This window comes from Pseudomonas sp. BN515 (assembly GCF_029873155.1).
GTDB lineage: Bacteria > Pseudomonadota > Gammaproteobacteria > Pseudomonadales > Pseudomonadaceae > Metapseudomonas.
This window is the reverse complement of the sequence record NZ_SSOH01000064.1, coordinates 1-57,671: the sequence shown is the minus strand read 5'-3', so window position 1 is coordinate 57,671 and position 57,671 is coordinate 1. Positions and strand designations below refer to the sequence as shown.

Genomic DNA, 57,671 nt, shown 5'->3' with positions numbered 1-57,671 from the left:
GTGCAGGCAGTCGAAGTAGCAGATCAGGTCGAACCCGTCGCCGGGGTAGTCCTTGGCGCTGGCCTGGACGAAGGTCGCGCGGTCCGCCACGCCGCCATCCTGGGCCCGCCGGTTGGCGGTCTCGATGGAGGGGCCGTGGTAGTCGAAGCCGATGAAGCGCGAGGCGGGAAAGGCCTGGGCCAGGATCACGGTGGACGCGCCGTGGCCGCAACCGACGTCGGCGACCTTGGCGCCGGCCTGCAGCTTGTCCACCACGCCATCCAGGGACGGTAGCCACTCGGCCACCAGGTGGGCGCGGTAGCCGGGGCGGAAGAAACGCTCGGTGCCGCTGAACATGCACGGGTGGTGATCGCCCCAGGCGAGGGCACCATCGCCGCGCATGGCTTTCACCAGCTTGTCCTTGTCGTGGAAGAGCGCCGCGATGACCGAAGCACCGCCGGCCACGTACACCGGCGAGTCTTCCACGGCCAGGGCGAGCGCCTGTTCTTCCGGCAGGCGGAAGCGCCCGTTGTCGTGTTCCATGTAGCCGGAAGCGGCGTGGGCGCTCAGCCATTCACGCAGCAGGCGCGCGTTGCAACCGGTGCGGTTGGCCAGCTCGTCCGGGCTCACCGGCTGGCTGTCGGCCATCGCGCGATACAGGCCGAGTTCGTCGCCGACGATGATATTGGCGAGCATCGCTGCGCCACCCATGTCGGAGACCAGCTTGCCCATGAACTCGTTGAGCCTGGATTCGTCCATTGCCTGTCCTCCTTCGATGAGCGGGCAGATAGCGAAAAGCGGCGGGGAGCGTAGAGAGTCTGTGGAAGGAGCCGCGGCAGCCGAGTCGTGTGTAGCTGGAGTGGCCCCCTCCGTGTCCCGCAATCACGGGACACTTTTAGTTTAGTGGCCTGCCGATGGCTTATTGCCGGTCGGTCCGGCCAGCCGATGAGTGGCCGGCGGTCAGCGGCCAGCGGTCAGACGTAGATGCTGACCCCGCCCTTGGCCTGCAGCCAGTCGCGGTAGGTGGTCAGGGAGTTCGTTTTCTTGTCGCCGTCGTAGCCGACAAAACCGAGGCCGCTGTCCTTCTCGTCGAAGCCGGCGTCGATCAGCTTCTGCACCTTGTCCTTGAGCTTCAGGGCTTCGTCCCGGTCCAGCTCGGCGACATCCGGCAGCTGGATCTTGTCGGCGCCGCCAGATGATGGGGTCGTCTTCGTGGGCTGGGTGCCGCTGAAATGGCTGCCGCCGATGGCATTGCCACCGCCGCTCATGGCGCGGAACAGGCCGCCACGGCTCTGGGCGATCAGGGCGTTGGCATAGCGGCGCAGGTCGGCCACCGGGTCTTGGGTGGCGGTCGATTTGTCTGCGGCCTTGGACTCGGTCTTTTCTGTGCCGGTGCTGTTGCTGCTGTTGCTCCGGGAGGCGAGACCGAGGTAGCGGGAAATGGCCGAATTGGCGGAAATGGTGGTCATGGCAGTTCCTCTGCGCGATCTGACCACTTGATCAGCATTATTCGGGCCAGTTTGCTGAAAGGCACGTGGTTGCTGGGACTTTGAGTACTGGCGTGCCAATGCTGCGGCAGGGGCTTGCCGCCGGCAGGCAACGGTCTGCCGGATGGCGACCATCGGTCCGTCTCTCTTGAGCGGTGGTTGCAGGCCAACCATAGTGGGAGCCATGACCTCGACCCGCTCACCCATACCGGCCGCGCTGGAGGGTTTCCATCCCGCCGTCGCCGCCTGGTTCCGCACCAGCTTCCCCGCGCCGACGGCAGCCCAGGCACGCGCCTGGCCGGCCATACGCGCTGGCGCGAGCACACTGGTGGCAGCGCCCACCGGGTCGGGCAAGACCCTCACCGCCTTCCTTTCCGCTATCGACGAACTGGTCCACGAAGGGCTGGAGCAGGGCGGCCTGCCGGACCGCTGCACAGTGGTCTACGTCTCGCCGTTGAAGGCGTTGTCCAACGACATCCGCATCAATCTGGAGGAGCCCCTGGCGGGCATCCGCGCGGAGCTTTCGCGGCTGGGACTGGAGGATGTGGATATCCGCACCGCCGTGCGCACCGGCGATACACCCCAGGCCGAGCGCGACGCCATGCGCAAGCGCCCGCCGCACATCCTGGTGACCACGCCGGAATCCCTCTACATCCTGCTTGGCTCCGAATCCGGCCGCGCCATGCTGGCCGGCTGCCGCAGCCTGATCATCGACGAGATCCACGCCATCGCCGGCAGCAAGCGCGGCAGCCACCTGATGCTCAGTGCCGAGCGCCTGGAAGCCCTGTGCGGACGCAGCTTGCAGCGCATCGGCCTGTCCGCCACGCAGAAGCCCATCGAGCGCGTGGCGGAGTTCCTCATGGGGCAGGGCCGCGATACCTGCACCCTGGTGGACGTAGGCTACAGCCGCGAACGCGATCTCGCCCTCGAAGTGCCGCCGGTGCCGCTGGAAGCGGTGCTGAGCAATGACGCCTGGGAGAAGGTCTACGACCGCCTCGCCGAGCTGGTCGCCGAACATCGCACCACCCTGGTTTTCGTCAACACCCGGCGCCTGGCCGAGCGCGTCACCCGCCACCTTTCCGAGCGCCTGGGCACCGCCGCTGTTGCCGCTCACCACGGCAGCCTGGCGCGGGACCTGCGCCTGGATGCCGAGCAGCGCCTCAAGCGTGGCGAGCTCAAGGTGTTGGTGGCCACGGCTTCGCTGGAGCTGGGCATCGACATCGGCGACGTGGAGCTGGTCTGCCAACTCGGTTCGCCACGCAGCATCGCCGCCTTCCTGCAGCGGGTCGGCCGCTCCGGCCACAGCGTCGGCGGCACGCCCAAGGGGCGGCTGTTCCCGCAATCCCGGGACGACCTGATCGAGTGTGCGGCGCTGCTGGATTGCGTGCGCCGCGATGAGTTGGACGCGCTGGTGATTCCCCATGCGCCGCTGGATGTGCTGGCCCAGCAGATGGTGGCCGAGGTGGCCTGCCAGGAGTGGGGCGAGGATGAGCTGTACCGCTTGATGATCCGCGCCATGCCTTACGCGGACCTGGCGCGGGACCGCTTCGACGCCTTGGTGAGAATGCTGTCCGAGGGCTACAACGGCCGCCAGGGCGTGCGTGGCGCCTACCTGCATCGCGATGCGGTGAATCGCCGTTTGCGCGGCCGGCGCTCTGCGCGCCTGACCGCCATCACTTCCGGTGGCGCGATTCCCGAGACCGCCGATTACGCGGTGGTGCTGGAACCCCAGGGCGTGCCGGTGGGTAGCGTGCACGAGGACTTCGCCGTGGAGAGCCTGGCCGGCGACGTGTTCCAGCTGGGCAATCAGTCCTACCGCATCCTCCGGGTGGAGCCGGGCCGGGTGCGGGTGGAAGACGCCCAGGGCCAGCCGCCGAACATTCCCTTTTGGCTGGGGGAAGCGCCGGGGCGCACGGATGAACTGTCGGCAGCGGTGGCGAGGTTGAGGGGACGGGTTGAAGCGTTGTTGGGAGACACCGAGCAGACTGCGGCTACCCTCACCCCCGGCCCCTCTCCCCGAGGGAGAGGGGAGACAAGCGGGATCGAGCGGGCGATTGAGGGATTGCGCGAAGACATCGGCCTCAGCGACGCGGCGGCACGGCAGATCGTCGAATACCTGGCGCGGGCCAGGGCTTCGCTGGGGGCATTGCCGACTCAGCGGCGGCTGGTGATGGAGCGCTTCTTCGACGAAACCGGCGGCATGCAGCTGATCATCCATTCGCCCTTCGGCAGCCGGCTCAACCGCGCCTGGGGGCTCGCGCTGCGCAAGCGCTTCTGCCGCAGCTTCAACTTCGAGCTGCAGGCGGCGGCCACCGAGGATGCGCTGATCCTTTCGCTGTCCACCAGCCACAGCTTTCCGCTGGAGGAAGTCTGGCGCTACCTGCACTCCAGCAGCGCCGAGCATCTTCTGATCCAGGCCATCCTCGACGCGCCGCTGTTCGGCGTTCGCTGGCGCTGGAACGCCTCTGCCGCGTTGGCCCTGCCCCGCTATTCCGGTGGCCGCAAGGTGGCGCCGCAGATCCAGCGCATGCGCAGCGAAGACCTGCTGGCCAGCGTCTTCCCCGACCAGGTGGCCTGCCAGGAGAACCTGGTGGGCGAGCGCGAGATTCCCGATCACCCGCTGGTGGCCCAGACCCTGGACGACTGCCTGCACGACGCCATGGATACCGAAGGCTGGCTGGCGCTGTTGCGGCGTATGGAGCGTGGCGAGGTGGAACTGGTCGCCCGCGACCTGCCGGCGCCGTCGTCCCTGGCTGCGGAAATCCTTGGCGCGCGCCCCTATGCCTTCCTCGACGATGCACCGCTGGAAGAGCGTCGCACCCAGGCCGTGCAGCAACGCCGCTGGACCGACCCGGAATCCGCCGACGACCTCGGCGCGCTGGACGCCGACGCCATCACGGCGGTGGCCGAGGAAGCCTGGCCGCAGGTGCGCGACGCCGATGAAATGCACGAAGCCGTGCTGGCCCTGGCCTGCATCACCCAGGCCGAAGTGGAGGCCAATCAGGGCTGGAACGGTTGGCTGGCGCAATTGGCCAAGGCACGCCGCGTGACTTGCCTGCACGTGGATGGCCATCCGGCTTTGTGGCTGGCGGCCGAGCGGCTGGAACAGTTCCGTGCGCTTTTTCCGGATGCCGTTCTCAAGCCGACTATTACGGCGCCTGAGGGCTTCACCGCCGATTGGTCAGCGGACACGGCGTTGCTGGAAGTGGTGCGTGCCCGGCTTGGTGGTTTCGGCCCCCTGACGCTGGTGAAACTGGCTGCTGATCTGCACCAGCCCCCTGCGGATCTGACCTTCGCCCTGGCCAGCCTGGAGCGTGAAGGCCAGGTGCTGCGAGGCCGCTTCACGCCGGGCACGGCAGAAGAGGAATGGTGCGAGCGCCATCTGCTGGCGCGCATCCATCGCTACACGGTCAAGCGGTTGCGCCGGGAGATCGAACCCGTGGAGCGCGCCGACTTCATGCGCTTCCTGTTCGACTGGCAGCGCGTTGCGCCCTCCGCCCAGGTTCGCGGTGCCGAAGCCCTGGCCACGGTGCTGGGGCAACTGGAGGGTTTTGAGGCAGCGGCGGGCGCCTGGGAAAGCGAGATATTGCCCAGCCGCGTGGCCGACTACGGCATCAACTGGCTGGATGACTTGTGCCGCGCTGGCCGGCTGGTCTGGTGCCGCCTGGGCGGGCGCGGCAAGGTGGCGGCGGGGCCAGTGCGCAGCACCCCCATCCTGCTTTTGCCGCGCAAGAGCCTGGGCCTCTGGCGGGCCTGCCTGCAGGATGCACCGACCCCGGAACCGTCCCCGCGCGCCGAGCGGGTGCGCCAGGTGCTGGCCAGCCAGGGCGCGCTGTTCTTCGACGAACTGTTGGACGAGGCCCACCTGCTGCGCAGTGAGCTGGAGGATTGCCTCGGCGAGCTGGTGGCGCTGGGCCTGGCCAATGCCGACAGCTTCGCCGGCCTGCGTTCCTTGCTGCTGCCGGCCGCGCGCCGCAGCCGGCATGACCGTCGTGCGCGTATGGCCCTGGCCAACATGCAGGACGCCGGGCGCTGGGCCTTGTTGCGGGGCAGGACGGAGAAGGGCAACGGCAAGGTTCCGGCCGAGAGCCTGGAACATGTGGCGCGCACCCTGCTGCGCCGTTATGGCGTGGTGGGCTGGCGCCTGCTGGAGCGGGAAGCCGATTGGCTACCGCCCTGGCGCGACCTGCTGCGGGTCTATCACCGCCTGGAAGCGCGCGGCGAGATTCGTGGCGGCCGATTCGTGGCGGGTGTGTCCGGCGAGCAGTTCGCCCTGCCGGAAGCTGTCGGCCTGCTGCGGGAAGTCCGCAAGCGCCCGCTGGACGGCAGCCTGGTCAGCCTCGCTGCCTGCGATCCGCTGAACCTGCTGGGCACCTTGCTGGCTGGCGCCAAGGTGCCGGCCGTGGCAGGCAATCGCCTGCTGCTGCGCGATGGTGTGCCGGTGGCGACCCTGGTGGCGGGCAAGGTGAACCTGTTGCAGGACGCCGATCCTGCCACCGCCAACGAATGGCGCGCGGCGCTGATTCGTCAGCCGGCGGCAACGCCCGTTGGTCAGCAGTCGAGGCGGGCGCGGATGCCGTTGTAGGGGGAGAATTCGGGGCTGGGCCAACTCCCTCACCCCAACCCTCTCCCAGAGGGAGAGGGGGCTGTCCGTGCCTCGGGATGACCGGCATGTGTCACCCCTCTCCCTTCGGGAGAGGGGCCGGGGGTGAGGGGGGTATCAGCCGGCGCGGACGTCCCTAACCGCTTGTAATAGCTCAGAAATTGACCCGAGGCGCGCAGCCCCGCGCGACATCTGGCCCCTGGCCATCTCCCGACAGGTTATCCACAGCTTCATCCACCGTTTTTGTGGGTAGACGCCGATCAGGCTTCGTTGGATTTATCCACAACCATCAAGGGCGCGAGCAACGTACACATGCTTCGCCAGTGGGAGCCTTCCCAGTACAGGCGATCACAGGCGGCGCAACTGAGGAATCGCGAGTAGAGCGCGCCGACCTTGGGCGGAACTCGGGGGCGGGCGAGCTCTGGGGCGATCTCGTGGAGCGGATGGTTGCAGTGCAGGCAGCGGCTGAAGGGGTTGGCGCTGCGGGCCAGGTCCAGACGCTCGAACAGCTCGCGCAGTTGCAGCGAGGGTTTCAGGGCGTGCACGTAACAGCCGTGGGTGATGATGCGGCGCTTGAGCAGCTCGCGGTCGCGGGTCAGCACGATGCGCCCTTCATGGGCCGAGATCTCGGCGATCTGGCCGTCTTCGAAGCCGTTGTCGTAGAGCGTATCGAAGCCGCACATGCGCAGCAGGCTGGCCAAGCCGCCGAGGTGCGCGTCGGCGACGAAGCGCAGCACCCGCAGCGGGCGAGCGCGGACCATGAGCAGCGGGCTGATGTCCAGCGTCTCGAACTTGGGATAGACCGCCACCCGGTCGCCGTCGAGTATCACCCGCTCGAAGCCCACCGACTCGCCGTTGAGCAGCACCAGTTCCACTTCGGTGTGGGGCACGCCCAGGGCTTCGATCATGTGCTTGACGGTGGCCGCCCGGGCACAGGCGCAGGTGAAGGCCTGTCGGCGCCGTCCGGCCGGCAGGAAGTCGTTGAGCTCTTCGTAGAATCGGAATGTTGCCCTGACCATGCAGGACAGTATGGCAGGCCGTGGCGCACCCTCCGTGGAGGGCGCGCGAGCGGTCATTTCGGCTGGGCGACGACCCGCAAGTAGGGCTTCAGGGTCTTGTAGCCATCGGGGTACTTCTTCTTCGCGTCTTCGTCGGAGACCGAGGTGGGGATGATCACGTCGTCACCCGGACGCCAGTTCACCGGCGTCGCCACCGTGTGCTTGGCGTTGAGCTGCAGCGAGTCCAGCAGGCGCAGCACCTCGTCGAAGTTGCGGCCGGCGCTCATGGGGTAGATGAGCATGGCCTTGACCTTCTTGTCCGGGCCGATGATGAACACCGAACGCACCGTGGCGTTGTCCACGGCAGTGCGCGGGCCGGCGCTGGCGTTGGGGTGGATCATGTCGTAGAGCTTGGCCACCACCAGGTTGTCGTCGCCGATCATCGGGTAGTTGACCGCGTGCCCCTGGGTTTCCTCGATATCACCCACCCATTTGCGGTGGTCGCTGACCGGGTCCACGGAGAGGCCGATCACCTTGGTATTGCGCTTGTCGAATTCGGGTTTGAGCTTGGCCATGTAGCCCAGCTCAGTGGTGCAGACCGGAGTGAAGTCCTTCGGGTGGGAGAACAGGATGGCCCACTGGTCACCGATCCACTGGTGGAAATTGATGGTGCCTTCGGTGCTGTCCACGGTGAAATCGGGCGCTTCATCACCAATGCGGATTGCCATGTACGTCCTCCTTTGTGTCTGGCTGTCGGGGGCTACCGCGAGGGCAGCACAGATCGCGGCGAGCCTTGTGGTCTGCCGGGGCTAACAGTATAGGTCGGGGTTTCGAGGCTGCCCGGAAGGCGGAAGATCAGCGGTCATGCACCGATTCCCGGGGGTGCTATTCCTACCCGAAGGAGGTCGTCGGAAGCATGTTTGTCGACAGGGCCCGTGGCGGGTCGCGCGTGGTGGGCGGCCTGTAGCAGGACCTGCCCACGAACGGGGAGCAGCCGGACGGCCGCTCCCCTTGGGCTCAAAGCGCGGCAGCGGTCTTGAGCACGTACTGGCTGGTGGGGAGTACGTCGAGCTTGTCGAAATCGATGAAGCGATTGCAGCTGTCCATCATCGCCGCGAGGTTCTGCTGGAACTTCGCCTCGTCTCCCGGCGCATCGAAGAAGGCCATGGGATCGGTCATGGCGGCCGGGGGGAAGGCTTCCTCGACTATCGCGTCCACCGGCGCGGCGCCGTGGGTGAGGGCGCGCACCACCAGGTTCTGCACGTAGAGGAAATTGTCCTGGGTGTCGATGGCGACCCGGGTGTGGTGGTTGCGCCAGATATCCAGCCAGGCGTCGCGGGTCAGGCGCGGTGGGCAGCTGAGGAAGGCGATCTGCGAGAAACCGTGGGTGCGCTGGCCGGTGTGGGCGGGGAAGCGGGTATTGCGAATCACCACCGATTCGCTCACCAGGTAGGCCGCCAGGCGGCTGGAAACCGCTTTCAGGACGTCATCGAAGGGGCGGCGCACGTCGATGTTGGCGCTGTCGGCCCAGAGCGACAGGGTAGCGTCCGGCAGCGGCCGGTTGTTTTCCTGGCGCAGGCCGGCGGCGGGAGCGACGTCGGCGTCGGCCAGGTTTACCTGCAGGCCACGGGCGCCCAGGGTGAAGAGCTGCTCGGCGACTGCACCACGCAGGCGCTGGGAGAAGCTGTCGAGGCTGTCCTGCGGGTCGCGCCACAGGGTGTAGATGATCTTTTCCACGGCAAGGTCCTTGTTGTTATGAATGCGCCCAGACCATGCGGCCTGGCGCGCGGTCCGGCATCGTCCGCCTGGACTAGCGGATGAGTGGCCGGTGGTGTGGTCGAGGCGGTGCTAGCGTTAGGGGAGGGGACGTGCGGTCTTGGGGACTGCCATTCCCTTGCAGCAGGCCATTTGCCCACAACCCTTGTACTCGAACCCGGTGCCGGTGGCACCGCCGGTGTGCGTGCGGCCCTGCCATAACTCATAACCCGCACGGAGGTGATCGCCATGGCCCGTACAACCCCCATCAGCCACTACCGCAACATCGGCATAGTGGCCCACGTGGATGCCGGCAAGACCACCACCACCGAACGGGTTCTCTATTACACCGGGGTCAACCACAAGATGGGCGAGGTGCATGACGGCGCCGCGACCATGGACTGGATGGTCCAGGAACAGGAACGCGGGATCACCATCACCTCGGCGGCCACCACGGCCTTCTGGAGCGGCTCGCGCAAGCAGCTCGACAAGTTCCGCATCAACATCATCGACACACCCGGCCACGTCGACTTCACCATCGAGGTGGAGCGCTCCCTGCGCGTGCTGGACGGCGCGGTGGTGGTGTTCAGCGGCGCCGACGGGGTGGAACCGCAATCCGAGACGGTCTGGCGCCAGGCCGACAAATACCACGTGCCGCGCATTGCCTACGTGAACAAGATGGACCGCGCCGGCGCCGACTTCCTGCGGGTGGTGGAGCAGATCAAGAAGCGCCTCGGCCATACCCCGGTGCCGATCCAGCTGCCCATCGGCCAGGAAGAGAACTTCAACGGCCAGATCGACCTCATCCGCATGAAGGCCATCTACTGGAACGATGCCGACCAGGGCGCCAGTTTCCGCGAGGAGGAGATTCCCGCCGACATGCAGAAAGCGGCGAGCCACTGGCGCAACGTGATGCTGGAGGTTGCGGCCGAGGCCAACGAGGAGCTGATGACCAAGTACCTCGACGAGGGCGACCTGAGCGAAGAGGAGATCAAGGCCGGCCTGCGCATCCGCACCCTGTCCTGCGAAGTGGTGCCGGCGGTGTGCGGCTCGTCGTTCAAGAACAAGGGCGTGCCGCTGGTGCTGGATGCCGTGGTCGAGCTTCTGCCAGCGCCGACCGAGATTCCGTCCATTCGCGGCACCCATCCGGACCACCCGGAGAAGGAAGACGAACGCCACGCCGACGATGCCGAACCCTTCTCGTCCCTGGCCTTCAAGATCGCCACCGACCCCTTCGTCGGTACCCTGACCTTCGTCCGTGTCTACTCCGGTGTACTGAACTCGGGCGATGCCGTGCTCAACTCGGTCAAGAGCAAGAAGGAACGCGTCGGCCGCATGGTGCAGATGCACGCCAACCACCGCGCAGAGATCAAGGAAGTGCGTGCCGGGGATATCGCCGCACTGATCGGCATGAAGGACGTCACCACTGGCGACACGCTGTGCGACCTGAACAAGCCGATCGTGCTGGAACGCATGGACTTCCCCGAGCCGGTGATCTCCATCGCCGTCGAACCCAAGACCAAGGCTGACCAGGAGAAGATGGGCATCGCCCTTGGCCGGCTGGCGCAGGAAGACCCGTCATTCCGGGTGAAGACGGACGAGGAAACCGGGCAGACCATCATCTCCGGCATGGGCGAGCTGCACCTGGACATCATCGTCGACCGCATGAAGCGCGAGTTCGGCGTCGAGGCCAACACCGGTAAACCCCAGGTGGCCTACCGCGAGACCATCCGCAAGACCTGCGAGATCGAAGGCAAGTTCGTTCGCCAGTCCGGCGGCCGTGGCCAGTACGGCCATTGCTGGATTCGCTTTGCGCCGGCGGACGAAGGGCAGGAGGGCCTGGAATTCGTCAACGAAGTGGTGGGCGGCGTCGTGCCCCGCGAGTTCGTCCCGGCCATCCAGAAAGGCATCGAGGAGCAGATGAAGAACGGCGTGCTTGCCGGTTATCCCCTGATCGGTCTGAAAGCCGCGGTGTTCGACGGCTCCTACCACGATGTGGACTCCAGCGAGATGGCCTTCAAGATCGCCGCCTCCATGGCCACCAAGCAGCTCTCGCAGAAGGGCGGCGCGGTGCTGCTGGAGCCGGTGATGAAGCTGGAAGTGGTGACGCCAGAGGATTACATGGGCGACATCATGGGTGACCTCAACCGCCGCCGGGGCCTGATCCACGGCATGGACGACGGCGTGTCCGGCAAGATCATCCGCGCCGAAGTGCCCCTGGGCGAAATGTTCGGCTACGCCACCGACGTGCGCTCCATGTCCCAGGGCCGCGCCAGCTTCTCCATGGAATTCGCCCGCTACGCCGAAGCACCGGCGAGCATTGCCGAGGCGATTGTGAAGAAGTCGGGCTAGGTAGGTTGTGGCGGGCGGCGTTCCGCTAGGGCGAAGCGAAACCCAACGATCGAGACCGCATTGTTGGGCCTCGTTCCTCGGACCAACCTACGGCAGATCTTTGATCTGCATGGCGAATGAACTCGCCCCCACAGGATATGTGCCAGGGCAGGGCGGTGCCGGCGCGAGTCACCCCTCTCCGCTTCAGGGAGAGGGGCCGGGGGAGAGGGGGTAGTGCCCCGCGCGGGATTCCAATGGCAGCTCGTCAATCTGCATCAGCGAATGAATTCGCCCCCACAGGAAGAGCCCCTGCCGTTGTGCCATCCAAAAAAGAAAACGGGCCCGAAGGCCCGTTTTTCATTCCTCACTCCGCTGCTCAGGTCAGTCCTTCTGTTTGCGGAAATAGGGAATCACGTGTTCGCCGATGTTCTTCAGCGTCTCCAGCTGCGCCCACTGGGGCACGGTGCCCATCTGGCAGATGAAGAGGATTTCGTCGGCGCCGGCGTCGATCAGGCGCTGCACATAGCCGATGCAGTCGCTCACGGTGCCGTAGGCATGGTTGGGGTTCATCATCGCCATGGTCGGGTCGGAGAAGTCGACCTTGACCTCTTCGGAGGCGAAGCGCGACTTGATCACCGCCTGGCCGTTACCGTCGACGAAGGTGTCGTCCTTCCATTTCTCCGGGTCCGGGCGCTCGCCGCCGGCGTACCAGTAGGCCAGGGATTCCATGAAGTAGCGCTGGCCACGAATGCCGATGTGGCGGGCCTTCTCGTTGTCGTCCAGGACGATGGCCGGGCACAGGGCGGCGATGTGGCGATTCGGGCGGAAGCCCACCTGGTTCTTCTCGTCACGGTTGTCCCAGGCCTCGTGGTACACGGCGACCTTCTTGGCGATTTCCTCGGGGCCGCCGAAGCCCAGCACCAGGGCGCCCATGCCACGGCCGCCGGCGTTCTTCAGCGACTCGGTGTTGGTGCAGGCCAGGTACATCGGCGGGTGCGGGTCCTGGTACGGCTTGGGATGGATCGGGCGTTTCGGGATCTTCACGAAGTCGCCGTTATGTTCGATCTCGTCCTGCACGAACATCTTCGGGATCAGGTACATGGCTTCGTCGATCTGCGGTTGCAGGGTGGCCAGGTCGTAGCCGAAGGTGCCGGATTCCTGCTGGGTACCGCCCTTGCCCACGCCGAAATGCACACGGCCCTTGGACAGCAGGTCGAGGGTGGCGATGCGCTCAGCCACCTTCACCGGGTGGTTCATGGCCGGCGGCAGGCAGACCACGCCGTGGCCGATGCCGATGCGCTCGGTTTTGCCGGCGACGAAGGCCAGCATGGTTTCCGGCGCGGACATGTGGGAGTAGTTGGTCAGCGCGGTGTGTTCCACGCACCAGAAGTTGTCGAAACCGAGCTTGTCGGCGAGCACGGCCTGCTCGACGGTTTCGTCGAAGATGCGACGGTCGCCTTCGCGGCTGCTGTCGATCGTCTGTGCCTCGTAGATCAGGGAGAATTTCATGCGCGTTGCCCTTGTTGTTCTTCGATCGGTCAACCCGGAGATGTCGGGTCTTGAGCGCATGGTGTGGGATCGAAAACCGCGCTGAATCCTCCAAAGGGACTAGTCATCTTGAGTCTCCGCACAGCACGACGCCCGCGCGGGGCGGGCGTCGTGGCGAGGCGGGTTCGCGATCTCAGGACCGTAGGATGTGGTGGAGCGGAGCGATACCCATCACCGCGGATTGATGGTTATCGCAAGCTCCGCCCATCCTACAGAAGCCAGCTCTTACGCAAAGGGATCAGAGGAAGAAGTCAGTGCTGTCCAACCCCATCCCCACGCCGCCCAGGTTGAGTGCGTACTTGCCCGGGCAGTTGGCCACGTGGGCGCGGCCGGTGTGGATATCGCGGAAGGCGCGGTTGATCCCGTGCTGGCGGAAGATGGTGGAGGCGCCGCTGTTGTACATCAGGGCCTTCACCGCCTCGGCGCACTTGTCCGGGACGATGGCAGAGTCGTAGCGCATCTTCACCCGCTCGGCCATGGTCAGCGGTTCTCCGGCCTTGGCGCGATCCATCATCAGTTCGAAATTGCGCAGCAGCACGGTGCGGCACTCGTCCACCGTGACCATGGCGTTGGCCAGGGCGGTCTGGGCGCCGGGGTCCTGGATGATCTTGCGGCCGTCGTTAACGCCGACGCGGCTCTTGTTGGCCTCGATGAACAGGTCGATGGCGCCTTGCAGCGCACCGATGGTGGAGGACGACACCGCGCGCACGAAGATCTGCCCGAAGGGCAGGCGGAACAGCGGCGCGGTGTTCACCGCGTTGCCCGGGCTGTTCTGCATGAAACCGTCGATGGAGCGGTGGGTGTGGTACTCGGGCACGAATACGTCTTCCACCAGGACGTCATGGGAGCCGGTGGCTTCCAGGCCCATCACGTCCCAGTTGTCGATGATGCTGTAGTTGCTGCGCGGAACCAGGAAGGTGCGGTAGTCCGGGCCGTCGCCTTCCTTCTCCGGGGGCACCATGGCGCCGAGGAAGGCCCACTGGCAGTGCTTGCTGCCGGAGGAGAAACCCCAGCGGCCGCTGAGGCGGAAGCCGCCCTCGACGCGGGTGACCTTGCCCACCGGCATATAGGACGAGGAGATCAGCACGCTCGAATCCTGGCCCCAGACATCCTGCGCCGCGCGGTCGTCGAACAGCGCCAGCTGCCAGTTGTGGATGGCCACCACGCCCAGCACCCAGGCGGACGACATGCAGCCCTCGGCGAGGGTCATCTGCACCTCGAAGAAGTCCTTGGGCTCCAGCTCATAACCTTCCCAGCGCGCGGGCTGGAGGATGCGGAAGAAGCCCGCTTCCTGGAAATCGCGGATGGTTTCTTCCGGCAGCTGGCCGTTCTTTGCGGCCAGGGGCGCGCGTTCGCGCAGCACGGGCACCAGCTCTTTGGCACGTTGTTTCAGGCGTTGGCGGATCAGGTCTTGGTCGAGCATGTTGTTGTTCTCCTGTTGAAGGCTTTTCCACCTATCGCCGGGCATTCAAACAACGGGCAAGCGGGGCGGCATCCTTCAAACGGACCATATGCCGGAGATGTCCCATGGGGACCGCTCTTTGTAGGGGCGAATTCATTCGCTAATGGCACGAGCGCGGAATTCCCGGTTGGCAGGGCCGGCTTTCTTGTAGGAGCGAATTCATTCGCGAAGCAGGCCGCAGGCCTGCCCTTTCCGGCTCCCATTGGTCAACTGCGCTGCCCTTTCGCGAATGAATTCGCTCCCACAAGAAGCACGAGCATCGACGCTCGGACGACTAGTCCCCTCGGACGATGACTGCCCCGGGGGCCTGGCGAAGAATCGGCTCCACTTGAGAACAACAAGAGGGCAGTGCGATGAGCCAGGCCGATCTGAAAGGCGAGATGCTCCAGGCGATGCGTCGTCTGGCCAAGTCCGTGACCATCATCACCACCAGCAACGGCCAGGAGCGGTTCGCCATGTCCGCCACCGCCGTGGATTCGCTTTCCACCGAGCCGCCGTCGCTGCTCATTTGCGTGAACAAGACCGCGTCGCTGCACGCCGTGCTGGATGCGGGCGCGGACTTCTGCGTGAACATCCTCGGGCTGGAGCAGGAGGAACTCTCCCACCTGTGCAGCGGCCCGGTGAAGGGTGAGGCACGTTTCCAGCGTGGCGACTGGCGCAACAGCGAGGGCGGGATTCCTTACCTGGGCGATGCCCAGTCGGCCATCCTCTGCCAGCAGGACGGCAAGTTCAGCTACGGCACCCACACCATCTTCATCGGCCGCATTGTGGAGATCCACAACAGCGCCGAGATCAGTCCTCTGGTCTACCTCAACGGCGCGTACACCACGACCGCGCCGTCCCTGGCCGCTGCCAGCTGAGGACGTGCCATGACGGCCATGGAGCAGACCCCCGAAGCGCCGCTGCGCGTGCGTGATGCCGCGCAGGTGGCCTGGAACGACAGCGCCGACCTGCTGGTGGTCGGCTTCGGTGGTGCCGGTGTGTGTGCTGCCATCGAGGCCGCAAGCCGGGGCGTTTCGGTACTGGCCCTGGATCGCTTCCAGGGCGGCGGTGCCACGGCACGCAGCGGCGGCGTGGTCTACGCCGGTGGCGGTACGTCGCAGCAGGCCGACGCGGGTGTGGAAGACTCAGTCGAGGCCATGTACGACTACCTGCGCCAGGAAGTGGACGAGGCGGTTTCCGCCGAGACGCTGCGTGGCTTCTGTCAGGACAGCCGCGCCAACCTGGCCTGGCTGGAGCAGCAGGGCGCGGCCTTCCAGGGCAGCGTGCCGCCGCTGAAAACCTCCTACCCCAGCGACCAGTACTACCTCTACTACTCGGGAAACGAAGCGGTACCGAGCTACGCCGCCCAGGCGCGTCCGGCTCCCCGTGGCCATCGTGCGCTGGGTTCCGGCATGTCCGGGATTGCCCTGTTCCGTCCCTTGGCCGCCACCGCCTTGCGCAAGGGCGTGCGCCTGCGTCGCCAGTGCGAGGTTCGCCGCCTGGTGCTGGACGATGCCGGCACCGTACTTGGAGTCGAAGCCTGGGAGCTGCCGGCTGGCAGCCGTGCCGCGAAGCGCCACGCACGGCTGAGCCGCTGGACCGATGCCATTCACCCCTATGCACCGGCTCTTGCCGAAGGCTGGCGCCGCAAGCTGCGTGAGCTGGAGCTTGCTCACGGGCAACGCCGACTGATCCGCGCCCTGCACGGCGTGCTGCTCAGCTCGGGTGGATTCGTCTTCAACCGCGCCATGCTCACCGTGCATGCGCCGCGCTATCTCGATGGCTTGCCGCTGGGTACCAGCGGTTGCGATGGCAGCGGCATCCGCCTTGGCCAGAGTGCCGGCGGCCGCACCGCGCGCATGGAACGGGCGAGCGCCTGGCGCTTCATCAATCCGCCGCTGGCCTGGGCTCGCGGGCTGATCGTCAACGGGCAAGGTCTGCGCTACTGCAATGAAGAGGTGTATGGCGCCAAGCTCGGCCACGCCATGGTGGAGGAGCAGGGCGGCCGCGCCATCCTCATCCTCAACCGTGCGCTGATGAAGGAAGCCTACGCCCAGGTCGGACCGGGCAAGGTCTGGTCCTTCCAGCGCCTGCCGGCCGTGCTCAACATGCTATTCAACGCCCGCCGGGGTCGCAGCCTCGCCGAACTGGCGGAGCGTACCGGCTTGCCGCAGGCGAACCTCGAACGCACGGTTGCCGCCTATAACGCCGCAGCGCGGGGAGACCGCAACGACGAACTGGGCAAATCGAAAGCGTTCCTCGCGCCCCTGGACGAAGGCCCCTGGTATGCCCTGGACCTCTCGTTCGACAGCAAGCTCTTCCCCTGTCCGGTGATCACCCTCGGCGGCCTGACCGTGTGCGAGCGCAGCGGCCAGGTGCTGGGGGAAGACGGCCAGCCCGTCCCCGGCCTGTTCAGCGCCGGCCGCAATGCGGTGGGCGTGGCCTCCAATTTTTATGTGTCCGGCCTGTCCCTGGCCGACTGCGTCCACTCTGGACGCCGGGTCGGTGCTCATGTGGCGGGCCTGGTTAGTGCCGCTCTGGCTTTCCAAGGAGAACAACAATGAAACGAGTCGAAGGCAAGGTCTGCATCGTCACCGGCGCCGCCAGTGGTGCGGGGCGCGATGACGCGCTGCTGCTGGCCAGCGAAGGGGCGAAAGTGGTGCTCACCGACCTCAATGACGAGGCCGGCCGCCAGGTAGCTGCGGAGATCGGCGCGAACGCGCTGTTCGTCCGCCAGGACATTTCCAGCGAAGCCGATTGGCAGAACGTCATCAAGGTCACCCTGGAAACCTTCGGCCGCCTCGATGTGCTGGTGAACAACGCCGGCATCCTCGCCCTGGCCAGCATCGAGGACACCAGCCTTGAGCTGTGGCAGAGGATCCAGCGGATCAACAGCGACGGCTACTTCCTCGGCTGCAAGCACGCCATCGCGGCGATGAAAGACAGCGGCGGCGGCTCGATCATCAACATGTCGTCGGTTGCCGCCCTGGGTGGCATGCCGGCCTTCTGCGCCTACTCCGCCTCCAAGGGCGCGGTGGCCGCACTGACCCGCTCCGTCGCGCTGCACTGCAAGCAGCAGGGCTACCGCATCCGTTGCAACAGCGTGCACCCGGACGGCATCAACACACCGATGACCCAGCCGCTGACGGGCCTGCAGAACGTGCCGCAAGAGGTGCTGGACCAGGACCCGAAGAACCGCATGTGCGCCCCGCGCGACATCGCCAACCTGGTGCTCTTCCTCGCCTCCGATGAATCGCGCTTCATCAACGGCAGCGAGCTGCGTATCGACAACGCGCAGACCGTCAGCGGTCTGCTTTGATCCGGAGATTGTGATGGGTAGCGTGCAGCCACTTGTGATCGAGCCGCAGCAGTCCGGCGCCTTCCAGCTGGAAGTGGCCGAGGTGATCAACGAGACCCACGACAGCCGTTCGCTGGTGCTGCGGATACCCGCTGAGCTGGAAGCGCGCTTCCAGTACAAGGCGGGGCAGTACCTGGGCTTTCGCGTGGTGCTCGGCGGCAAGCGGCTGACGCGCTGCTACTCCATGTCCAGTTCGCCGGATTGCGACACCCTGCCGAAGGTCACCGTCAAACGGGTGGAAGGCGGCCGGGTGTCCAACTGGTTCAACGACCAGGTGCGTCCCGGCGACCTGTTGGAGGTGCTGCCGCCGGCCGGGCATTTCCATCTGCGCCCCGGTGACCATGACCTGGTGCTGTTCGGCGGTGGTTCGGGGATCACCCCGGTGTTTTCCATCCTCAAATCGGCGCTGAGGACCACCGACCGCCGGATCAAGCTGGTGTACGCCAATCGCGACGAAGCCTCGGTCATCTTCCGCGATGAGCTGAAGGCACTGGCCAAGGCCCATGTGGACCAGCTGGAAGTGGTGCATGTGCTGGATTCGGTGCAGGGCTTCCTCAGCCAGGGCGAAGTGCGCCAGCTGGTGCGCGGCCACGCCGGTGCGGAGTTCTACATCTGCGGCCCCGGTCCTTTCATGGACACCGTGGAAGGGGCCCTGCTGGGGCTGGGGGAAGCGCGCGAACGCATCCATGTGGAGCGCTTCGTCTCGCCGCCCGATCCGGATGCCCAGGAGGCCGTTCCGGCGGCCGCTGGCGTCGAGGCGGAGCAACTGCTGGTGGAGCTCGACGGCCAGCTCAGCGAAGTGCCCGTGCAATCGGGCGAGACCCTGCTGCAGAGCATGCGTAATGCGGGCCTCGACGCGCCTTACTCCTGTGAAGAAGGCTTCTGTGGCGCCTGCATGTGCAAGGTGGAGGAGGGCGAAGTGGTGCTCTCCCGCAACGATATTCTCAGCCCCGCGGAACTCGCCGAAGGCTGGACCCTGGCATGCCAGGGCCGCCCCGGCAGCGCGCGGCTGAAACTGAAGTTTCCGGGGTGACAGCCGGGAGCTACCGCCCTCACCGGTGGTATTGAGCGTGTATGTCTGTGCCTTTACACCCGGCTTCGGCCGGGTTTTTTATTGGCGAGGCACGGGCCATGTGTAGGAGCGAGCTTGCTCGCGAAAGGCCGGAGTCAGGAGGTTCGCGAGCAAGCTCGCTCCTACAAGGATGGTGCCCCCTTCAAGGGAACAAGGCGTAGTCTCAACGGACGATCATGCCCCCCGCCGCGTTATGTAAACTCCGCCGAAAAACCCATTCCAAGAACAAGCAACGAGGTTTCCCATGGCACGTCTGTCTAGCAAGGTCGCGGTCATCACCGGAGCTGCATCGGGTATCGGTCTGGCCTGTGTTCGTCGTTTCGCCGCCGAAGGCGCGCAGGTCATCGGGCTGGATCTGGGCGAGCCCCGCGCGGATGTCGCCGCTAGCCTCGAAGGTCTGAGCCCCGCGCCGCTGTTCATGAGCCTCGATGTGCGTGATGAAGCGCGGGTGCAGGCGGTGATGGAAGAGGTAGTTGCACGCTTCGGCCGCATCGACGCGCTGGTCAACGCCGCCGGCATCGCCAGCCGTGGCAGCATCACCGAGACCAGCACCGAGGAGTGGCGCCGGGTCCTGGATATCCACCTGACCGGTTCCATGCTGACCAGCCGCTATGCACTGCCGCAGATGGTCGCCCAGCGCAGCGGCTCGATCATCAACTTCGGTTCGATCTTCGGCCTGCAGGGCTGCGACGGCAACGCCGCCTACAACACCGCCAAGGGCGGCATCACCCAGCTGACCCGCTCCATGGCCATCGACTACGGCCACGCCAATATCCGCGTCAACGGTCTCTGCCCGGGCCTGATCGACACGCCCATGACCCAGATGGTCAAGGAGCAGAAGGAGTTCCACGCCTACTTCGCCTCCCAGCACATGCTCTGCCGTGCCGGGCAGCCGGACGAGGTGGCCAGCGTGGCGCTGTTCCTCGCTTCCGACGATGCCTCCTTCGTCAGCGGACAGATGATCGCGGTGGATGGCGGCTTCTCCGCCGGCCGCCGTTTCGCACCGCCGCAAGCCTGATTTCCCATCCATGCCACGGCCGGATTTACCCGGCCGCTGCCCCGTCGCGCCCCGAGAAAAGCCCATGACCGACCTGGAAAGCGTCCTGACCATTCCTCAGCTGCTGGCCGCCACCTCGACCCGCTACGGCGAATCCATGGCCATCGAGGACGACAGCGTCCGCATCAGCTACCACCGGCTCGACCAGTTGCGCCGTCAAGCCGCCCGCGCCCTGCTGGCGCTGGACATTCAGGCCGGCGAGCGGGTGGCGATCTGGGCGCCGAACATCCATGAATGGATAGTCGCCGCCATCGCCCTGCAGAGCGTCGGCGCGGTGCTGGTGCCGCTGAACACGCGGATGAAAGGCAGCGAGGCGGGCTTCATCCTGCGCGAGAGCGGCGCCAGCCTGCTGTTCGTGATTGGCGAATTCCTTGGCACCGACTACCCGTCGCTGCTGGCCGGTGAAGCGTTGCCGGACCTGCGCACGCGTATCTGCCTGCGCGGCGCGGCACCGGATTGCCTCGGCTGGGACGATTTCATGGCGTTGGCGGACGAGGTGTCCCCGGCGGAGCTGGCGGTGCGCGAGAGCCAGGTGGATCAGCACAGCCTGTCGGACCTGCTGTTCACCTCCGGCACCACTGGCAAGCCCAAGGGCGTGATGACCGCCCACGGCCAGAACCTGCGCATCGTCCGCGACTGGAGCGCCATGGTCGGGCTGCGTCCGGGTGACCGCTACCTGATCGTCAACCCGTTCTTCCACAGCTTCGGCTACAAGGCCGGCTGGCTGGCGGCGCTGATGCGCGGTTGCTGCATCCTGCCGCAGCAGGTGTTCGATGTGCCGGTGATGCTCGAACGCGTCGCTCGCGAGCGGGTGAATGTGCTCCCCGGGCCGCCGACCCTGTACCAATCGATCCTGGCCTTCCCCGAGCGCGAGCGCTTTGACCTTTCCAGCTTGCGGGTCGCGGTGACCGGGGCGGCCTCGGTGCCGGTGGAAATGGTGCGGCGCATGCGCAGCGAGCTGGGCTTCGAAACCATCGTCACCGCCTACGGCCTGACCGAGGCCTGCGGCTTCGTCACCATCTGCCGTCCGGGGGATTCCGCAGAGCGGATCGCAACCACCTCGGGCCGCGCTTTCCCGGATGTGGAAGTGCGCTGCGTCGATGGCGCCGGCAACCCGGTGCCGACCGGCGAACCCGGAGAGCTGCTGGTGCGCGGCTACAACCTGATGCAGGGCTACTTCAACAACCCCGAGGCCACGGCCGAAGCCATCGATGCCGATGGCTGGCTGCACACGGGCGATGTCGGCGTGCTCGACGAGGACGGTTATCTGCGCATCACCGACCGCATCAAGGACATGTTCATCACCGGTGGCTTCAACGTGTACCCGGCGGAAATCGAGCAGGTCATCCTGCGCTATCCGGGGGTGGCCCAGGCGGCGGTAATCGGCATTCCAGACGAGCGCCTGGGGGAGGTGGCCATGGCCTTCCTGCTGCCCGCCGCCGGCAAGCCGGTGGACACCCAGGCCTTCCTCGCCTGGTGCCGCGAACAGATGGCCAACTACAAGGTGCCGCGCCGTGCCTTGCTGGTCGATGCCATGCCGCTCAATGCGGCCGGCAAGGTGACCAAGGACGCCCTGCGCAAGATGGCGGTGTAAGGCGAAAGGCCTGGCATCGAACGGCTTTTCTGTGGGGGCGAATAAATTCGCCCCCACAACCGAACTACAGGCTTCTGGTGCTTTCCGCACCCGCGACACTACCGCCCAGCACGGCCACGCTGTTGTGCAGGACATAGGCCAGTTCGCTCTGACGGGTAACCCCGGCCTTGGAGAAGATCGCCCGCAAGTGCGCCTTCACCGTGTTGCGGCGGATGTTCAGTTGGACGCCGGCTTCGTCCAGTGTGTTGCCATGGGCCAGCTGGATCGCCAGGGCGGCTTCGGCGGGGGTGAAGCCGAACAGCTGACGTAGCGGCTGCTGTTGCACGTCTGCCCGGCGTTCCGGATCACGCAGGAAAACCGCCACGGCCGGATGCCGGCCTTCCAGGCTTTCCTCGCGGGGCAGGCTTTGCACCACCACCCCCAGGCTGCTGCGGCCGGAGGGACGCTGCAGGGTGATGGCTTCTGCGATTCTCGGACCCTCCGATACGCGCTGCTCCAAGGCTTGCTTGATCAAACGCTGCAAGGCCTGGTTGTCGCGCCGATAGGCTGCACCGAGACGGTCTCCGGCGACGTTCAGGCCATCACCCTCGCCTAGCATTTCATTGGCGGCCTGATTGGTTTCCATGACCTGCAGATGGTTGTCGAGAATGATGGTGCCGATCTGCATGCGCTCGACCGCCGAGGCATACAGCTGGCGTTCGACCTCACTGCGCTTGAGCTGGCCATACAGGTTTACCGCACGCCGCAAATGCGGCAGCAGGCGTGCGCAGAACGCCTTGTCCTGCGCAGTGAAACTGCTGTCCTGGTGCGGACGGCAGACACGCAGGCGGCACTCGATGCCGTTGGCGGTGTACAGGTCGGCACCCATGATGTGGAACACATCCAGCGGTGCATTGAAACTCAGGTAGAAATCCGATTTCAGCCAGCGCTCTTCGCCCAGCAGTTCGGCCACCGTGTGGACTTCGCCAGCGGGCAGGCCGACGAAGGGGTCGAGGGCGTAATAGGTTTCGCTGTATGCGGAGACTGCCCAGGTCTCGACCGGGCCGGCGTTGACCATGAAGCCGGGATCACCTGGCGCACTGGGGCGCAGGATCAGCGTGACGTAGTTGGCGCCCAGCGCGGTCCGCAGCTGTTCGAGGCTTCGCTGCCAGGGCAGCTCTTCGCTGGCGCCTTCGTAGATCTGCTCGATGAGCTGGCTGAGTTGATCCAGAGAGATGTCGGATGGATTCATAATTCTTGTTCACCCTGCAGGCGTCGCGAAAATCATGGCAGTCGCGCGGTATCAACTGGTCTGGAAATACAGCGTTACCCGGATGATTGACCCGTTCATCGTTCGAACGAGCTAGGCGTTTTATCACGTGGTCCCCAGGGCAGCCGCCGCTGGCAGACCGGCTGCACCGAGGGGACCGATTACCGAACGAAATCTGCTCAAGCCAGCGAAGCGACGCTGTTCAGCAGGGTCTTCACCAGTTGCGCCTGGCGGGTCGCGCCGGTCTTGGCGAACACGCCGCGCAGGTGCGCCCGCACAGTATTGCGCGTGACCCCGAGGCGCTCGGCGCTTTCGTCAAGGGTCAGGCCGTCCATGATCAACATCGCCACCTCGGTTTCCGTGCGGGTCAGCTGGAACAGGCTGCGCAACAGGCGCCGGGAGGCTTGGGGCGAGTCGCTGGGGTCGCGGATGAACACCGCCACCGCCGGTCTCCGGGCTGCCCCACGGCTTTCGTGGTCCAGGGCGATGGGACGCAGCAGCACGTTCAACGGCACTTCGCCAGTGGGGCGGGTCAGGGTCAGCACTTCGACACAGTCTTCCCGGCCGTGCTGGTGATGCTGCAGCGCGGCGAGGATCGCCCGTTGCAGGTTGCGGTTGTCCTGGCCAGAGAAAGCGCTGAGCTTTTCCTGTCGGCATTCGAGGCCATCATGGCTGTCGAGCAGCTGCTGGGCGGCCTGGTTGCTGCGCATCACCTTGCCGGTTTCGTCGAGGATGGCAGTGCCCACCAGCAGGCGGTCAATGGTGGCGGCATAGAGCAGGCGCTCGGAGTCCAGTTGGTCCACCGTGGAGTGCAGGTCCACGGCCTGCTGCAGGTGTGGCAGCAGCAGGCGCACCAGGGCGATTTCACTATCGTCGAAGTCCCGGCTGGCGTGCTCGCGGCAGGCGAACAGCGCGCAATGCATGCCTGCCGTCGTGCGCATGTTGGCCACCAGTACGTAGCGCAGGTCCAGCGGCTGGAGGTAGTTCCGGTAGAAGTCGTGCGCCAGCCAGTGGTCGCTGCCCATCACCTGGTCAGCGCTGGCCACCTGGTCGGCGGACCAGTGGAGGAAGGGGCAGATCGAGTAGTAGTGCTCGCTGTAGGACGGCTCGCCCGGCAGGTGCGGCCCGTGGATCGAGGCGTTGACGATCAGCCCCGGCCTTTCGTGGGCGGGGTTGCGCAATACCAGGGTCAGGAAGCTGGCCTCGAAACGCAGGCGCAGCGCTTCCAGCAGGCCGGCCCAGGGTGTGGGTTCCAGGGGGCCCTGGTAGGTCAATGCCAGCAGCTCGCTGAGTTCCGCCGAGCTGATGGCTGCAAGTTCATGGGCGTGTCGGTAGTTGTGCATCCTCGCCTCGCTTGTTGTGGTTGTCGGGCTGGATGGGCCGAGTATTGGCGCGGCGGACTGTGGATAAATCGTCCGTTTGGCCTAGTGGCGGCAGGGATCGATTCGGTTGGCTGGGAAATGTAGGAGCGAGCTCTGCTCGCGAACGTCCGAGTACAGGACATTCGCGAGCAAGAACTCGGCGTCCCCCTCGCTCCTACGGGTCAGCCCCGTCGAGGGAGCGGGCTCAGAGCGCCAACAGGTGCTCGACGATGCGCTCGGCGGCGGCTTCGGCCGATTCGCTCGCCGTATCGATGCGCAGGTCCGGTGCCAGCGGCGGCTCGTAGGGCGAATCGATGCCGGTGAAGTTCTTCAGTTCACCGCGCCGGGCTTTCTGATAGAGGCCCTTGGGGTCGCGGCTCTCGGCCAGCTCCAGCGATGCGTCGATGAAGATCTCCAGGAAGGCCCCTTCGCCCGCCAGGCTGCGCGCCAGGTCGCGCTCGGCACGGAATGGCGAGATGAAGGACACCAGCGTGATCAGCCCGGCATCCAGCATCAGCCGCGCCACTTCCGCTACGCGGCGGATGTTCTCCACCCGGTCCGCCTCGCTGAAGCCCAGGTCGCGGTTCAGGCCGTGGCGCACGTTGTCACCGTCCAGCAGGTAGGTGTGACGGCCCAGGGCGTGCAGCTTGCGCTCCACCAGATTGGCGATGGTCGACTTGCCCGCCCCGGAGAGACCGGTGAACCAGAGGATGCGCGGCGTCTGGCCCTTCAGGGTGGCACGGGCCGCACCGTTCACGTCGATGGCCTGCCAGTGCACGTTCTGCGCGCGGCGCAGGGCGAAGTGCAGCATGCCGGCGCCGACGGTCTGGTTGGTCAGGCGGTCGATGATGATGAAGCCGCCGGTATCGCGGTTATCCGCATAGGCATCGAAGGGGATCGGCTGGTCCAGGCTCAGGTCGCAGACGCCGATCTCGTTCAGCTCCAGGGTCCGGGCCGCCAGCTGTTGCAGGCTGTTCACGTCCACCTTGTGCTTGAGGGTGGTGCAGCTCATGCCCAGGGTGCGGCAGCCGATTTTCAGCAGGTAGGGGCGGCCAGGCAGCATCGGCTCTTCGCCCATCCAGACCAGGGTGGATTCGAACTGGTCGGCCACCGCTGGCGGCGCGTCGGCCAGGGCGATGAGGTCGCCACGGCTGATGTCGATCTCGTCTTCCAGGGTCAGGGTCACCGCCTGGCCGCAGACCGCTTCCTGCTGCTCGCCGGCGAGGCCAAGGATGCCGCTCACCCGGCTCTGCTTGCCCGACGGCAGCACGCGGATGCGCTCGCCGACACGGATGCTGCCCGCCGCCACGTTGCCCGAGTAGCCACGGAAATCGAGGTTGGGGCGGTTCACCCACTGCACCGGCAGGCGGAACGGCGCGTGGCTCGCACGGTCGTCGTCCAGGGGCACGGTTTCGAGGTGCTGCAGCAGGCTGGGACCCTGGTACCAGGGCATGCTGGTGCTGCGCTCGATGAGGTTGTCGCCTTTGAGCGCTGACAGCGGGATGCACTGGATGTCGCTCAGGCCGAGCTGTTCGGCAAAGGCGCGGTAGTCGGCTTCGATTCGGGCGAAGACCTCTTCGGAATAACCCATCAGGTCCATCTTGTTCACCGCCACCAGCACCCGGCGGATGCCCAGCAGGGACACCAGGTAGCTGTGCCGGCGGGTCTGCGGCAGCAGGCCCTGGCGCGCGTCGACCAGGATCACCGCCACGTCGGCGGTGGAGGCGCCGGTGACCATGTTGCGGGTGTACTGCTCGTGGCCGGGGGTGTCGGCGACGATGAACTTGCGCTTGTCGGTGGCGAAGAACCGGTAGGCCACGTCGATGGTGATGCCTTGTTCACGCTCGGCGGCCAGGCCGTCCACCAGCAGGGCGAAGTCCAGCTCGCCGCCCTGGGTGCCGAGTTTCTTCGAATCCGCTTCCAGTTGGCCGAGCTGGTCCTCGAAGAGCACTTTGGTTTCGTAGAGCAGGCGCCCGATCAGGGTGCTCTTGCCGTCGTCGACGCTGCCGCAGGTGATGAAGCGCAGCAGGTCCTTGCGCTGTTGTTGCTGCAGGTACTGGTCCAGGTTCGAAATGGCGTTCATCAGAAGTACCCCTCTTGCTTCTTCTTCTCCATGGAGCCGGATGAATCGCTGTCGATCAGTCGGCCCTGGCGTTCGGAGGTTCGGCTCACCAGCATTTCCTGGATGATCGCCGGGAGGCTGTCGGCCTCGCTGTCGATGGCACCGGTCAGCGGGTAGCAGCCGAGGGTGCGGAAGCGCACCTTGCGCAGTTCCGGCGTTTCGCCGGGCAGCAGCGGCAGGCGCTCGTCATCGACCATGATCAGGGTGCCGTCCCGGCGTACCACCGGACGCTCTTGGGCGAAGTACAGGGGCACGATCGGGATGCCTTCGAGGTAGATGTATTGCCAGATATCCAGCTCGGTCCAGTTGGAGAGCGGGAACACGCGCAGACTCTCGCCCTTGCGCTTGCGGGTGTTGTACAGGCGCCAGAGTTCGGGGCGCTGTTGCTTGGGGTCCCAGCGGTGCTGCTCGGAGCGGATCGAGAACACCCGCTCCTTGGCGCGGGACTTCTCCTCATCGCGGCGGGCACCGCCGAAGGCCGCGTCGAAGCCGTGCAGGTCCAGGGCCTGCTTCAGCCCTTGGGTCTTCCAGATATCGGTGTGCAGCGCCGAGCCGTGGGTGAAGGGGTTGATCCCGCGTTCCTGGCCTTCCGGGTTGATGTGCACCAGCAGTTCCAGGCCCAGGCGTTCGGCGGTCTGGTCGCGGAAAGCGATCATTTCGCGGAACTTCCAGGTGGTGTCCACGTGCAGCAGGGGGAAGGGCGGTTTGCCCGGGGCAAAAGCCTTCATCGCCAGGTGCAGCATGACCGCGCTGTCCTTGCCGATGGAGTAGAGCATCACCGGGTTTTCACACTCGGCGACGACTTCCCGGATGATCTGGACGCTCTCCGCTTCCAGTCGTTGTAGGTGTGTCAGCATCGCTTGCCTCCGTTGGATGGAGCCGGCGCCGCATGGGGCGGGCCGGCTTTTTTCCACGGTAGGGAATGCGTCGCTGCAGGTTCTTCGTCTGACCGGACAAGGTTTCAGCGGCGGTTGCCAATCAGGGATTCGGCCCGTGCCTTCACCGCTAGGGCGACCGCATCGAAGCCCTGCTTGACCCAGGGGCCATGCAGCTCCATCACCTGATCGGCGGTAGGACCGAGGAACAGGTCGGTGGTGTAGTAACGGCAGCTGTCGGGGCCTGTGGCTTCGATCACCTGGTCGCGACGGGCGGCGTCCGGGTTGTCGGCGCTGGCGAACATCTCCCACGAGAGCAGGCGGTGCGGTTCGAAGGCCACCAGTTGCTCGATCACATGCACCAACTCGCCGGGGCTGGCGGGGTTGGGCAGGTACAGGTTCACCGGCTCGCCCATTCGCAGACTGGACTCTACCTTGACGGTGAAGGGGTTCCACTGCGGGTAGCGTTCCAGATCGACCAGCACCGACCAGACCAGCTCGGCGGGGGCGGCGATATCCACGGTCAGCGACCGCACCAGGTTCTTTTCTTCAGCCATCGGGGATTCCTCGGGAAACAGGCGCCGCTCCGTGCGGCGCCGATCCGGCCGATGCTCCGCGCACCGCGCCCGCTCTTCCTCGTCCGGGTGGACTAGAAGTCGAGCCGTAGGATGGGTGGAGCGGAGCGATACCCATCAATCACGGTCGATGGGTATCGCAAGCTCCACCCATCCTACGGAGCTACATCCAGCAGCGAGCCAGCCGGTGATTTAGTCCGCCCAGACGAAGAATCCGCCCCGTCCATCTCCCTAAGGTTTCCGCAGTGGCGGGCCATCCGCCGGACCAGAGGAGACCGAGATGACGACCGAGAACATCGAGCAACAGGTGTGCAGCGGGCAGGTCTGGAGCGATTTCTGCGACCAGCTCAAACGTAGTGGCGAGCAGATCCTGCGGAGCGAGGCACCCAGCGATGCGCACACCCGCGCCGAGGGGTTCCGCTACCTCACGCGCCTGCTGCGCATTGCCCTGGAAATGCACCTGGAGTTCGCTGACCCGGACTTCCCCGGCTTCTTCTCGCCGTCCCACGAGACGGCCAAGATCGGCGCCGACAACCCGGACAACCTCTACCAGTACGCCCGCCTGAACGGCCAGCATCAGTACCGCGTCAGCGGCCGTCGCGGCAGCGTGTCCTACCTCAGCTTCGGCACCCAGAAGGGCGGCTATGAAAGCGACGGCAAGATGATCCAGACCGGCTTCATCGACGCCAGCCAGCTGCAACTGGAGGCCGATGGCAGCTTCGAGGTCATCCTCAGCCAGGAGCCACCGGCCAAGGGCAACTGGGTGCGCCTGGAACCGGAGAGCAACGCCCTGATCGTGCGCCAGACTTTCCTCGACCGCGCCAGCGAGCAGCCCGCGCAACTGCGCATCGAGCGGCTGGATAGTCGCCAGCAGCCCGAACCGCTGAACGCCGCGCGCCTGCAGCAGAGCCTGGGTCGCGCCGCCAGCTTCGTCGAGAACACCGCGCGTCTTTTCGCGGATTGGGCCGAGGGCTACCAGGCCCACACCAATGGCCTGCCACCGGCGGACCAGGCCCTGTGCCAGTCGGTGGGTGGTGATCCGAACATCTTCTACTACCACGGCTATTGGGAGCTGGCCGACGACGAGGCGCTGCTGATCGAAGTCGACCAGGTGCCCGACTGCGACTTCTGGAATCTGCAGATCAACAACTACTGGATGGAGTCGCTGGACTACCGCCACCACCGCATCTGCCTGAACAAGCACTCGGCGCAGCTGGACAAGCGCGGCGGCGTGCGCCTGGTGCTGAGCCACCGTGATCCCGGCCTGCCGAACTGGCTGGAAACCGCCGGCCATGCCAACGGCACCCTCTGTCTGCGTTGGGTCGGCGCCAGCCAGCCGGTCCACCCCGCCACCCGCGTGGTCAAGCTGAACCACCTGAAGGAGCTGCAATGACCCATTCCATCGCACCGGGCAGCGAATTCGCCCCCGACAGCCTGCTGGCCGAAGCCAGTGCCCGCGCTGGTGGCCTGGAGGACTTCGGTCCCGGCGACTTCCGCGAGGCCCTTGAGGTCCTTGAGGGCGCCCTGAACCAGGAGGCCCGTCTTTCCACCCACGGGCGCGGCTTGCTCCGGGAAAAACTGGTGGCGCAACTGGTCAACCGCCTGGTGATCGAAGACCACTGCAAGCGCTTTCCGGAAATCCTCCAGCAGCCCATCGACGACCCGCTGGTAATCGTCGGCCTGCCGCGCACCGGAACCACGCTGTTGCAGCGCGTGCTGTCGGTGGACCCGCAGTTCAGCAAGGCGCAATGGTGGGAGACCCGCTATCCGGCGCCGTTGCCCGGGGAGACGCTGGAGCAGCCTGAAGTGCGGATCGGTCGGGCGAAGGCCGAGGTCGCCGCGATGATCGAATTCGTGCCGCAAATCCTCACCATCCATCCGTTGGACGCGGAGCAGCCGGACGAAGAGTTCATGCTCATGGAGCACTCCTTCCTCTGCGCCATGGATTCCTATGTGAACGTGCCGGCCTACACCGCCTGGCTCGATCGCCAGGACCAGGTCCAGGTCTACGCCTACCTGAAGAAGATGCTGCAATTCCTGAGCTGGCAGCAGGCCCGTCGCGGCATCGCACCGGGTCGTCGCTGGCTGCTGAAGAGCCCGCAGCACCTGCACACCCTGGAGCTGCTGTTCCAGGTCTTCCCGCGCGCTCAGGTGGTGCTGACCCATCGCGATCCGGGCAAGACCATCCCCTCCCTGGCGAGCTTTATCCACACCCTCTGGCAGATCTACAGCGAAGAGGCGGACCCGGCCCAGGTGGGCGAGCAGTGGAACACCCGCATGGCCCGCGCCCTGCGTCACACCATGGCGGTCCGCGAGCCCATGCCGGACGGGGCATTTCTCGACGTGCACTTCGAGGACACCGTCAGCCAGCCACTGGAGGTGGTGGAGCGGATCTATCGCTTCGCCGGGCTGGAACTCACGACGGATGTGCGCGCCGCCATGACCGACTGGCTGGCCGCCAACGGCCGCGAGAAACGCGCCGCGCATCACTACGACGCTGAGGCGTTTGGCCTCGACGAGGCGCGGCTGCAGCGCGATTACGGCGAGTACCGCGCCCGCCACCTGGCGCACTGAGATTCCAAGACCAACAACAAGAGGAACCGAACATGTTGCTGAAAGACAAGGTTGTGATGATCTCCGGCATCGGCCCGGGCATGGGCATCAAGCTCGCCCTGGAAGCCGCCCGTGAAGGCGCTCGCGCCGTCGCCATCTGCGCCCGCAATGAGGCGCGCCTGCGTGACGCGGAGCAGCGCATCCGCGCCCTGGGCACCGACTGCCAGGTGTTCTGGATGCCCACCGATGTGAGCGACGCCAAGGCCTGCCGGGCCTTTGCCGAGGCCACGCTGGAGCGCTTCGGGCGCATCGATGCACTGGTCAACAGCGCCTATGCCCATGGCGGCTTCGACTCACTGGAAGGCTGTTCGGACGAGCTGCTGCAGGAGGCCCTGGACGTCAACCTGTTCGGCTCGCTGCACCTGACCCGCGCCGTGCTGCCGCAGATGAAGGCCCAGCGCGCTGGCGCCATCGTCATGATCAGCACCCTGGGCGTGCACCAGCCCTATGCCGGCGGTGGTGCCTATGCCGTCTCCAAGGGCACGCTGTCCGTGGCGGTGCGTTACCTGGCATCTGAACTGGCCGAGCATGGCCTGCGGGTGAACGGCCTGGCCTGCGGCTGGATGTGGGGGGAGCCGGTACAGGCCCATGTACGCGAGGCGGCCGCCGCGCGCGGTGTCAGCGAGGAGCAGGTGCGAGCCGAATTCAGCGCGGGCATTCCCGGCGGACGTATGCCGGGGGACGAGGAATGCGCCCGTGCGGCCCTGTTCCTGGCCTCCGACTACGCCAGCGCCATCAATGGTGTGCAGCTGGACGCCAATGGCGGCGAGCTGATGCGCTGAGTGAGGGGGGAGACGATGCTCGATCATTGTGCTTTCAACGGTGATGCGGACGGCCTCTGCGCCCTGCAGCAGCTGCGCCTGGCGGGTGAACTGGCGGCGGATGTGCGCCTGGTCAGCGGGGTGAAGCGTGACATTGCCTTGCTGCAACGGGTGCAGGCCGGAGCCGGAGAGCGGGTGACGGTGCTCGACGTCTCCCACGAGGAAAACCGCGCCGATGCGGCGCGGCTGCTCGGTGCGGGAGCCCGTGTCCGCTACTTCGACCACCACTTCGCCGGGGAGCTGCCGGACCATCCCGGCTTCGAGTCGTACATCGACACCGCTGCGGATGTCTGCACCAGTCTGCTGGTGGATCGCTTCCTGGAGGGGCGATTCCACCGCTGGGCGGTGGCAGCGGCCTTCGGCGATGGCATGGCTGGCCCGGCGAGGGCGCTGGCCGCGCGTCATGGGCTGGCGGACGAGGACACTCGCGCGCTCGAAGAGCTGGGCCTGTTGCTGAACTACAACGCCTACGGGGACAGCCTGGCCGACCTGCACTTCGCCCCTGTGGCCCTGGCAGCGGAATTGCTGCCGTATCAGGACCCGCTCGACTTCATCCGGAACAGCCCCAGCTTCGCCCGCCTGCGTGCCGGGCACGCTGCTGACATGGCGCAGGCAGCCAGCCTGGAGCCCTGGCAGCTGGGGAGTGGCGCGACGCTTTACCGATTGCCGGCCGAGCCTTGGGCGCGGCGGGTCAGCGGCGTGCTGGCGAACCAGTTGGCCGCTCGCGATCCGGGGCGTGCGCTCGGTCTGCTGAGCGTCCGGACGGACGGCGACTGGATGTTCAGCCTGCGTGTGCCGGCCACGGCCAGCCTGGAGGCGGATGCTTTCTGTCGGGGGTTCGCCACCGGGGGAGGGCGCAAGCGCGCCGCCGGTATCAATCGCTTGCCGGCTGAGGCTGTTGAACGCTTCGCCGGGCAGTTCCTCGAGGCCTATCCCAACCCGGTCCCGTAGCTCCGCGCTCGGTGCGCTGTGCGCACCAGTGTTTGGACGTAATGCCATAGCTTGTGGGGTAGGCGGGAGGTCTAACCCGCGTGGGCTAGTCCCGGGCAAGGATGTCCGGGAATCGGGGATGGAGAATAGTTCGAGTCGACATCCATCCCCCTTCAGGAGATCAGCATGGAACGGTCGACTCCCCTTCATGGCGGCGTATCCGCGCCGCGTTTCGCCCGAGGCTGGCACTGCCTCGGCCTGGTAACCGATTACGCAGACGGCAAGCCTCATCCACTGAACATCTTCGGCACCCGCCTCGTGGCGTTCCGTGGCGAAGACGGCGCGATGCACATCCTCGACGGCTACTGCCCGCACATGGGCGCGGACCTCGCCGGTGGGCATGTGGAGGGCGATACCGTGGTGTGCCCCTTCCACCACTGGAAGTGGGGCAGCGACGGCAAGTGCGTGTCGATTCCCTATTGCAAGCGCGTGCCCATGCGGGCGCGGGTCAAGGCGTGGCCGACGTTGGAGAAGAACCAGCTGCTGTACGTCTGGAACGACCCCGAAGGCAATGCGCCGGATCCCGAGGTGGAAGTGCCGCGTATCGAGGCCTGTTATTCGGCCGAGTGGACGGAGTGGATGATGCGCAAGATGGTCATCCAGACCAACTGCCGCGAGCTGGTGGATAACCTCGCCGACTTCGCGCATTTCGGGCCGGTACATGGCTCGCCGGCCAGCTACTTCTGCAACACCTTCGACGGACACCGGGGCTACCAGATGTTCCAGGGCGAGGACAGCGAGTTGCTGGGCAGCGGCCTGCGCGCGGACAGCGCCTACTTCGGGCCCGCCTACCACATCACTCGCATGACCGCGCAGGCCGGCGGGCAGACCCTCGACACGCTGCTGCTCAACTGCCACGTGCCCATCGACCAGAACAGCTTCGAGCTGCGCTACGCGATCAAGGTCAGGAAGCAGCCGGGACTCTCCGAAGCCGAGAACGAGGCCATCGCCGAGGGCTATGCCGGGCAAGCGCACAAGTCCTTCTTCCAGGACGTGGAGATCTGGAACAGCAAGACCCGCATCGACAAACCGATCCTCTGCGAAGGGGATGGCCCGGTGTACCAGCTGCGCGAGTGGTACGAGCAGTTCTACACGGATGTCGCCGACCTGCCTGAGCCGGCCCGGAAGGTATTCGAGTGCAAGGGCGGTGTCTGGCAGCAGCTCGACGAGGTGCCGGAACAGGCCCGCAGCCAGCTGCACCTGATCTGAGCACGGCATTTCAGAACAACAACAAGCGGAAGGACGGGACATGAGGCTCGAAGGCAAGGTCGCGCTGGTTACCGGTGCGGGATCGGGAATGGGGCGTGCCACGGCGGCATTGTTCGCCGCCGAAGGGGCGAGCGTGGTGGTGGTGGACATCGACGAGGCGGCGGCGCAGCGCACGGTCGCCGAACTGGCAACGCGCGAGAGCAGTTTCGCCAGTGCCTGCGACATCGGTGACAGCGCGTCGGTGGCGAGATTGTTTGCCGAGGTGGACGAGCGCTACGGCTGCCTTGATGTGCTGGTCAACAACGCCGGCGTCGGCCAGGTGCCCGGCGATGGCTTCGACCAGTACCAGCAGCGCCTGGCCAAGCGCAGCGAGCAATTGGCCGCGGGCGTGGAGCCCGACGTGTTCACCGACATGATCGTCGACCTGACCGATGCCGGTTGGCAGCGAATCGTCGATATCAACCTCAATGGCACCTTCTACTGCAGCCGTGCGGCGGTGCGCCTGATGATCGCCAGCGGCCGGATGGGCTCGATCATCAACATCGCCAGCCTGTCCGCGCTCAGCGGTGAAGGGCCGCTTGCCTACTGCGCGTCCAAGGCCGCCGTGATCGGCCTGGGCAAGTGCCTGGCTCGCGACCTCGGCCCGCGCGGGATCCGCGTCAACACCATCTGCCCGGGGCCGACCCGCACGCCGATGATGCAGTCGATCTCCCGCGAATGGCAGCAGGCCCTGGAGCGTGCCATTCCCCTCGGTCGCCTGCTGGAGCCGGAAGAAATCGCGCGGACCTGTCTGTTCCTGGCCAGCGATGAAGCCAGCGCTTTTACCGGACAAACCCTCGCCGCCGCCGGCGGCATGATGATGCTCTGAGAGGACTTCCCATGAGTGGACGACTGCAAGGCAAGGTGGCGCTGATCAGTGGCGCCGGCACGGGAATCGGCGCGGCGGCGGCTCGGTTGTTCGCGGCCCAGGGCTGCAAGGTGATGGTCTGCGGACGTCGCCAGGCACCGCTGGAGGCGGTGGTGGCGGAGATTCGCGCGCAAGGTGGGGAGGCCGATTGGGTGCAGGCCGACGTCACCGATGAGCAGTCGGTGGAAAATGCCGTGAGCAAGACCCTGGAGCGCTTCGGCCGCTTCGACGTCATGGTCAACAACGCGGTGAATTACACCTGGGGCCCGCTGGCGGGCCTTTCCACCGAGGAGTGGCACAAGAGCCTGCGCGGCAGCCTCGATGTGGCCTTCTTCGGCACCCGTGCGGCGATGCGGGTGATGCAGGGCAAGGGCGGCTCGATCATCAACATGGGCTCGGTCGCCGGCCTGCTCGGCAGTCCCGGTCTCAGCGCCTACGGCGCGGCCAAGGCCGGCGTCGTCAACTTCAGTCGCGCGGCGGCCCTGGAAGGCGCGGCCGAGAAAGTCCGCGTCAACGTGGTCATTCCCGGCATCGTCTGGAGCGAAGGCACCCGCGAGGCGATGCGCAGTGAGCAGATGATCGCGGGCACAGCGCGGGCCGTGCCGCTGGGGCGCATCGGCCAGCCGGAGGAGGTCGGCAACGCCATCCTCTTCCTCGCCACGGACGAGTCCTCCTACATCACCGGCCAGACACTGGTGGTCGATGGCGGCAAGACCTGCGAACTCAACGTCGGCGCCAGCGACTACACCTCGGCGACCTCCACTGAAATCAGATCGGCCCTGAGCGAGGCGTGACCCATGGATATCCAACTGAATGTTCCCGCCAGCCCGGTGCTGGTGACTGGCGGCGCCTCCGGTATCGGTGAGGCCACTGCCGAGGCGCTGGCAGCGGTCAAACGCCCTGTCGCCATCTGGGACCTGCAGGCCGACAAGGCCCAGGCCGTGGCGGCGCGTCTGGCCGAGCAATACGGCGTGCCGTGCCTGGGCCTGGGCATCGACCTGCGCGATCCGGCGGCCATCGCCCCGGCCCTGGGGCGGACCCGTGCTGAACTCGGGGCACCGGGCGGCCTGGTGCATGCCGCTGGCGTCGTTGACCAGAGCGGCCTGGAAAATCTGACGGCGGACAGCTGGGACCTGGTGTTGAACGTCAACCTGCGCGCCATGGCACTGCTGGTGCAGGCCATGCTGCCGGACCTGCGGGCCAATCCGGGCTCTGCGGTGGTCGGCATCGCCTCGATCAACGCCACCCTGGGTAATGGGTTGATTCCTTCCTACAGCGCCTCCAAGGGCGGGATGCTGTCGATGGTTCGCTCGATGGCCGATGCCCTTGGCGCCGACGGTATCCGTGTCAACTCGGTGTCGCCGGGGCAGATCCTCACCCCGATGGTGGCGCCAATTGCGGCCGCGCGCCCCGGTCATTTCGAGCGCCGGATCATCCTCGGCCGCCTGGGCCAGCCAGCGGAGATCGGCCGGGTGGTGCGCTTCCTGCTGTCCGACGAGGCCAGCTACATCAACGCCGCCGAGATCGTCGTCGACGGCGGCAACATTTCCTCGCAGCGATGATCCGGGAGATCGCCATGAACGAGCAAAGCTTGCAGGCGCGGCTGGACCGGCTGGAGTCGCTGGAGGAAATCCGCATGCTGCCAGCCAAGTACGCGCTGGCCCTGGACATGCGTGACCTGGACGCCTGGGTCGGGTTGTTCCCTGAAGACATCAAGGTCGGTCAGGACAAGGTCGGCCGGGCTCACCTGAAAGCCTGGATCGACGACACCCTGCGCCTGCAGTTCAGCACCACGTCGCACCACATCGGTGGCCACATCATCGAGTTCAAGGACCCGGATAACGCCTGTGGCGTGGTCTATTCGAAGAACGAGCATGAGGCCGGCCCCGAGTGGGTGATCATGCAGATGCTCTACTGGGACGACTATCAGCGCATCGATGGGCGCTGGTACTTCCGCCGGCGCCTGCCGTGCTACCTCTACGCCAGCGACCTGAACCGCCCGCCGATTGGCGAGAAAAAGATGCGTTGGCCAGGTCGCGAGCCCTATGACGGCTCCTGGCATGAGCTGTGGCCGAGCTGGAAAACCTTCTGGAGCGAAAAGCCGGGCGATGCCCTGCCGGAAGTGGCCGAGCCCGCACCGCTGGACGCGTTCCTGGAACGCATGCGGCGCGGTTCGTCTGCACCTCGGGTGAGGGTGCGCTGATGGCCCCTGTCGAATCCGCCACGCTCGACCGCCTGTTCGAACCGGTGCAGCTGGGCGAGCTGCGCCTGGCCAACCGCATCGTCATGGCGCCCATGACCCGCAGCCGCGCCGACGGTTTCGATGCGCCGAGCGAACTGCACGCGGCCTACTACGGCCAGCGTGCGGAAGCCGGCCTGATCATTGCCGAGGGCACCTATCCCAGTCCCGGAGGCAAGGGCTATTGCCGCACGCCGGGCATCGTCACGGCCGGGCAGATAGAAGCCTGGCGCCGGGTGACCGGGTGTGTGCGAGAGAGCGGTGGGGCCAGCACGGTCCTGCAATTGATGCACGTGGGACGGGTCGCGAGTCGACACAACAAGGCGGTGGACGCCGATACCGTGGCGCCCTCGGCCATCGCCGCGCAGGGCAGCCTGTACAGCGACAGCCACGGCATGGTGCCGATGGACCCGCCGCGCGCCCTGGAAACCTCGGAAATCATCAGGGTGATCGAGGCCTACCGGCAGGCGGCCCTGAATGCCCGTGCAGCAGGATTCGACGGCGTGGAGCTGCACTGCAGCAGCGGTTATCTGCCGATGCAGTTCCTCCTGGCCTGCAGCAACCAGCGCCAGGATGGCTATGGCGGCCCGCTGCCCAAGCGCATTCGCTTTGTGGTGGAAACACTGGAGGCCATGGCCGGAGCTATCGGCGCTGGCCGGGTCGGCCTGCGGATCATCCCGGGCAATCCCTACAACGACATGCAGGACGACGATCCCGTCGCCACCTATGGTGCGTTGCTGGACGCCGTGGACCCGCTGGGCCTGGCCTACGTCCAGGTCAGCCGCTCACCGCAGCCAGGCCTGGATGCCTTTGCCCTGGTGCGTCGGCACTTCAGCGGCCCGCTGATCCTCAACGACGGCTTCGATGGCGCCAGTGCCGCACAGGCCATTGCAGATGGCGTGGGGGAGGCGGTGTCTTTCGCGCGTCATTTCATCGGCAACCCGGACCTGGTGGCGCGCCTGCGCGAGCAGCAGGCACTCGCCGGGTTCGACCGTTCCACGCTCTATACCCCGGGGGCTCGCGGTTACACAGACTATCCAGCCCTGGACGCAACTGACCATTCGCAGGAGGGTCGCCCATGACTCCACCCGCCGCCATTGCGCGCACCATCCCCGCCGCCCTGGCGCTGTCCGCCCGCCGCCATGGGCCGCACATCGCCATTGAAGAAGGCGCGGTACGGATCAGTTATGCAGAGCTGGAACAGCTCAGCCGGACTGCCGGCCGGGCATTGCTGGCCCTTGGCGTGGAACCGGGTGACCGCGTCGCGATCTGGGCGCCGAACAGCCATCAGTGGCTGGTGGCGGCGCTGGGCAGCCTGATGGCTGGCGCAGTGCTGGTGCCCCTGAGCACGCGCATGAAAGGCGGGGAGGCGGCGGATATCCTCGGGCGCAGCGGTGCGCGTGTGCTGTTCAGCATTGGCGAGTTTCTGGGCAGTTATTACCCGGCGCTGCTGGCGGAGCATTCGCTGGACGGCCTCCGGCACAGGATCGTCTTCGAAGAGGCCCGTGAAGGCGACCCGACCTGGCAGGACTTTCTTGCCCTGTCCGGGCAAGTGCCGGATGAGGACTTGCAACAGCGGATCGATGGCCTTGACGGCGACAGCCTGTCCGCCCTGATGTTCACTTCCGGCACCACGGGGTATCCGAAGGGCGTGCTCTGCGCCCACGGGCAGAACCTGCGGTTGTTCAACAGCTGGAGTGAAATCGTCGGGTTGCACTGCGGTGATCGCTACCTGATCGTCAACCCGTTCTTCCACAGCTTCGGGTTCAAGGCCGGCTGGCTCGCTGCGCTCATCAGGGGAGCAACCATCCTGCCGGCGCGGACCTTCGAAGCCGAGGCGGTGCTGCGCTGTATCGAACGCGATCGGGTGAGTTTCCTGCCCGGCCCACCCGCCCTCTACGCCGCCATGCTTGACCATCCGCGCCGGGGGGAATTCGACCTGTCTTCGCTACGTGTCGCCGTCACCGGGGCGGCCTCTGTGCCGCCGGTCCTGGTGGAGCGAATGCGCGAGGAGCTGGGGTTTGCCAGCGTGGTCACGGCCTATGGGCTGACCGAAAGCTGTGGTTTGACGACCGTATGCCGGCCCGGCGATGACGCGCTGACGGTCGCCGGCACCTGTGGGCGGCCACTGGACGGAATCGAGGTGCGTTGCGTGGATGACTGCGGAATGCCGGTGCCAATGGGCGAGCCGGGAGAGGTGCTGATCCGCGGCTACAACCTGATGCAGGGTTACTTCAACGACCCGGAGGCGACCCGCGAGGCGGTGGATGCGCAGGGCTGGCTGCATACCGGCGACATCGGCGTGCTCGACGAGCGCGGCTACCTGCGGATTACCGACCGCCTAAAGGACATGTACATCGTTGGCGGCTTCAACTGCTATCCGGCCGAGGTCGAGCGTCTGCTCATGGAGCATCCGGCAGTGGCCCAGGCGGCGGTGGTCGGCGTACCGGACGAGCGGCTGGGGGAGGTCGGCAAGGCCTTCGTGATCCCGCGCCAGGGCACCGTGCTCGCGCCTGATGAGCTGATCGCCTGGAGCCGTGAGCGCATGGCCAACTACAAGGTGCCGCGCAGCGTCGAGGTGGTATTGGCACTGCCGATGAATGCGGCGGGCAAGGTCCTCAAGGGGGCGCTGCGCTGACGCCCTCAGCCGCCAGCGGACTGGGATTGCACGCTTGCGAGGTGGAAGCCCTGGCGCTCCATTCGCGTCAGCACGACCTGCCAGGGCCGTAGTTCAGTGGGTTCGCCGATGCGCTTGAGCGCACCGTGATCCATCGCGTACAGCCCTTGGGCATCGAAGGCGTAGCGCAGGGCCAGGTCCTTGCGCTGGGAGGCGGGGAGGATGTCGTCTACCAGGTTGTCGAGGACCAGGGGCTCGGCGTCCGGGGTTTCGTAGTAGGTCACCACCATGTGCGCCTGGTTCAGCTTCAGGGCGCGGGCGTAGGTGATGCGCAGTTTCTGCGGATCGACGCCGAGCTGCAGCAGGGTGAAGTATTTGGCCAGGGCGAAGTCCTCGCAGTCCCCGGCGCCCTTGGCCAGGGTTTCCACGGGCGTGGCCCAGTAGTCGCGGCTCTGCCACAGCTCGCTGTCGTCGCTGAAGCGGACTTGCCGGTTGATCTGCTGATTGACCGCCTGCAGTTGCTCTTGCTCGGACTTCCGACGGCTGCCTTCCAGGAGGTCGTGCCAGGCCTGAAGACGGTCGATGGCCGGGCCACTGCGACCGTAGCGTTTTTCCGCCTTGCGCAGGACGGGATCGAGGCTCCAGGCGGCCTTGGCGTTGCTGGTACCGAACAGCAGGCTGCCAGCAAAAAGCAGGAGGGCGAGGAAGTGCCAGGACAGGGATACGCCGAAGCGGCGGGAGGCAGGCTTCTGCAACGGGTTGACTCTCCAGGGACGACGGCCGAAGCCGGGTTCTGCGGTGGATCAATCCGTTGAACGAATTACCGGCATAGAGGCATGCCTCCGCCGGTTCGAGGATGCGCAAACACTAGGATCGGTGTGCCCAGCGCTGCAAGGGGCAGGAGACGCGTGGCACGGGCGCGAGTGGGGTGGAGCGGGCGGAATGGCTCTGGGATGGGCTCCGGCAGGGCGGGCCGATTGTCGGAAAATCTTCAGAATGCTGCCCGCCGGGTGCGCAGCAATGGGTGCGCATCCGACGGGCGGTCACTTGGGGTCACTTTCCGTATTCAAGCCGTTGCTTGTAGATCGGCGACTGGTACTGCTGGGTCTGCCGCCCACTGGACCGCATGTCGTCATCCTGGGTTTTTTGCCCGGCGGCGGTCGGCTGTTGCTCGACCATCCGGGTAAAGCTTTCGCTGGAATCCTCCTTCATCTGAAAGATCTGTTGGTTGCGCGTCCGATACTCGTTCAGGCGATCGCTTCCATTTTCTGCGAAGACCGGGCCTGGTCCCGCTGTCACTGCGAGGGCCAGAAGCAGGCCGCTGAGGGCCGTTGTGCTGAATGTCGATTTCATGATCCGTACCTCTTGTTTCCCCCTCTCGCTCCCCAACGAGTGGATTTACAGGATCGGCCATTGTTACAGGCAGAGGTGAGGGACTGACGGATGGCAGGAAATTGGACCGGCGGACTAATGCAAGGCATTGACTGGCATGGATATTTCCGACGTTTCTGCCCAAATTCGAAACGTTGTTGCAGTGGGTGGAGCGGGAGATGTGGCAGGGTCGCGATGCCAGCCGCACTCATCGCCAGCACAAAAAAACGCCCCGCCAAAAGGGCGGGGCGCCGCGTGGATTCCTCGTCCGTGAGGATTGGGGAGTCGCGGGTCAAGCGTTCGGGGAGGTTTCCCCCTGTTCTTTCCAGCCGCCACCGAGGGCCTTGTACAGGTTCACTTCGCTGGCCAGCTGGTTGAGGCGGTCGCCGATCAGTTGCTGGCGGGCGCTGAACAGCTGGCGCTGGGCGTCCAGCAGGGTCAGATAGCTGTCGACACCGGTGCGGTAGCGGCGCTCGGCGAGGCGGTAGTACTCCTCAGTGGTCTTCACCAGGGAGCGCTGGGAGCCCAATTGCTGCTGGTAGGTGGTGCGCGCGGCGAGGCCGTCGGCGACTTCCTGGAAGGCCACCTGGATGGCTTTCTCGTACTGCGCCACCTGGATGTCCTTCTGCAGCTCGGTGTAATCGAGGTTCGCCTTCAGGCGGCCGGCAGTGAAGATCGGCAGGCTGATGCTCGGCTGGAACAGCCAGCTGCCGGAGCCCGCGTCGAACAGCCCGGACAGCTCGTTGCTCATGCTGCCGGCGTTGGCGGTCAGGCTGACGCTGGGGAAGAAGGCCGCACGTGCCGCGCCGATGTTGGCGTTGGCCGATTTGAGCAGGTGCTCGGCCTGGACCACGTCGGGGCGGCGTTGCAGCAGGTCGGACGGCAGGCCCGGCGGCACTTCGGCCAGCAGGTCGTCGTCCAGCGCCAGGCCCTTGGGCAGGTCCGCCGGCAAGCCGGTGCCCACCAGTTGGGCCAGGGCGTTGCGGTCCTGGGCCACCAGGCGGGTGTACTGCGCCAGGCTGACCTGGGCGCTTTCCACGGCGGTGCGTGCCTGGCTCAGGGCCAGGGCGTCGGCAACGCCCACGTCGAAGCTGCGCTTGGTGAGGGCGTAGCTCTCCTGGTAGGTCTTCAGGGTGTCCTGGGTGAGCTGCAGCAGGGCCTGGTCGGCCTGCCAGTCCAGGTACGCGGTGGCCACCGAGGCCACCAGGCTGATCTGGGTGCTGCGGCGTGCCTGTTCGGTGGCGAAGTACTGTTCCAGGGCCTGTTCGTTGAGGCTGCGCAGGCGCCCGAAGAAGTCCAGCTCCCAGGCGTTGGTGCCGAGGGTGGCGCTGTAGCTGCTGCTGGTGTCGGCCTGGCCGCTCTGGCTCATGATGCCCGGGGTGCGCTGGCGGGTGGCGCCGCCGTCGGCCGAGATGCTGGGGAACAGCTCGGAGCGCTGGATGCGGTAGAGCGCGCGGTAGGCCTCGACGTTCAGCGCGGCGGTGCGCAGGTCACGGTTGTTATCCAGGGCGAGCTGCACCAGTTGGCGCAGCGCAGGGTCCTGGAAGAATGCCTGCCAGTCGAGGTCGGCAGCGGTGGTGTTTACCTGGGCCGCGCCCTGGTTGTACGCCTCGCCCTCGGGCCAGGCGTTTTCCACCGGCGCTTCCGGGCGCTGGTAGTCGGGGATCATGGAGCAGCCACCGAGCAGGGTCGCGGCGATGGCCAGGGACATCAGGGAACGCCTCACTGCAGGGCCTCCTTCTTGATCGCAGCCTTGCTCGCCTTGTCCTTGAACAGCGAGCAGACCAGCACGTAGAACAGCGGCACCCAGAAGATGGCCAGGACGGTGGCGGTGAGCATGCCGCCGATCACGCCGGTACCGATGGCGTGTTGGCTGCCGGAGCCGGCACCGTTGGAGATGGCCAGGGGCACCACGCCGAGGATGAATGCCAGCGAGGTCATGACGATCGGACGCAGGCGCATACGGCAGGCTTCCACGGCGGCCTCGAACAGGCTCTTGCCTTGCTCATGCAGCTCCTTGGCGAACTCGACGATGAGGATCGCGTTCTTCGCCGAGAGGCCGATGGTGGTGAGCAGGCCGACCTGGAAGAACACGTCGTTGGACAGGCCGCGCATGCTGGTGAACATCAGCGCGCCGATCACACCCAGCGGCACGACGAGCATCACCGAGAACGGAATCGACCAGCTCTCGTACAGTGCCGCCAGGCAGAGGAACACCACCAGCAGCGACAGCGCATACAGGGCCGGGGCCTGGGAGCCGGACAGACGCTCCTCGTAAGAGAGACCGGTCCAGGAGTAGCCGACGCCGGCCGGCAGCTGCTTGGCGATTTCTTCCACCGCGGCCATGGCTTCACCCGAGCTGTGGCCCGGAGCCGCCTCGCCGAGGATTTCCACCGCCGGCACGCCGTTGTAGCGGGCCAGCTTGGGCGCGCCGTAGGTCCATTCGCCACTGGCGAAGGCGCTGAACGGCACCATCTGGCCCTTGTCGTTGCGCACGTACCATTTGCTCAGGTCTTCCGGGTTCATCCGTGCTTCGGGTTCGCCTTGCAGGTAGACCTTCTTCACCCGGCCACGGTCGATGAAGTCGTTGACGTAGCTGGCGCCCCAGGCGATGGAGACGGTGTTGTTGATGTCGGCGAGGGAGATGCCGTGGGCACGGGCCTTCTCGTCGTCGATCTGCAGCTGGTACTGGGGCTCGTCACGCAGGCCGTTGGCACGCACGCGGTTGAGCACCGGGTTCTTCGCCGCGAGTTCCAGGAACTGGTCGCGGGCGGCGTTCAGCGCTTCGTGGCCGACGCCAGCGCGGTCCTGCAGGAACAGGTTGAAGCCGGTGGCGTTACCCAACTCCATCACCGCTGGCGGGGCGAAGGCGAAGACCATCGCATCACGGAAACTGAAGAAGTGCTTCTGGGCACGCTGGGCCAGGTCGAACACGCTCTGGCCTTCGGCGGTGCGCTCTTCCCACGGCTTGAGCATGATGAAGGCCATGCCCGAGCTCTGGCCGCGGCCGGCGAAGTTGAAGCCGGTCACGGTGAACACGGATTTCACCGTGTCCTTTTCCTCGTCCAGCAGGTATTCGCGCATCTGGTCCACGACCACCTGGGTACGCTCGGCGCTGGCGCCGGACGGAGTCTGCACCTGGGCGAAGAGTACGCCCTGGTCTTCCTCGGGGAGGAAAGCGGTGGGGATGCGGGTGAACAGCCAGCCCATGGCGACGATGATCACCAGGTACAGGGCGAGGTAGGGCACCTTGCGCTTGAGCACGCCGCGCACGCCACGTTCGTAGCTCTGCACGCTACGGTCGAAGGTGCGGTTGAACCAGCCGAAGAAACCGCGCTTCTCGTGGTGGCCCTTGGCGATGGGTTTGAGCAGGGTGGCGCACAGGGCCGGGGTGAAGATCAGCGCCACCAGCACCGACAGGGCCATGGCCGAGACGATGGTGATGGAGAACTGCTTGTAGATCACGCCCGTGGAGCCGCCGAAGAAGGCCATGGGCAGGAACACCGCCGAGAGCACCAGGGCGATACCCACCAGCGCGCCCTGGATCTGGCCCATGGACTTGCGGGTGGCTTCCAGCGGCGACAGGCCTTCCTCGGCCATCACCCGTTCGACGTTTTCTACGACCACGATGGCGTCGTCCACCAACAGGCCGATGGCCAGCACCATGGCGAACATGGTCAGGGTGTTGATGGTGAAGCCGAACATCGCCAGCACGCCAAAGGTGCCCAGCAGTACCACGGGTACGGCGAGGGTCGGAATGATGGTGGCGCGGAAGTTCTGCAGGAACAGGTACATCACCAGGAACACCAGGACGATGGCTTCGCCCAGGGTGTGGATCACGCCTTCGATGGAGGCGGAAACCACCGGAGTGGTGTCATAGGGGAAGACCACTTTCATGCCGGCGGGCATGAAGGGTTCCAGCTCGGCGACGGTGGCGCGGATCGCCTTGGCGGTATCCAGGGCGTTGGCGCCGGTGGCCAGCTTGATCGCCATGCCGGAGGCCGGCTTGCCGTTGAACTGGGCGCTGATGCTGTAGTTTTCACCGCCCAGTTCGATCTTCGCCACGTCGCGCAGGCGTACCTGGGAGCCGTCGCGGTTCACCTTCAGCAGGATGGCGCCGAACTGCTCGGGGGTCTGCAGGCGGGTCTTGCCGATGATGGTGGCGTTGAGCTGGGTGCCGGGAGACGCGGGCAGGCCGCCGAGCTGGCCGGAGGAAATCTGCACGTTCTGCGCCTGGATGGCGGTCTTCACGTCCACCGGCGTCAGCTGGTAGTTGTTCAGCCGCGCCGGGTCCAGCCAGATGCGCATGGCGTACTGGGCGCCGAATACTTGGAAGTCGCCCACACCCTTGGTCCGCGAGATCGGGTCCTGGATGTTGGAGACGATGTAGTTGGCCAGGTCGTTCTTGTCCATGCTGCCGTCTTCGGAGACGACGCCGATGACCAGCAGGAAGTTCTTCACTGCCTTGGTCACACGGATGCCCTGCTGCTGCACTTCCTGCGGAAGCAGCGGGGTGGCCAGCTGCAGCTTGTTCTGCACCTGCACCTGGGCGATGTCAGGGTTGGTGCCCTGCTCGAAGGTGGCGGTGATGGTCATGCTGCCGTCGGAGTTGCTCTCCGAGGAGATGTAGCGCAGGCCGTCGATGCCATTGAGCTGCTGCTCGATGATCTGCACCACGGTGTCCTGCACCGTTTGCGCCGAGGCACCGGGGTAGCTGACCTGGATACCTACCGCCGGCGCGGCGATGCTGGGGTACTGGTTGATCGGCAACTTGAGGATGGACAGGCCGCCGGCGAGCATGATCACCAGCGCGATCACCCAGGCGAAGATTGGGCGATCGATGAAGAATCTCGACATCTATGGGCTCCTCAGTGGCTCTTGGCCAGGTTGTCACCCGCAGGTTGCTGGGCTGCCACATTGGTCGCCGGCGCGGCGTCCACTTCCACGCCCGGCCGCACGAACTGCAGGCCTTCGGTGATCAGGCGGTCGCCGGGGTTGAGGCCTTCGCTGACCAGCCAGCGGTCGCCGACCGCGCGTTCGGCTTTCAGGTGACGCAGCTCGACCTTGTTTTCGGCATTCACCACCATGGCGGTGGCCTGGCCCTTGAGGTCGCGGGTCACGCCTTGCTGCGGTGCGAGGATGGCTTCCTGCTTCACCGCCGAGCCCAGGCGGGCGTGGACGAACATGCCCGGCAGCAGGGTGTGTTCCGGGTTCGGGAAGACCGCGCGCACGGTCACCGAGCCGGTGCCTTCGTCCACGGAAACTTCGGAGAACTCCAGGCTGCCCTTGTGCGGGTACTCGCTGCCGTCTTCCAGCAGCAGGGACACCTTGGCGCCGCTGGCGCCGGCCTTTTCCAGCTGACCCTCGGCCATTTCCCGGCGCAGGCGCAGCAGGTCCTTGGTGGACTGGGTGACGTCGACATAGATCGGGTCGAGCTGCTGGATGGTGGCCATGGCCAGGGTCTGGCCGTTGCTCACCAGGGCACCTTCGGTGACCGCAGAGCGACCGACGCGGCCGGAAATGGGGGCCAGTACCTTGGTGTAGCGCAGGTCGATGCTGGCCTTCTCCAGCGCGGCCTCGGCCTGCAGGCGGGCAGCCTGGGACTCGTCATAGGCCTGCTTGCTCACCGCCTGGTCGCTGACCAGGTCCTTGTAGCGCTCCGCCAGGGACTTGGCCGACGCCAGGCTGGCCTGGGCGCTCTTGTAGGTGGCGGTGTAGACGGACGGATCGATCTGGTAGAGCTGCTGGCCGGCCTTGACCTCGCTGCCTTCGGTGAACAGGCGCTTCTGGATGATGCCGTCCACTTGCGGACGCACTTCGGCAATGCGGAACGCCGCGGTGCGACCCGGCAGTTCGGTGGTCAGGGTGAAGCTCTGGGGCTGGAGGGTCACGACGCCGACCTTGGGCGTCTGGGCGGGCGGCGGAGCCGAGGCTTCCTGGCAGCCGGTCAGGGCGAGCGTGGCCAGAGCCATGGCGGAAACCAAGGCGGCAAAGGCTGGCTTCATGGGCATCTGAAGGGACCTCATTTTTTGGGGGTACAGCTTTCTGAAGGAAAGCTGGGCGCAGGGCAGGTTCTGGATTGTTGCGAAGGTGTACGAATATACTTACATGCGTGAATGTTTGTAAATTGAATCTTCTGTTGCCGATGTCAGAATTTATTACGGTGCAGCGACGATTTTTCCTTTAAGAGCAAGCAGATAGGTCCCCGCCGCGAATGGCCAGACGTACCAAAGAGGAAGCCGAAGAAACCCGCGTGCAGATACTCGACGCCACTGAACGGGTATTTCACGAGAAGGGCGTTTCCCGTGCCTCGCTGGCGGAAATCGCGGCTGCCGCCGGGGTCAGCCGTGGCGCTATCTACTGGCATTTCGAGAACAAGAACGACCTGTTCCAGGCCATGCTCGAACGCATCCACACGCCACTGGAGGAGCTGGCCCGCGCTAGCGAGAGCGAGGACGAGCCCGATCCGCTCGGGCGCATGCACCAGTTGATGGTGCGCCTGCTCCGGCGTGTGGAGCTGGACCCGCAGAGCCGGCGCATCCACGAAATTCTCCGGCACAAGGTGGAATACACCGAGGAGCTGGGCGACCTGCGCCAGCAGATGGAAGACCAGAGCGTCGAGTGCGACCAGCGCATCGCCAAGGCCCTGCGCAATGCGGTAATCCGTGGCCAGTTGCCCGCCGACCTGGATTGCCGCCGCGCCGCCATCAGCGTGCACGCCTACCTGGAAGGTATCCAGACCAACTGGCTGCTGGTGCCGGCAAGCTACTCCCTGGCCGACGAGGCCGAAAACCTGGTGAACAGCCTGATGGACATGCTCAAGTCCAGCCCGGCGCTGCGAGCCACGAACGCCTGAGTTCGCGCTGGTCGCCGGCGGTCCGCTCCCGATCGGCGACTGCTTCTGCTCCTTGCGTCCGCCCACCCGGACGCGCAAGAATCCGCGCCAGTCTGGAATGCTGGCAAAATGCCCTGCCGGATTGCCATCCCACCTGTCGCCCGCAATGGACCCCAGCGGCGGCCATCATCGGTGAGTCATATGCAGCGCATACAAACGAAGTACAGCGGAGATCTGTCCTTTACCCCAAGGCCTGACCGGGTCTGGATATATGCGCTATCTCCTGTCCCAGAATCATCTTGCCGCCAAGCGTCAGGCAATTGACGCAGATTCTGGCGAGAAAACGGCGCATGTCGGAAGCCCGCAAGGCTGCCAGATTGGGAGAATGGCCGGTGCCAGAGCTTCTGGAACGGGTTTTCTTCGATAACGCGGATGCCTATCGAGACGCCCCCTGTCGCGTTGGTCGGGCTATGTTCCTCAACCGTCTGCTAGCACGGGATTCCGGCTGGCGCACGAGAGCACCCTTGGCTAAGCCTGTTGAGAGGTCGCCGCGGGGGCTGGTGCCGAAACGCTCTGCGGATTCAACGATAAGAATGGTCAAGTACGACCCAATCCAACCCTCTGCCGATGGAGCGTCGACGAGATGAAGAATTTCTCGCAGCCCCGTACCGAGTTGTCCGAAGCCCTGAATCGCCTCCGTCATACCTTCTATGTGGTGGGGGGCTTCAGCGGCATCATCAACCTGATGATGCTCGCGCCCGCCCTCTACATGCTGCAGGTCTACGACCGCGTGCTGGCAAGCAGCAACATCACCACCCTGGCGATGCTGACGGTACTGATGCTCGGGTTGTACGTGCTCATGTCGTTGCTGGAAGTGGTCCGTTCGACCGTGCTGATCCGCCTTGGCAACCGGCTGGACATGAGCCTGAACAAGCGGATCTTCAACGCCTCGTTCGAGCGCAACCTGCGCCGCGCCGGCGGCAACCCGGCCCAGGCGCTGCAGGACCTGTCCATGGTTCGCCAGTTCCTGACCGGCAACGGCCTGTTCGCCTTCTTCGATGCGCCCTGGACGCCCATCTACCTGCTGGTGATCTTTCTCGTGCACCCGTTGCTGGGCGTCATCACCCTGGTCGGTTCGGCGATCCTCTTCTTCCTGGCCCTGCTCACCGAAGTGGTGACCCGTGGCCCGCTGATGGAGGCCAACCAGGCGGCCATGGCCTCCAGTTCCTTCGCCAACAACAACCTGCGCAATACCGAAGTGATCGAAGCCATGGGCATGCTGCCGGCGATTCGTGAGCGCTGGTTCGGCAGCCACCAGCGCATTCTGGAGAAGCAGACCCAGGCTTCCGACCGCGCCGCCTACATCAACGGCGCCAGCCGCTTCGTGCGGATCACCCTGCAATCGGTGATCCTCGGCGCCGGCGCACTGCTGGCGATCAAGGGCGAGATCACCGCGGGGATGATGATCGCCAGTTCCATCCTCAGCGGCCGCGCCATGGCGCCTGTGGAACAGGCCATCGGTGTCTGGAAGCAGTTGCTCGCGGCCCGCGGCTCCTGGGAACGGCTGTCCAAGCTGCTGCAGGACTTCCCGGCGCGCAACACCGCCATGGCCCTGCCCAAGCCCCAGGGCGCGCTGTCGGTGGAACAGGCCATGACCGCCGCGCCCGGTGGCGTCGTCACCATCCTGCGTGGGATCAACTTCAGTCTCTCGCCCGGTGAAGCCCTCGGCATCATCGGTCCGTCGGCCTCCGGCAAGTCCACCCTGGCGCGCTTGCTGGTGGGCGTGTGGCCGGCTCAAGCGGGCAAGGTGCGCCTGGACGGTGCCGACATCTTCCAGTGGAACAAGGAGGAACTCGGTCCCTGGATCGGTTACCTGCCGCAGGACGTGGAGCTGTTCGAAGGCACCATTGCCGACAACATCGCCCGCTTCGGCGAGATGAATAGCGAGGAGGTGATCCTCGCCGCCAGGCGTGCCGGGGTGCACGACATGATCCTGCGCTTCGAGAAGGGCTATGACACACCGCTCGGCGTGGATGGCAGCCCGCTGTCGGGCGGCCAGAAGCAACGCATCGCCCTGGCTCGGGCCATCTATGGCGACCCCTCGATGATCGTGCTCGATGAGCCCAACGCCAACCTCGACGACCTGGGCGAAGCGGCGCTGGTGGAAGCGATCCTCGACCTGAAGAAACGCGGCAAGACGCTGGTCCTGATTTCCCATCGTCCCAGCGTGCTCAGCACCGTGGACAAGGTCCTGCTGATGCGCGACGGCGGCGTGCAGTTGTTTGGTCCTCGTGAAGAGGTCTTCGCAGCATTGCGCCAGGCGAGCGTCATGCCCTCCGTGGGCACGCCGAACCTGGCTTCGATGCGGGCCAAGGAGTAATCGATCATGCAAGCGGCAAGCGAAAGCAAGGCCCTGGTAAGGGTCGAAAAACCGACGGTGGTGGACCTGGATGACACCCGCCCGGCCCGTTGGGGCGTGTGGATGGTGCTGGCAGGGTTCGGCGGCTTCCTGGTCTGGGCCGTGCTGGCCCCGTTGGATGCTGGCGTGGTGGCCAACGCCACGGTCAACGTCACCAATGCCCGCAAGACGGTGCAGCACCTCACTGGCGGCGAGGTGGACGCCATCCTGGTGCGCGAAGGCGACAAGGTGCGCGCTGGCCAGGAACTGGTGCGCCTGGACCCGACCCAGGCGATTGCCGAGCAGGGCGCCCTGAGTTCCCAGTACATCGTCGCCAAGACCGTGGAAGACCGCCTGATGGCCGAACGCGATGGCGCCGACACCGTCACGTTCACCCCGGAACTGCTGGAGCGCTTCGGCGGTGACCCACGGCTGCAAGAAGCCATCGCCCTGCAGCAACGGCTGTTCCACACTCGGCGCAAGGCCCTGCTGGGGGAGATCAGCATCCTGCATGAGAACCTCAATGGCGCCGAGGAACAGCTCAAGGGCCTGCGCCAGGTGCAGGCCACCCGTTCCAGCCAGTCGAAGCTCCTGGGCGAAGAACTCGACGGTGTGCGCAGCCTGGCGGCAGAGGGCTATATCCCGCGCAACCGCATGCTGGAACTGGAACGCAACGCCTCGGAACTGAACGGCTCCATGGCGCAGAACATCGCGGACATCGGGCGCACCCGGAACCAGATCGCTGAACTCAAGCTGCGCATCCTCCAGCGTGAGCAGGATTTCCAGAAGGAAGTGGAGTCCCAGCTCACCGATATCCAGAAGGAGACCACTTCCCTGGCCGAGCGCCTGCGTTCGGTGGATTACCAGGTGGAGAACACCGTGATCCGTTCGCCCATCGACGGCATCGTACTCGGTCTGACCATTACCACGGTCGGCGGTGTGATCCAGCCAGGCGCGCGGCTCATGGACGTGGTGCCGGACAGCGAGCCCCTGCAGGTGGACGCCCAGGTGCCGGTGCAGGCGATCGACAAGATGGTGCCGGGCCTGCCCGTGGATATCACCTTCCCGGCTTTCAACCATGCGCAGACGCCGAACATTCCCGGACGGGTGCTGACGGTCGCCGCCGACCGGCTGGTGGACGAAGCCAGCAAACAGCCCTATTACTTGACTCAGGTGGAAGTGACCGAAGAAGGCATGAAGATGCTTGGGCCGAACAACATTCGGGCAGGCATGCCGGCCACCGTAACCATCAAGACCGGTGAACGCAGCCTGATGAGCTACCTGATGAAACCGCTGTTGGGCCGCGTCGGTAACGCATTCAAGGAGCAGTGAAATGAGAGCCCGGATGGCCATAGCCGGTTTTCTCGGAGCTGTCGCCCTGCCCGCGACGGCCATGGATTTGAACGAAGCCTGGAACGTCTACCAGAACCAGGGTCCGACCTATCTGGCCTCGGTGCACGAGCGCCAGGCCGGCCAGGAATTCAAGGAGCTGGGTAAGGCCGGCCTGCTGCCGAACATCAACGCCACCGCCTACTGGAAACGGGTGGACGGCACCAGTGAGCAGGACAACTTCCTGGGGCGCTCCGTGGAGAGCGACCTGGAGTACGACTCAAAGGGAGGGGTGGTGGAATTGCGCCAACCCCTGTTCAACAAACAGAGGATGGCCGAGTACCGCCAGGGCAATCAGCGCACCCTGTTCAGTGACGCGGTGTTCGACGCCAAGACCCAGGAATCGGCGGTCAGCCTGGCCAGCCGTTATTTCTCGGTGCTGCTGGCGCTGGAAACCATCGACCTGGCCAAGGTGAAGCTGAAGAACCTGGAACAGCAGGTGATGGCCGCCAAGCGGCGCTTCCAGCTGGGCGACGGTACCGTGATCGATGTCGACCAGGCCTCCGCCCGTCGTGACCTGGCCCAGGCCGAGCTGATCGAGGCCGAGGACAGCCTGCTGGTGGCGCGGCGCCTGTTGCAGGAATTACTTGGCGTGCTGCCCGATGAAATGTCGACCTTGCGCACCGAGTTCCCCACGCCGCCGCTGGAGCCGCCAACCCTGCAGGACTGGATCAGCGACGCGCGGGCCAACAACCCGACCATCATCGCTCGCAGCCGCAGCCTGGACATCGCCGACGAAGAGGTGAACCGGGCCAGGGCCGGGCACTGGCCGACCCTGGACTTCGTCGCCGCCTACAACGACTCGGAAAGCGATTCCGTTTCCACCCAGAACCAGACGAACAAGTACGGCTCGGTGGGTGTGGAATTTCGCATGCCGATCTTCACCGGCGGCGCCACCAACGCCCAGGTGCGCCAGGCGAGCGCCAACCGGGAACTGGCCAACGACCAGCTGAACTCCAGCCGTGAGGAAGTTTTGTCAGGCACCACCCGCGAATTCCGTGGCGTGCAGAGCGGCGAACAGCGGGTGAGGGCACTGGAGAAGGCGGTGGTATCCAGCGAGCGCGCCCAGGATTCGGCCCGCAAGGGGTTCCAGGCCGGCACCAGTACCAACCTGGATATCCTCAATGCCGAAGAACAGGCCTTCATCGCCCGCCGCGACCTGCTGGAGGCCAAGCTGCGCTACCTGCTGTCGCGCCTGCGGCTTGCGGCTGCGGTGGGGTCGTTGGGGGAGGACGACATCCAGCATGCGAATGAATACCTGGGGCCGTCGCTTTCGATGCATCCGTGATCCCGCCAGAGGGGCGGAACTGCGTCTCGCTTGGCGAATGAATTCGCCCCTACAGTGGACGTGCTCGGACTGACCCTCGGCACGGACAGCTCCCTCTCCCTCTGGGAGAGGGTTGGGGGGAGGGTGGTTCACCTCGCCGCACTCACCCCTTCGAGCGTCGCAAACGAGGTGTCCTTCGCCGTCAGCAGGAAGTCGCGCATGAACGGCGCGTCCAGCATGTCGGCGCGGATCGCCGCGTAGAGCGTGCAATACAACCCTTTCTCCCCCAGGCGCTTGGCAGTGACATAGCCCCGCGAGCTGTATTCGTGCAGCGCCCAGTTGGGCAGGCAGCAGACCCCACGGCCGCTGGCCACCAGCTGCATCATCATCACCGTGAGTTCCGAGGTGCGTACCTGGGCCGGTTCCACGTCGGCCGGTTCGAGGAAGCGGGTGAAGACGTCCAGGCGGTCGCGTTCCACCGGATAGGTAATCAGGGTCAGGCTGGCCAGGTCTTCGGGCACGATGAAGGGTTTGTTCGCCAGGGCGTGCTGGTTGTCCACCGCCAGCAGTGCCTCGTAGGTGAACAGCGGTACGTAGGTGATCCCGGCCAGGTCCACCGGGTCGGCGGTTACCACCAGGTCCAGGTCACCACGGGCCAGGGCGGGCAGGGGGGCGAAGGAGAAGCCCGAAGCCAGGTCCAGCTCCACTTCCGGCCAGGCATCGCGGAACTGGTCGATGGTGGGCATCAGCCACTGGAAGCAGCTATGGCACTCGATGGCCATGTGCAGCCGGCCAGCGGTGCCGCCGGCCAGGCGCGCCAGGTCGCGCTCGGCGCTGCGCAGTTGCGGCAGGAGGCTGTCGGCCAGCTGCAGCAGGCGCAGGCCGGCGCTGGTGAAACGCACGGGCTTGGTCTTGCGCACGAACAGCTGCATGCCGAGGCGTTCTTCCAGTTCCTTGAACTGGTGGGACAGGGCCGATTGGGTCAGGTGCAGGCGTTCGGCCGCTTCCACCAGGCTGTCGGCTTCGCGCAGGGCGTGCAGGGTCTTGAGATGGCGCAGCTCGAGCATGGCGGCCCTCCATGAGCAGAATTTGAGATCAACGCGAATTTGTTGAGTTTGCCTCAAGTGGTCAGGACTGTCGACAATCGCTCCATCATTTGTATGGAGATTTTCAACATGGCCCTGTCTCACTCCCTCGGCTTCCCGCGCATCGGCCGCGACCGTGAACTGAAGAAGGCACTGGAAGCCTTCTGGAAGGGCGAGCTGGACGAAGCCGGCCTGCGTGCGGTCGGTCGCCAATTGCGTGCCGAGCACTGGCAGCTGCAGAAGGACGCCGGTATCGACCTGCTGCCGGTGGGCGATTTCGCCTGGTACGACCAGGTGCTGACCCATTCCCTTACCTTCGGCGTCATCCCCGAGCGATTCCGCCCCCACGACGGCAAGCCGGGCCTGCAGACCCTGTTCGCCATGGCCCGTGGGGTCAGCAAGGGCTGCTGCGGCGGCGCCCATGCCCAGGAAATGACGAAGTGGTTCGATACCAACTACCACTACCTCGTCCCCGAATTCACCGCTGACCAGCAGTTCGCCCTGAGCTGGGAGCAATTGTTCGAGGAAGTGGATGAGGCCCGCGCCCTTGGCCACAACGTCAAGCCGGTGCTGATCGGTCCGCTGACCTACCTCTGGCTGGGCAAGGCCAAGGGAGGCGACTTCGACAGGCTCGACCTGCTGGAACGCCTGCTGCCAGTGTATGGCGAGATTTTCCAGCGCCTGGCGGCCCAGGGGGTGGAGTGGGTGCAGATCGACGAACCGATCCTGGTGCTGGACCTGCCCCAGGACTGGAAGAACGCCTTCGAACGCGCCTATAACCTGTTGCAGAAAGAACCGCTGAAGAAGCTGATCGCCACCTATTTCGGCGGCCTGGAAGACAACCTCGGCCTGGCTGCCAGCCTGCCGCTGGATGGCCTGCACATCGACCTGGTGCGCGCGCCCGAGCAGTTCCCGACCATCCTCGACCGCCTGCCGGCCTACAAGGTGCTGTCCCTCGGCGTGGTGAACGGCCGCAACGTCTGGCGCTGCGACCTGGAAAAATCCCTCGACGTGCTGCGCCATGCCCACGAGCGTCTGGGCGAGCGCCTCTGGGTCGCACCGTCCTGCTCGTTGCTGCACAGCCCGGTGGACCTGGCCCGGGAAGACAAGCTGGATGCCGAGCTGAAAAGCTGGCTGGCCTTCGCTGTGCAGAAATGCGAGGAAGTGGCCGTGCTGTCCCGCGCCCTGAGCGAACCCGAAACGCCGGCCGTACGCGAGGCCCTGGCCGTCAGCCGTGCGGTGCAGGCCAGCCGCGCCGCCTCGCCACGCATCCACAAGGCCGAGGTGCAGGCCCGTGTTGCCGCACTGAAACCGGAAGACAGCCAGCGTTCGTCACCCTTCGCCGTGCGTATCGCCAGGCAGCGTGAACGCCTGTATCTGCCGGCCTTCCCCACCACCACCATCGGCTCCTTCCCGCAGACGTCGGCCATCCGCCTGGCGCGGCAGTCCTTCAGGCAAGGCAAGCTGTCGGCGGCCGAGTACACCGAGGCCATGCACAGCGAAATCCGTCATGCGGTGGAGGTGCAGGAGCAACTGGGCCTCGATGTGCTGGTGCATGGCGAGGCTGAGCGCAACGACATGGTGGAGTACTTCGCCGAGCAGTTGGACGGCTATGCCTTCACCCGTTTCGGTTGGGTGCAGAGCTACGGTTCCCGCTGCGTGAAACCGGCGGTGATCGTCGGCGACCTGAGCCGTCCGCAGGCCATGACCGTAGAGTGGATCCGCTACGCCCAGGGCCTGACCGCCAAGTGGATGAAGGGCATGCTGACCGGGCCGGTGACCATGCTGATGTGGTCCTTCCCGCGCGAGGACGTGTCTCGCGAGGTGCAGGCCCGCCAACTGGCGCTGGCCATCCGTGACGAAGTGGTGGACCTGGAGGACGCCGGCATCCGCATCGTGCAGATCGACGAGGCGGCCTTCCGCGAGGGCCTGCCGCTACGCCGGGCCGAGTGGCAGCACTATCTGGACTGGGCCACTGAAGCCTTCCGCCTGACCGCCAGCGGTGTGCGCGACGAGACCCAGATCCACACCCACATGTGCTACAGCGAGTTCAACGATGTGATCGAGTCCATCGCCGCCATGGACGCTGACGTCATCACTATCGAGACCTCGCGCTCGGACATGGAACTGCTGGATGCCTTCGAGGCTTTTGCCTATCCGAATGAGATCGGTCCGGGCGTCTACGACATCCACTCGCCACGCGTGCCGGACAGCGCCGAAATGGCCGCGCTGCTGCGCAAGGCCACCGAACGCATTCCCGCCGAGCGCCTGTGGGTCAACCCCGATTGCGGCCTGAAGACCCGCGCATGGCCGGAAACCGAAGCGGCCCTGGTGAACATGGTGGCGGCGGCCCGGCAGCTGCGCGCGGAGTTCAACTGCCGTTGAATGGCTTGGTCAGTTGGCCCGAAATGCCGTCTTACGTCTGACATAGGCTTGAGCTAGGATCAGTGGCCGGTCGTCATGGATGAAGACTTGCCAGGCCATGGATAGCTGCACAATCGGGATTTTTTGTACTGCCCAGTCATGATGGTTGGGCGGTTCCCCTTGGGGCCCCAGGCCCGCCTCCCGTTGCAAGCCCCCTTCCTGCATTCTCCAGCCCTCGGCCACTAGTTCCGGGACTGGAAGCCACTTTCCCGGACTCCACAGCTGCGCGGTTGCGTTGGTCGGCTCATTCATATAGATGATGTCAAAGAGATGGCCTTCGGCTTTAATAGTCGTCGTTCCTGGTGGGCCCTGGTCGACTCGCCTACGCGGGAATTCGATTCGACATCCGTTGATTGATTCGGCGGGTAGCACGCAACGAAAAGGAGCTTTCGCAAATGGCAAATTTGGTCGGTGGACTGGGCGGTACTGCAGGGTTCGGGGAAAACCAGGTTGCACGAAATGACGACGGCTATTCGTCGAGCATCGATATCACTTCGATCTTCGGAGCCGCCGGGATTAATTTCTTCGGCACCAACTACACCAGTCTCTATGTAAACACCAACGGCAACATCACGTTCGGATCCGGGCAGTCCACCTACACGCCTTATGGTATGCAGAGTTCGACGCGGGCCATGATCGCGCCGTTCTTCGCGGACGTGGATACCCGTGGCGGCGCTACTACGGTAACTCCGGGGGGCACTTCCAAGGGCACCAACCTTGTCCACTACGACCTGGATCCAACCGGCAACGGCGTGCTGACCGTTACCTGGGACGATGTGGGTTACTACAGCTCGAGAATTGACAAGCTCAACGCCTTCCAGCTTCAGTTGGTCGGTACAGGCAACGGCAACTTCGATGTGATCTTCCGCTACGAAAACATCAACTGGACCACCGGCAGCGCCAGTGGTGGCGTCGATGGTCTGGGCGGAACCGTGGCGCGTGCCGGCTACTCCACGGGGGACGGGACGTCCTGGTACGAGTTGTCCCAGTCCGGCAACCAGTCGTCGATTCTTGACCTGGAAACCACGCCAGGTAACACCGGTCTTGCAGGCTACTACCGCTTCAGCGTGGTCAGCGGCACCGCCGGCAACGACAACATGCTCGGGACGGCGGGCAATGACTCCCTGTACGGCTCCACTGGCAACGACATCATTCGTGGCCTGGGCGGTAACGATTTCCTCTATGGCAGTGGCGGTACCGACAGCCTCTACGGTGGAACGGGTGATGACACCTACATCATCGATGCCGCAGACGTGCTGTACGAGTTGGCGAACGAAGGCGTTGACACCGTCCAGGTTGGGTTCAGCTATACCCTGGTCAACAATTTCGAAAACCTGGTACTGACGGGTGTCAGCAGCATCAACGCAACCGGTAATGAGGGCAACAATACCTTCTACGGCAACTCCGGGAGCAACATTTTCAATGGCGCAGGTGGATACGATCTCGTTTCCTACGAGTTCTCTTCCTACGGCGTCACCGTCGACTTGTCCCTGAGTACTTCTCAGTACACCGGGCACGGCAGCGACACGTTTACCTCGATCGAAGGCGTCATCGGGACCGACCATGACGACACCCTTGCTGGTAACGCGCTGGCCAACACACTGATCGGTGGAGAGGGCGACGACCAACTCAACGGTTGGGCGGGTAACGATACGCTCAATGGCGGTGGTGGCGTCGACCAGATGGTCGGCGGCGACGGTTCCGACGTCTACTACGTGGACAGCGCCAGCGACGTGGTCCAGGAAACCAACGCAGTGCTGGCCAGCGGTGGCAGCGACACCGTGTACAGCTCCCTGTCGGCCTACACCCTCGGCACCAACGTCGAGAACCTTCGCCTGCTGTCCGGCGGTGCGGCCAACGGTACCGGTAACGCCTTGAACAACGTGATCTATGCGGGCGCTGGCAACAATGTGCTCAATGGCGGAGCGGGTGTGGACACCGCGTCCTATGCCTTCGCCACAGCCGGCGTGAATGCCAACCTGGCGCTGACCACGGCCCAGACTACTGGCGGTTCGGGCTCCGATACCCTGCTGGCCTTCGAGAACCTGACTGGCAGTGCCTTCAACGACACCCTGACCGGCAATGCTGCCGCCAACGT

Annotated in this window: 43 protein-coding genes (1 of these 43 running past the window's edge); 25 read left to right on the top strand and 18 right to left on the bottom strand. The window is 65.5% G+C overall.

Going from position 1 to position 57,671, the window contains the following annotated elements; translation table 11 throughout:
- Together E8E91_RS16180 and E8E91_RS16175 are read right to left on the bottom strand one after the other, a co-directional pair.
- Positions 1 to 738, bottom strand: the 5' portion of a protein-coding gene (locus E8E91_RS16180) for a class I SAM-dependent methyltransferase (RefSeq protein ID WP_280376854.1). Its footprint begins 309 nt before the window's first position; only the first 738 of its 1,047 coding nucleotides appear in the window; its start codon is at positions 736 to 738; the stop codon falls past the left edge of the window.
- 215 nt (positions 739 to 953) lie between these two features.
- Entirely contained in the window at positions 954 to 1,448 is a 495-nt protein-coding gene (locus tag E8E91_RS16175) for a hypothetical protein (protein WP_280376851.1), read from the bottom strand.
- A 202-nt stretch (positions 1,449 to 1,650) separates the two neighbouring features.
- Between E8E91_RS16175 and E8E91_RS16170 the strand changes: the two genes are divergently transcribed.
- The gene (locus tag E8E91_RS16170; protein WP_280376848.1) at positions 1,651 to 6,051 is read left to right on the top strand and encodes a DEAD/DEAH box helicase; all 4,401 of its coding nucleotides are present in this window, start codon (positions 1,651 to 1,653) and stop codon (positions 6,049 to 6,051) included.
- A 278-nt stretch (positions 6,052 to 6,329) separates the two neighbouring features.
- Here E8E91_RS16170 and E8E91_RS16165 read toward each other — a convergent pair whose 3' ends face one another.
- The 3 genes from E8E91_RS16165 to E8E91_RS16155 form a co-directional block, all read right to left on the bottom strand.
- A complete protein-coding gene (locus tag E8E91_RS16165; RefSeq protein ID WP_280376846.1) occupies positions 6,330 to 7,088 on the bottom strand; it encodes a Mut7-C RNAse domain-containing protein in 759 nt (252 codons plus the stop codon).
- A gap of 53 nt (positions 7,089 to 7,141) precedes the next feature.
- The gene (locus E8E91_RS16160) at positions 7,142 to 7,795 is read right to left on the bottom strand and encodes a peroxiredoxin (RefSeq protein ID WP_280368473.1); all 654 of its coding nucleotides are present in this window, start codon (positions 7,793 to 7,795) and stop codon (positions 7,142 to 7,144) included.
- A 289-nt stretch (positions 7,796 to 8,084) separates the two neighbouring features.
- Positions 8,085 to 8,804 (bottom strand): EthD domain-containing protein, encoded by a 720-nt coding sequence (locus tag E8E91_RS16155; protein ID WP_280376844.1) that lies wholly within the window; start codon positions 8,802 to 8,804, stop codon positions 8,085 to 8,087.
- Positions 8,805 to 9,071: 267 nt separating this feature from the next.
- Between E8E91_RS16155 and fusA the strand changes: the two genes are divergently transcribed.
- Positions 9,072 to 11,174, top strand: coding sequence for an elongation factor G (gene fusA / locus E8E91_RS16150; RefSeq protein WP_280376842.1), 2,103 nt, complete (start codon positions 9,072 to 9,074; stop codon positions 11,172 to 11,174).
- 360 nt (positions 11,175 to 11,534) lie between these two features.
- On the opposite strand, the gene E8E91_RS16145 is transcribed toward fusA, so the two are convergent.
- The gene (locus E8E91_RS16145; RefSeq protein ID WP_280376840.1) at positions 11,535 to 12,662 is read right to left on the bottom strand and encodes an LLM class flavin-dependent oxidoreductase; all 1,128 of its coding nucleotides are present in this window, start codon (positions 12,660 to 12,662) and stop codon (positions 11,535 to 11,537) included.
- A 277-nt stretch (positions 12,663 to 12,939) separates the two neighbouring features.
- Positions 12,940 to 14,124 (bottom strand): flavin-dependent monooxygenase, encoded by a 1,185-nt coding sequence (locus E8E91_RS16140; protein WP_280376836.1) that lies wholly within the window; start codon positions 14,122 to 14,124, stop codon positions 12,940 to 12,942.
- A 392-nt stretch (positions 14,125 to 14,516) separates the two neighbouring features.
- On the opposite strand from E8E91_RS16140, the gene E8E91_RS16135 reads away from it, so the two are divergent.
- The 6 genes from E8E91_RS16135 (at position 14,517) to E8E91_RS16110 (ending at position 21,226) form a co-directional block, all read left to right on the top strand.
- Positions 14,517 to 15,023 carry a flavin reductase family protein gene (locus E8E91_RS16135; RefSeq protein WP_151136082.1) on the top strand — a complete coding sequence of 169 codons (507 nt, stop codon included), beginning with the start codon at positions 14,517 to 14,519 and terminating at the stop codon, positions 15,021 to 15,023.
- 9 nt (positions 15,024 to 15,032) lie between these two features.
- Positions 15,033 to 16,709: an FAD-binding protein gene (locus tag E8E91_RS16130; protein ID WP_280376833.1), complete on the top strand. Its 1,677-nt coding sequence runs from the start codon at positions 15,033 to 15,035 to the stop codon at positions 16,707 to 16,709.
- Positions 16,706 to 17,464, top strand: a complete 759-nt coding sequence (locus tag E8E91_RS16125) for a glucose 1-dehydrogenase (protein WP_280376831.1) — start codon at positions 16,706 to 16,708, stop codon at positions 17,462 to 17,464. Before E8E91_RS16130 ends, E8E91_RS16125 begins: the two co-directional genes overlap by 4 nt.
- A 13-nt stretch (positions 17,465 to 17,477) precedes the next feature.
- Complete coding sequence (locus E8E91_RS16120; RefSeq protein WP_280376829.1) at positions 17,478 to 18,536, top strand: ferredoxin--NADP reductase; 1,059 nt, start codon at positions 17,478 to 17,480, stop codon at positions 18,534 to 18,536.
- 283 nt (positions 18,537 to 18,819) lie between these two features.
- Positions 18,820 to 19,593, top strand: coding sequence for an SDR family oxidoreductase (locus E8E91_RS16115; protein ID WP_280376827.1), 774 nt, complete (start codon positions 18,820 to 18,822; stop codon positions 19,591 to 19,593).
- Between the two features lie 64 nt (positions 19,594 to 19,657).
- Positions 19,658 to 21,226, top strand: a complete 1,569-nt coding sequence (locus tag E8E91_RS16110; protein ID WP_280376824.1) for a FadD3 family acyl-CoA ligase — start codon at positions 19,658 to 19,660, stop codon at positions 21,224 to 21,226.
- Positions 21,227 to 21,290: 64 nt separating this feature from the next.
- On the opposite strand, the gene E8E91_RS16105 is transcribed toward E8E91_RS16110, so the two are convergent.
- The 5 genes from E8E91_RS16105 to E8E91_RS16085 all read right to left on the bottom strand — a co-directional run bounded on the left by E8E91_RS16105 (position 21,291) and on the right by E8E91_RS16085 (position 27,390).
- On the bottom strand, positions 21,291 to 22,457 hold the full coding sequence (locus E8E91_RS16105; protein WP_280376821.1) for a LuxR C-terminal-related transcriptional regulator: 1,167 nt from the start codon (positions 22,455 to 22,457) through the stop codon (positions 21,291 to 21,293).
- 197 nt (positions 22,458 to 22,654) lie between these two features.
- Positions 22,655 to 23,818: a helix-turn-helix transcriptional regulator gene (locus tag E8E91_RS16100; protein ID WP_280376819.1), complete on the bottom strand. Its 1,164-nt coding sequence runs from the start codon at positions 23,816 to 23,818 to the stop codon at positions 22,655 to 22,657.
- A gap of 223 nt (positions 23,819 to 24,041) precedes the next feature.
- Positions 24,042 to 25,919 (bottom strand): sulfate adenylyltransferase subunit CysN, encoded by a 1,878-nt coding sequence (cysN, locus tag E8E91_RS16095; protein WP_280368504.1) that lies wholly within the window; start codon positions 25,917 to 25,919, stop codon positions 24,042 to 24,044.
- Positions 25,919 to 26,833: a sulfate adenylyltransferase subunit CysD gene (gene cysD / locus E8E91_RS16090; RefSeq protein ID WP_280376870.1), complete on the bottom strand. Its 915-nt coding sequence runs from the start codon at positions 26,831 to 26,833 to the stop codon at positions 25,919 to 25,921. Before cysD ends, cysN begins: the two co-directional genes overlap by 1 nt.
- An 86-nt stretch (positions 26,834 to 26,919) precedes the next feature.
- Positions 26,920 to 27,390 (bottom strand): SRPBCC domain-containing protein, encoded by a 471-nt coding sequence (locus E8E91_RS16085; RefSeq protein ID WP_280376816.1) that lies wholly within the window; start codon positions 27,388 to 27,390, stop codon positions 26,920 to 26,922.
- A 298-nt stretch (positions 27,391 to 27,688) separates the two neighbouring features.
- Here E8E91_RS16085 and E8E91_RS16080 point away from each other — a divergent pair, with 298 nt between their 5' ends.
- From E8E91_RS16080 to E8E91_RS16030, 11 genes are all read left to right on the top strand, one after another.
- Positions 27,689 to 28,801 carry a DUF1214 domain-containing protein gene (locus E8E91_RS16080; RefSeq protein ID WP_280376813.1) on the top strand — a complete coding sequence of 371 codons (1,113 nt, stop codon included), beginning with the start codon at positions 27,689 to 27,691 and terminating at the stop codon, positions 28,799 to 28,801.
- Positions 28,798 to 29,982 carry a sulfotransferase gene (locus E8E91_RS16075; protein ID WP_280376810.1) on the top strand — a complete coding sequence of 395 codons (1,185 nt, stop codon included), beginning with the start codon at positions 28,798 to 28,800 and terminating at the stop codon, positions 29,980 to 29,982. The genes E8E91_RS16080 and E8E91_RS16075 overlap by 4 nt, the downstream gene beginning before the upstream one ends.
- A gap of 32 nt (positions 29,983 to 30,014) precedes the next feature.
- Positions 30,015 to 30,803 carry an SDR family oxidoreductase gene (locus E8E91_RS16070; protein ID WP_280368514.1) on the top strand — a complete coding sequence of 263 codons (789 nt, stop codon included), beginning with the start codon at positions 30,015 to 30,017 and terminating at the stop codon, positions 30,801 to 30,803.
- 15 nt (positions 30,804 to 30,818) lie between these two features.
- Positions 30,819 to 31,793 (top strand): acetyltransferase, encoded by a 975-nt coding sequence (locus tag E8E91_RS16065; protein WP_280376808.1) that lies wholly within the window; start codon positions 30,819 to 30,821, stop codon positions 31,791 to 31,793.
- A 165-nt stretch (positions 31,794 to 31,958) separates the two neighbouring features.
- On the top strand, positions 31,959 to 33,041 hold the full coding sequence (locus E8E91_RS16060) for a Rieske 2Fe-2S domain-containing protein (RefSeq protein WP_280376807.1): 1,083 nt from the start codon (positions 31,959 to 31,961) through the stop codon (positions 33,039 to 33,041).
- Between the two features lie 40 nt (positions 33,042 to 33,081).
- Complete coding sequence (locus E8E91_RS16055) at positions 33,082 to 33,909, top strand: SDR family NAD(P)-dependent oxidoreductase (RefSeq protein ID WP_280376805.1); 828 nt, start codon at positions 33,082 to 33,084, stop codon at positions 33,907 to 33,909.
- Between the two features lie 11 nt (positions 33,910 to 33,920).
- Positions 33,921 to 34,742 (top strand): SDR family NAD(P)-dependent oxidoreductase, encoded by an 822-nt coding sequence (locus E8E91_RS16050; RefSeq protein ID WP_280376803.1) that lies wholly within the window; start codon positions 33,921 to 33,923, stop codon positions 34,740 to 34,742.
- A gap of 3 nt (positions 34,743 to 34,745) precedes the next feature.
- Positions 34,746 to 35,510, top strand: coding sequence for an SDR family NAD(P)-dependent oxidoreductase (locus E8E91_RS16045; protein WP_280376801.1), 765 nt, complete (start codon positions 34,746 to 34,748; stop codon positions 35,508 to 35,510).
- Positions 35,511 to 35,524: 14 nt separating this feature from the next.
- A complete protein-coding gene (locus E8E91_RS16040; RefSeq protein WP_190831320.1) occupies positions 35,525 to 36,151 on the top strand; it encodes a nuclear transport factor 2 family protein in 627 nt (208 codons plus the stop codon).
- A complete protein-coding gene (locus E8E91_RS16035) occupies positions 36,151 to 37,269 on the top strand; it encodes an alkene reductase (RefSeq protein ID WP_280376799.1) in 1,119 nt (372 codons plus the stop codon). Before E8E91_RS16040 ends, E8E91_RS16035 begins: the two co-directional genes overlap by 1 nt.
- Entirely contained in the window at positions 37,266 to 38,825 is a 1,560-nt protein-coding gene (locus tag E8E91_RS16030; protein ID WP_280376797.1) for a FadD3 family acyl-CoA ligase, read from the top strand. The genes E8E91_RS16035 and E8E91_RS16030 overlap by 4 nt, the downstream gene beginning before the upstream one ends.
- Positions 38,826 to 38,830: 5 nt before the next feature.
- On the opposite strand, the gene E8E91_RS16025 is transcribed toward E8E91_RS16030, so the two are convergent.
- The 5 genes from E8E91_RS16025 to E8E91_RS16005 all read right to left on the bottom strand — a co-directional run bounded on the left by E8E91_RS16025 (position 38,831) and on the right by E8E91_RS16005 (position 46,186).
- Positions 38,831 to 39,559: a transglutaminase-like cysteine peptidase gene (locus E8E91_RS16025; protein WP_280376795.1), complete on the bottom strand. Its 729-nt coding sequence runs from the start codon at positions 39,557 to 39,559 to the stop codon at positions 38,831 to 38,833.
- A gap of 298 nt (positions 39,560 to 39,857) precedes the next feature.
- Positions 39,858 to 40,157, bottom strand: coding sequence for a hypothetical protein (locus E8E91_RS16020; RefSeq protein WP_280368537.1), 300 nt, complete (start codon positions 40,155 to 40,157; stop codon positions 39,858 to 39,860).
- Positions 40,158 to 40,467: 310 nt separating this feature from the next.
- Entirely contained in the window at positions 40,468 to 41,901 is a 1,434-nt protein-coding gene (locus tag E8E91_RS16015; protein WP_280376792.1) for an AdeC/AdeK/OprM family multidrug efflux complex outer membrane factor, read from the bottom strand.
- Entirely contained in the window at positions 41,898 to 45,032 is a 3,135-nt protein-coding gene (locus E8E91_RS16010; RefSeq protein WP_280376791.1) for an efflux RND transporter permease subunit, read from the bottom strand. Before E8E91_RS16010 ends, E8E91_RS16015 begins: the two co-directional genes overlap by 4 nt.
- Before the next feature lie 11 nt (positions 45,033 to 45,043).
- A complete protein-coding gene (locus E8E91_RS16005) occupies positions 45,044 to 46,186 on the bottom strand; it encodes an efflux RND transporter periplasmic adaptor subunit (protein WP_280376788.1) in 1,143 nt (380 codons plus the stop codon).
- 203 nt (positions 46,187 to 46,389) lie between these two features.
- Here E8E91_RS16005 and E8E91_RS16000 point away from each other — a divergent pair, with 203 nt between their 5' ends.
- From E8E91_RS16000 to E8E91_RS15985, 4 genes are all read left to right on the top strand, one after another.
- Positions 46,390 to 47,031, top strand: a complete 642-nt coding sequence (locus tag E8E91_RS16000) for a TetR family transcriptional regulator (protein ID WP_280376786.1) — start codon at positions 46,390 to 46,392, stop codon at positions 47,029 to 47,031.
- 622 nt (positions 47,032 to 47,653) lie between these two features.
- Positions 47,654 to 49,390: a type I secretion system permease/ATPase gene (locus tag E8E91_RS15995; protein ID WP_280376783.1), complete on the top strand. Its 1,737-nt coding sequence runs from the start codon at positions 47,654 to 47,656 to the stop codon at positions 49,388 to 49,390.
- Positions 49,391 to 49,396: 6 nt separating this feature from the next.
- The gene (locus E8E91_RS15990; RefSeq protein ID WP_280376781.1) at positions 49,397 to 50,740 is read left to right on the top strand and encodes an HlyD family type I secretion periplasmic adaptor subunit; all 1,344 of its coding nucleotides are present in this window, start codon (positions 49,397 to 49,399) and stop codon (positions 50,738 to 50,740) included.
- A gap of 1 nt (position 50,741) precedes the next feature.
- Positions 50,742 to 52,085 (top strand): TolC family outer membrane protein, encoded by a 1,344-nt coding sequence (locus E8E91_RS15985; RefSeq protein WP_280376779.1) that lies wholly within the window; start codon positions 50,742 to 50,744, stop codon positions 52,083 to 52,085.
- Positions 52,086 to 52,213: 128 nt separating this feature from the next.
- Here E8E91_RS15985 and metR read toward each other — a convergent pair whose 3' ends face one another.
- Positions 52,214 to 53,131, bottom strand: coding sequence for a transcriptional regulator MetR (metR, locus tag E8E91_RS15980; protein WP_190831342.1), 918 nt, complete (start codon positions 53,129 to 53,131; stop codon positions 52,214 to 52,216).
- 108 nt (positions 53,132 to 53,239) lie between these two features.
- Here metR and metE point away from each other — a divergent pair, with 108 nt between their 5' ends.
- Both metE and E8E91_RS15970 read left to right on the top strand, forming a co-directional pair.
- The gene (gene metE, locus E8E91_RS15975; RefSeq protein WP_280376776.1) at positions 53,240 to 55,534 is read left to right on the top strand and encodes a 5-methyltetrahydropteroyltriglutamate--homocysteine S-methyltransferase; all 2,295 of its coding nucleotides are present in this window, start codon (positions 53,240 to 53,242) and stop codon (positions 55,532 to 55,534) included.
- Between the two features lie 434 nt (positions 55,535 to 55,968).
- On the top strand, positions 55,969 to 57,671 hold a 1,703-nt coding region (locus E8E91_RS15970; protein WP_280376774.1), incomplete at its 3' end, for a nidogen-like domain-containing protein.

Excerpts from the sequence above, each read along its gene's own strand:
- E8E91_RS16175 (WP_280376851.1), bottom strand. The coding sequence starts at position 1,448 with ATGACCACCATTTCCGCCAATTCGGCCATTTCCCGCTACCTCGGTCTC.
- E8E91_RS16170 (WP_280376848.1), top strand. The coding sequence starts at position 1,651 with ATGACCTCGACCCGCTCACCCATACCGGCCGCGCTGGAGGGTTTCCAT.
- E8E91_RS16165 (WP_280376846.1), bottom strand. The coding sequence starts at position 7,088 with ATGGTCAGGGCAACATTCCGATTCTACGAAGAGCTCAACGACTTCCTG.
- E8E91_RS16160 (WP_280368473.1), bottom strand. The coding sequence starts at position 7,795 with ATGGCAATCCGCATTGGTGATGAAGCGCCCGATTTCACCGTGGACAGC.
- fusA (WP_280376842.1), top strand. The coding sequence starts at position 9,072 with ATGGCCCGTACAACCCCCATCAGCCACTACCGCAACATCGGCATAGTG.
- E8E91_RS16145 (WP_280376840.1), bottom strand. The coding sequence starts at position 12,662 with ATGAAATTCTCCCTGATCTACGAGGCACAGACGATCGACAGCAGCCGC.
- E8E91_RS16140 (WP_280376836.1), bottom strand. The coding sequence starts at position 14,124 with ATGCTCGACCAAGACCTGATCCGCCAACGCCTGAAACAACGTGCCAAA.
- E8E91_RS16135 (WP_151136082.1), top strand. The coding sequence starts at position 14,517 with ATGAGCCAGGCCGATCTGAAAGGCGAGATGCTCCAGGCGATGCGTCGT.
- E8E91_RS16130 (WP_280376833.1), top strand. The coding sequence starts at position 15,033 with ATGACGGCCATGGAGCAGACCCCCGAAGCGCCGCTGCGCGTGCGTGAT.
- E8E91_RS16125 (WP_280376831.1), top strand. The coding sequence starts at position 16,706 with ATGAAACGAGTCGAAGGCAAGGTCTGCATCGTCACCGGCGCCGCCAGT.
- E8E91_RS16120 (WP_280376829.1), top strand. The coding sequence starts at position 17,478 with ATGGGTAGCGTGCAGCCACTTGTGATCGAGCCGCAGCAGTCCGGCGCC.
- E8E91_RS16115 (WP_280376827.1), top strand. The coding sequence starts at position 18,820 with ATGGCACGTCTGTCTAGCAAGGTCGCGGTCATCACCGGAGCTGCATCG.
- E8E91_RS16110 (WP_280376824.1), top strand. The coding sequence starts at position 19,658 with ATGACCGACCTGGAAAGCGTCCTGACCATTCCTCAGCTGCTGGCCGCC.
- E8E91_RS16105 (WP_280376821.1), bottom strand. The coding sequence starts at position 22,457 with ATGAATCCATCCGACATCTCTCTGGATCAACTCAGCCAGCTCATCGAG.
- E8E91_RS16100 (WP_280376819.1), bottom strand. The coding sequence starts at position 23,818 with ATGCACAACTACCGACACGCCCATGAACTTGCAGCCATCAGCTCGGCG.
- cysN (WP_280368504.1), bottom strand. The coding sequence starts at position 25,919 with ATGAACGCCATTTCGAACCTGGACCAGTACCTGCAGCAACAACAGCGC.
- E8E91_RS16085 (WP_280376816.1), bottom strand. The coding sequence starts at position 27,390 with ATGGCTGAAGAAAAGAACCTGGTGCGGTCGCTGACCGTGGATATCGCC.
- E8E91_RS16080 (WP_280376813.1), top strand. The coding sequence starts at position 27,689 with ATGACGACCGAGAACATCGAGCAACAGGTGTGCAGCGGGCAGGTCTGG.
- E8E91_RS16075 (WP_280376810.1), top strand. The coding sequence starts at position 28,798 with ATGACCCATTCCATCGCACCGGGCAGCGAATTCGCCCCCGACAGCCTG.
- E8E91_RS16070 (WP_280368514.1), top strand. The coding sequence starts at position 30,015 with ATGTTGCTGAAAGACAAGGTTGTGATGATCTCCGGCATCGGCCCGGGC.
- E8E91_RS16065 (WP_280376808.1), top strand. The coding sequence starts at position 30,819 with ATGCTCGATCATTGTGCTTTCAACGGTGATGCGGACGGCCTCTGCGCC.
- E8E91_RS16060 (WP_280376807.1), top strand. The coding sequence starts at position 31,959 with ATGGAACGGTCGACTCCCCTTCATGGCGGCGTATCCGCGCCGCGTTTC.
- E8E91_RS16055 (WP_280376805.1), top strand. The coding sequence starts at position 33,082 with ATGAGGCTCGAAGGCAAGGTCGCGCTGGTTACCGGTGCGGGATCGGGA.
- E8E91_RS16050 (WP_280376803.1), top strand. The coding sequence starts at position 33,921 with ATGAGTGGACGACTGCAAGGCAAGGTGGCGCTGATCAGTGGCGCCGGC.
- E8E91_RS16045 (WP_280376801.1), top strand. The coding sequence starts at position 34,746 with ATGGATATCCAACTGAATGTTCCCGCCAGCCCGGTGCTGGTGACTGGC.
- E8E91_RS16040 (WP_190831320.1), top strand. The coding sequence starts at position 35,525 with ATGAACGAGCAAAGCTTGCAGGCGCGGCTGGACCGGCTGGAGTCGCTG.
- E8E91_RS16035 (WP_280376799.1), top strand. The coding sequence starts at position 36,151 with ATGGCCCCTGTCGAATCCGCCACGCTCGACCGCCTGTTCGAACCGGTG.
- E8E91_RS16030 (WP_280376797.1), top strand. The coding sequence starts at position 37,266 with ATGACTCCACCCGCCGCCATTGCGCGCACCATCCCCGCCGCCCTGGCG.
- E8E91_RS16020 (WP_280368537.1), bottom strand. The coding sequence starts at position 40,157 with ATGAAATCGACATTCAGCACAACGGCCCTCAGCGGCCTGCTTCTGGCC.
- E8E91_RS16010 (WP_280376791.1), bottom strand. The coding sequence starts at position 45,032 with ATGTCGAGATTCTTCATCGATCGCCCAATCTTCGCCTGGGTGATCGCG.
- E8E91_RS16005 (WP_280376788.1), bottom strand. The coding sequence starts at position 46,186 with ATGCCCATGAAGCCAGCCTTTGCCGCCTTGGTTTCCGCCATGGCTCTG.
- E8E91_RS16000 (WP_280376786.1), top strand. The coding sequence starts at position 46,390 with ATGGCCAGACGTACCAAAGAGGAAGCCGAAGAAACCCGCGTGCAGATA.
- E8E91_RS15995 (WP_280376783.1), top strand. The coding sequence starts at position 47,654 with ATGAAGAATTTCTCGCAGCCCCGTACCGAGTTGTCCGAAGCCCTGAAT.
- E8E91_RS15990 (WP_280376781.1), top strand. The coding sequence starts at position 49,397 with ATGCAAGCGGCAAGCGAAAGCAAGGCCCTGGTAAGGGTCGAAAAACCG.
- E8E91_RS15985 (WP_280376779.1), top strand. The coding sequence starts at position 50,742 with ATGAGAGCCCGGATGGCCATAGCCGGTTTTCTCGGAGCTGTCGCCCTG.
- metR (WP_190831342.1), bottom strand. The coding sequence starts at position 53,131 with ATGCTCGAGCTGCGCCATCTCAAGACCCTGCACGCCCTGCGCGAAGCC.
- metE (WP_280376776.1), top strand. The coding sequence starts at position 53,240 with ATGGCCCTGTCTCACTCCCTCGGCTTCCCGCGCATCGGCCGCGACCGT.